This is a genomic window from Desulfurivibrio nitratireducens (genome assembly GCF_044068515.1).
Classification (GTDB): Bacteria; Desulfobacterota; Desulfobulbia; order Desulfobulbales; family Desulfurivibrionaceae; genus Desulfurivibrio.
Window position 1 is genome coordinate 1 of record NZ_JBIPKI010000016.1, and the last position, 43,937, is coordinate 43,937.

General features: G+C 63.0%; 42 protein-coding genes and 1 tRNA gene. 22 read left to right on the forward strand and 21 right to left on the reverse strand.

The window, feature by feature from the left end:
* The 13 genes from gspM to ACHHTY_RS06140 all read left to right on the forward strand — a co-directional run.
* Positions 1 to 193, forward strand: a 193-nt coding sequence (gene gspM, locus ACHHTY_RS06080; protein ID WP_395493212.1) for a type II secretion system protein GspM, incomplete at its 5' end; no start/stop codon positions are given.
* On the forward strand, positions 190 to 972 hold the full coding sequence (locus ACHHTY_RS06085) for a type II secretion system protein N (RefSeq protein WP_395493213.1): 783 nt from the start codon (positions 190 to 192) through the stop codon (positions 970 to 972). The genes gspM and ACHHTY_RS06085, both read left to right, overlap by 4 nt.
* A gap of 207 nt (positions 973 to 1,179) precedes the next feature.
* Positions 1,180 to 1,626 carry a type II secretion system major pseudopilin GspG gene (gene gspG, locus ACHHTY_RS06090; RefSeq protein WP_395493214.1) on the forward strand — a complete coding sequence of 149 codons (447 nt, stop codon included), beginning with the start codon at positions 1,180 to 1,182 and terminating at the stop codon, positions 1,624 to 1,626.
* An 88-nt stretch (positions 1,627 to 1,714) separates the two neighbouring features.
* A complete protein-coding gene (gene gspH, locus ACHHTY_RS06095; protein ID WP_395493215.1) occupies positions 1,715 to 2,227 on the forward strand; it encodes a type II secretion system minor pseudopilin GspH in 513 nt (170 codons plus the stop codon).
* A 204-nt stretch (positions 2,228 to 2,431) separates the two neighbouring features.
* Positions 2,432 to 3,484: a cytochrome c3 family protein gene (locus tag ACHHTY_RS06100; protein WP_395493216.1), complete on the forward strand. Its 1,053-nt coding sequence runs from the start codon at positions 2,432 to 2,434 to the stop codon at positions 3,482 to 3,484.
* An 18-nt stretch (positions 3,485 to 3,502) separates the two neighbouring features.
* Positions 3,503 to 4,339: a peroxiredoxin family protein gene (locus ACHHTY_RS06105; protein WP_395493217.1), complete on the forward strand. Its 837-nt coding sequence runs from the start codon at positions 3,503 to 3,505 to the stop codon at positions 4,337 to 4,339.
* Between the two features lie 43 nt (positions 4,340 to 4,382).
* Positions 4,383 to 4,931, forward strand: coding sequence for a CHRD domain-containing protein (locus tag ACHHTY_RS06110; protein WP_395493218.1), 549 nt, complete (start codon positions 4,383 to 4,385; stop codon positions 4,929 to 4,931).
* A gap of 28 nt (positions 4,932 to 4,959) precedes the next feature.
* Positions 4,960 to 6,252 carry a hypothetical protein gene (locus ACHHTY_RS06115; protein WP_395493219.1) on the forward strand — a complete coding sequence of 431 codons (1,293 nt, stop codon included), beginning with the start codon at positions 4,960 to 4,962 and terminating at the stop codon, positions 6,250 to 6,252.
* Positions 6,253 to 6,263: 11 nt separating this feature from the next.
* Positions 6,264 to 7,166 (forward strand): cytochrome c3 family protein, encoded by a 903-nt coding sequence (locus ACHHTY_RS06120; RefSeq protein WP_395493220.1) that lies wholly within the window; start codon positions 6,264 to 6,266, stop codon positions 7,164 to 7,166.
* Between the two features lie 492 nt (positions 7,167 to 7,658).
* Complete coding sequence (locus tag ACHHTY_RS06125) at positions 7,659 to 8,378, forward strand: hypothetical protein (protein ID WP_395493221.1); 720 nt, start codon at positions 7,659 to 7,661, stop codon at positions 8,376 to 8,378.
* A 201-nt stretch (positions 8,379 to 8,579) separates the two neighbouring features.
* On the forward strand, positions 8,580 to 11,051 hold the full coding sequence (locus ACHHTY_RS06130) for a multiheme c-type cytochrome (RefSeq protein WP_395493222.1): 2,472 nt from the start codon (positions 8,580 to 8,582) through the stop codon (positions 11,049 to 11,051).
* 201 nt (positions 11,052 to 11,252) lie between these two features.
* Positions 11,253 to 11,819 carry an Lcl C-terminal domain-containing protein gene (locus tag ACHHTY_RS06135; protein ID WP_395493223.1) on the forward strand — a complete coding sequence of 189 codons (567 nt, stop codon included), beginning with the start codon at positions 11,253 to 11,255 and terminating at the stop codon, positions 11,817 to 11,819.
* Between the two features lie 746 nt (positions 11,820 to 12,565).
* The gene (locus ACHHTY_RS06140) at positions 12,566 to 12,784 is read left to right on the forward strand and encodes a type II toxin-antitoxin system Phd/YefM family antitoxin (protein ID WP_395493224.1); all 219 of its coding nucleotides are present in this window, start codon (positions 12,566 to 12,568) and stop codon (positions 12,782 to 12,784) included.
* Between the two features lie 200 nt (positions 12,785 to 12,984).
* Here ACHHTY_RS06140 and ACHHTY_RS06145 read toward each other — a convergent pair whose 3' ends face one another.
* The 16 genes from ACHHTY_RS06145 to ACHHTY_RS06220 all read right to left on the reverse strand — a co-directional run bounded on the left by ACHHTY_RS06145 (position 12,985) and on the right by ACHHTY_RS06220 (position 27,057).
* A complete protein-coding gene (locus ACHHTY_RS06145; RefSeq protein WP_395493225.1) occupies positions 12,985 to 14,412 on the reverse strand; it encodes an NADH-quinone oxidoreductase subunit N in 1,428 nt (475 codons plus the stop codon).
* A gap of 48 nt (positions 14,413 to 14,460) precedes the next feature.
* Positions 14,461 to 15,993, reverse strand: a complete 1,533-nt coding sequence (locus tag ACHHTY_RS06150) for a complex I subunit 4 family protein (RefSeq protein WP_395493226.1) — start codon at positions 15,991 to 15,993, stop codon at positions 14,461 to 14,463.
* A 16-nt stretch (positions 15,994 to 16,009) separates the two neighbouring features.
* Complete coding sequence (locus ACHHTY_RS06155; protein ID WP_395493227.1) at positions 16,010 to 17,794, reverse strand: Na(+)/H(+) antiporter subunit D; 1,785 nt, start codon at positions 17,792 to 17,794, stop codon at positions 16,010 to 16,012.
* A 128-nt stretch (positions 17,795 to 17,922) separates the two neighbouring features.
* Positions 17,923 to 18,174, reverse strand: a complete 252-nt coding sequence (locus tag ACHHTY_RS06160; RefSeq protein ID WP_395493228.1) for a hypothetical protein — start codon at positions 18,172 to 18,174, stop codon at positions 17,923 to 17,925.
* Positions 18,175 to 18,226: 52 nt separating this feature from the next.
* Positions 18,227 to 19,714, reverse strand: coding sequence for a monovalent cation/H+ antiporter subunit D family protein (locus ACHHTY_RS06165; RefSeq protein WP_395493229.1), 1,488 nt, complete (start codon positions 19,712 to 19,714; stop codon positions 18,227 to 18,229).
* Between the two features lie 16 nt (positions 19,715 to 19,730).
* On the reverse strand, positions 19,731 to 20,057 hold the full coding sequence (gene nuoK / locus ACHHTY_RS06170; RefSeq protein ID WP_395493230.1) for an NADH-quinone oxidoreductase subunit NuoK: 327 nt from the start codon (positions 20,055 to 20,057) through the stop codon (positions 19,731 to 19,733).
* A gap of 20 nt (positions 20,058 to 20,077) precedes the next feature.
* On the reverse strand, positions 20,078 to 20,605 hold the full coding sequence (locus tag ACHHTY_RS06175; protein ID WP_395493231.1) for an NADH-quinone oxidoreductase subunit J family protein: 528 nt from the start codon (positions 20,603 to 20,605) through the stop codon (positions 20,078 to 20,080).
* Entirely contained in the window at positions 20,602 to 21,042 is a 441-nt protein-coding gene (locus tag ACHHTY_RS06180) for a NuoI/complex I 23 kDa subunit family protein (protein WP_395493232.1), read from the reverse strand. The genes ACHHTY_RS06175 and ACHHTY_RS06180 overlap by 4 nt, the downstream gene beginning before the upstream one ends.
* Positions 21,043 to 22,032 (reverse strand): NADH-quinone oxidoreductase subunit NuoH, encoded by a 990-nt coding sequence (nuoH, locus tag ACHHTY_RS06185; protein ID WP_395493233.1) that lies wholly within the window; start codon positions 22,030 to 22,032, stop codon positions 21,043 to 21,045. It lies immediately after the preceding gene.
* Positions 22,033 to 22,119: 87 nt separating this feature from the next.
* Complete coding sequence (locus tag ACHHTY_RS06190; RefSeq protein ID WP_395493234.1) at positions 22,120 to 23,238, reverse strand: NADH-quinone oxidoreductase subunit D; 1,119 nt, start codon at positions 23,236 to 23,238, stop codon at positions 22,120 to 22,122.
* The gene (locus ACHHTY_RS06195) at positions 23,235 to 23,843 is read right to left on the reverse strand and encodes an NADH-quinone oxidoreductase subunit C (protein WP_395493235.1); all 609 of its coding nucleotides are present in this window, start codon (positions 23,841 to 23,843) and stop codon (positions 23,235 to 23,237) included. The genes ACHHTY_RS06190 and ACHHTY_RS06195 overlap by 4 nt, the downstream gene beginning before the upstream one ends.
* Entirely contained in the window at positions 23,840 to 24,331 is a 492-nt protein-coding gene (locus tag ACHHTY_RS06200; protein ID WP_395493253.1) for an NADH-quinone oxidoreductase subunit B, read from the reverse strand. Before ACHHTY_RS06200 ends, ACHHTY_RS06195 begins: the two co-directional genes overlap by 4 nt.
* Entirely contained in the window at positions 24,316 to 24,720 is a 405-nt protein-coding gene (locus tag ACHHTY_RS06205; RefSeq protein WP_395493236.1) for an NADH-quinone oxidoreductase subunit A, read from the reverse strand. Before ACHHTY_RS06205 ends, ACHHTY_RS06200 begins: the two co-directional genes overlap by 16 nt.
* A gap of 249 nt (positions 24,721 to 24,969) precedes the next feature.
* Positions 24,970 to 26,442 (reverse strand): UDP-N-acetylmuramate:L-alanyl-gamma-D-glutamyl-meso-diaminopimelate ligase, encoded by a 1,473-nt coding sequence (gene mpl / locus ACHHTY_RS06210; protein WP_395493237.1) that lies wholly within the window; start codon positions 26,440 to 26,442, stop codon positions 24,970 to 24,972.
* Positions 26,443 to 26,456: 14 nt separating this feature from the next.
* Positions 26,457 to 26,660 carry a hypothetical protein gene (locus ACHHTY_RS06215; RefSeq protein ID WP_395493238.1) on the reverse strand — a complete coding sequence of 68 codons (204 nt, stop codon included), beginning with the start codon at positions 26,658 to 26,660 and terminating at the stop codon, positions 26,457 to 26,459.
* A 321-nt stretch (positions 26,661 to 26,981) separates the two neighbouring features.
* A tRNA-Ala gene (locus ACHHTY_RS06220) sits at positions 26,982 to 27,057 on the reverse strand.
* Positions 27,058 to 27,377: 320 nt separating this feature from the next.
* Here ACHHTY_RS06220 and ACHHTY_RS06225 point away from each other — a divergent pair.
* Genes ACHHTY_RS06225 through rodA form a run of 5 tightly spaced genes read left to right on the forward strand, consistent with a single transcriptional unit; the run spans position 27,378 to position 32,895 of the window.
* Entirely contained in the window at positions 27,378 to 28,409 is a 1,032-nt protein-coding gene (locus ACHHTY_RS06225; protein ID WP_395493239.1) for a rod shape-determining protein, read from the forward strand.
* A 47-nt stretch (positions 28,410 to 28,456) separates the two neighbouring features.
* Positions 28,457 to 29,290 (forward strand): rod shape-determining protein MreC, encoded by an 834-nt coding sequence (gene mreC, locus ACHHTY_RS06230; protein WP_395493240.1) that lies wholly within the window; start codon positions 28,457 to 28,459, stop codon positions 29,288 to 29,290.
* An 8-nt stretch (positions 29,291 to 29,298) separates the two neighbouring features.
* Entirely contained in the window at positions 29,299 to 29,841 is a 543-nt protein-coding gene (gene mreD / locus ACHHTY_RS06235; RefSeq protein ID WP_395493241.1) for a rod shape-determining protein MreD, read from the forward strand.
* 3 nt (positions 29,842 to 29,844) lie between these two features.
* Positions 29,845 to 31,740 carry a penicillin-binding protein 2 gene (gene mrdA, locus ACHHTY_RS06240; protein ID WP_395493242.1) on the forward strand — a complete coding sequence of 632 codons (1,896 nt, stop codon included), beginning with the start codon at positions 29,845 to 29,847 and terminating at the stop codon, positions 31,738 to 31,740.
* Positions 31,741 to 31,782: 42 nt separating this feature from the next.
* Positions 31,783 to 32,895, forward strand: a complete 1,113-nt coding sequence (gene rodA / locus ACHHTY_RS06245) for a rod shape-determining protein RodA (protein WP_395493243.1) — start codon at positions 31,783 to 31,785, stop codon at positions 32,893 to 32,895.
* A 207-nt stretch (positions 32,896 to 33,102) separates the two neighbouring features.
* Here rodA and hemH read toward each other — a convergent pair whose 3' ends face one another.
* From hemH to ACHHTY_RS06265, 4 genes are all read right to left on the reverse strand, one after another.
* The gene (gene hemH / locus ACHHTY_RS06250; RefSeq protein WP_395493244.1) at positions 33,103 to 34,101 is read right to left on the reverse strand and encodes a ferrochelatase; all 999 of its coding nucleotides are present in this window, start codon (positions 34,099 to 34,101) and stop codon (positions 33,103 to 33,105) included.
* A gap of 148 nt (positions 34,102 to 34,249) precedes the next feature.
* Positions 34,250 to 34,888 (reverse strand): HDIG domain-containing metalloprotein, encoded by a 639-nt coding sequence (locus ACHHTY_RS06255; RefSeq protein ID WP_395493245.1) that lies wholly within the window; start codon positions 34,886 to 34,888, stop codon positions 34,250 to 34,252.
* A 234-nt stretch (positions 34,889 to 35,122) separates the two neighbouring features.
* A complete protein-coding gene (gene hemE, locus ACHHTY_RS06260; protein WP_395493246.1) occupies positions 35,123 to 36,157 on the reverse strand; it encodes a uroporphyrinogen decarboxylase in 1,035 nt (344 codons plus the stop codon).
* Between the two features lie 140 nt (positions 36,158 to 36,297).
* A complete protein-coding gene (locus ACHHTY_RS06265; RefSeq protein WP_395493247.1) occupies positions 36,298 to 37,380 on the reverse strand; it encodes a radical SAM protein in 1,083 nt (360 codons plus the stop codon).
* Positions 37,381 to 37,654: 274 nt separating this feature from the next.
* On the opposite strand from ACHHTY_RS06265, the gene ACHHTY_RS06270 reads away from it, so the two are divergent.
* Both ACHHTY_RS06270 and hisD read left to right on the forward strand, forming a co-directional pair.
* Positions 37,655 to 39,388 (forward strand): NAD+ synthase, encoded by a 1,734-nt coding sequence (locus ACHHTY_RS06270; protein WP_395493248.1) that lies wholly within the window; start codon positions 37,655 to 37,657, stop codon positions 39,386 to 39,388.
* Between the two features lie 81 nt (positions 39,389 to 39,469).
* Positions 39,470 to 40,771, forward strand: coding sequence for a histidinol dehydrogenase (gene hisD / locus ACHHTY_RS06275; protein ID WP_395493249.1), 1,302 nt, complete (start codon positions 39,470 to 39,472; stop codon positions 40,769 to 40,771).
* A 66-nt stretch (positions 40,772 to 40,837) separates the two neighbouring features.
* On the opposite strand, the gene ACHHTY_RS06280 is transcribed toward hisD, so the two are convergent.
* On the reverse strand, positions 40,838 to 41,755 hold the full coding sequence (locus ACHHTY_RS06280; RefSeq protein WP_395493250.1) for a PLP-dependent cysteine synthase family protein: 918 nt from the start codon (positions 41,753 to 41,755) through the stop codon (positions 40,838 to 40,840).
* A 385-nt stretch (positions 41,756 to 42,140) separates the two neighbouring features.
* On the opposite strand from ACHHTY_RS06280, the gene ACHHTY_RS06285 reads away from it, so the two are divergent.
* Together ACHHTY_RS06285 and ACHHTY_RS06290 are read left to right on the forward strand one after the other, a co-directional pair.
* A complete protein-coding gene (locus tag ACHHTY_RS06285) occupies positions 42,141 to 42,911 on the forward strand; it encodes a lipoprotein intramolecular transacylase Lit (RefSeq protein WP_395493251.1) in 771 nt (256 codons plus the stop codon).
* Positions 42,912 to 42,919: 8 nt separating this feature from the next.
* Positions 42,920 to 43,937: 5'-3' exonuclease H3TH domain-containing protein (locus ACHHTY_RS06290; RefSeq protein ID WP_395493252.1), on the forward strand; the 1,018-nt coding region annotated here is incomplete at its 3' end.

The window sequence follows — 43,937 nt, forward strand, 5'->3', positions numbered from 1 at the left end:
GCAGCGGGTTGAGCCGGCCGGCAGCCGAGAGGTCCGGGTCTGGCTGGAGAGCGCCGTCTTCGATGACCTGGTGCGCTGGCTGGCCCGTCTGCGCCAGGAGCACGGCATCGAAGTGGCGGAAATCGTCATCGAGCCGGACCGGGCCGGCCCCGGCCTGGTCAGCGCCCGCTTGACTCTGGTGAGGGAAGAATGATGATCCTGGCCGACACGCCCCTCTGGAAAAAATATCTCGGCCTGGGCCTGGCTTTTTTCCTCTTCTTCCTGGTTTATTATTTTCCGGCCCAGTTGACCTGGCCCCTGCTGCAGAAGGCGGGGGTGGACCTGGTCGAACTGTACGGCCTCAACGGATCCTGGCATAGCGGCACCGCCGCTTCCGGCCGGGTGCTGGGAACTCCGGTCCGGGATGTTTCCTGGCGCCTGCGACCCACCCCTCTTGCCCCCCTGCGGGGAGGAATCAGCGCCACCCTGGCCGGCGACGGCCGCCTCCAGGGCCGGCTCAAGGCCGGCTGGCAGGGGCCGCAAAAGGGGCGGGCGGTGATTTCCGGTCTCAAGGCCGATCTGCCCCTGGGCCAGTTCAGCGGCCGCCTGCAGCGCCTGGGCCTGGCCGTGGACGGCCGCCTGCTGCTCGACCTGGCCCGGCTGGAGTTCAAGGACGGGCTGCCGGTGCAAGGCCGGGGGGAGGGGAGACTGGTCGGTCTCCGCGCCTTGCAGCCGATCAGCTTGACCCTGGGAGATTTCCAGGGCGAACTGAGTTCCGCCCCGGAGGGCCTGCGCCTGGGCTTCCGCGACGACGGCGGCCCCCTGGCCGCCACCGTGGTCCTGGCCCTGGGACCGAACGGGGATTACAGCCTCGCGGCCGAACTGGTGCCCCGCGATCCGGACAACCGGGAACTGACCATGGTCCTGGGCTTTCTCGGCCCGCCGGGGCGCGACGGCATCATCCGGGTCAACGCCGCCGGGTCGCTGAACTAGGGAACCAGCCGGATTATTTAATGGTCACTATTCAGGCAGGACCGGCAGCCGGCAAAGGGGCTTTGCGGCCCGGGCTCTGTTAACCACGTGGATCCGGAGAGCCCAGAGTACAGAGAGAGGGGAGCCCGACGAGCCAAGCAGCGGTTTATTGCTGGGACGAGGCGGATAGGGGTCCGAAGCAAATTTCCATAATAGAGGTATTGAGTTATGCTGGCAGCAGACAACAAGCGGGGGGCCCAGGCGGGCTTTACCCTGATCGAAATCATGGTGGTGGTGGTTATTCTGGGGATCCTGGCGGCGGTGGTGGTGCCCCGGATCATGGACCGGCCCGATCAGGCCCGGATAACCAAGGCGGCCCAGGATATCCGGATTCTGGAAAACTCGCTGCGCCTCTATCGCCTGGACAATTTCGTCTATCCCACCACCGAACAGGGGCTGGAAGCCCTGGTGGTCCGGCCCACCACCCCGCCGGAGCCCCGGCGCTGGAAGGAGGGCGGTTATGTCGACCGGCTGCCCCGCGATCCCTGGGGCAACGAGTACCAGTATCTCAATCCGGGCGTCCACGGGGAGATCGACATCTTCTCCTATGGGGCCGACGGCCGCCCCGGCGGCGAGGGAGTCAACGCCGAAATCGGCAACTGGAATATCGAGTAAACCGGTCTTCGGGCCGCCGGGCCCCGGTGGCCGGGGAAGTCGCCCGACCCGGGCAACCGGGCCGGACCGGCAGTGGATACCCAAAAGAGTGGCTGACCTGAAAAACCCCAAAGGCTTCACCCTGATCGAGTTGATCGTGGTGCTGGTGATCATCGGCGTGCTGCTGGGGTCCATAGGTTTTTCCCTGGGAAGTCGGGAGCGGCAGCTGGAGACCGAGGCCGACCGGTTGCTGGCCCTGCTGCGCCTGGCCCGCCAGGAGACCCTGCTGACCTCCACCGCCACCGCGGTGGGGTTTCATGCCGAGGGTTACGAGTTTTACCAGTTGCACGGGGAACAGTGGCTCAAGGTCCGGGGTGGGGTCTTTCGGCCCCGGACTTTGGATCATGATTTCCGGCTGACCTTGCGCCTGGCTGAGGAAGACGACTCCCGGGTCGCCCTGCCTTTCCTCGAGTACGAAGACGATGAACGCCTGCTGCCCCGGATTTATTTTTTCCCCGGCGGGGAAATGACCCCCTTCGAATTGACCCTGACCCCGGCATACGGGGGCCAGAGCTTCCGGCTGGCGGGCAATCTCCAGGGCCGGATCGCCCTGGTCGATTAAAGGACCGGGCCGGCCCCGGCAGGGATGGCCGGGAAAACCGCGGCTTTTGATAGCGGTTCCCCAATTTTTCGTTGACAGCTTCGGGTGCGCCTACTACATAGTAGGCGGATGGTAAGAGATGTTAATTATTTGTAAAGGTTGCCGTTCAGGTGAGAAAGCAGTTCGGCGGGTTTTAATTACAAATCGTCCAAAGGAGTTAGCATCATGTTGAAGGTTCGTTCTTTTATCGTGGCTTTGGCCGTAGCCGGCTCCCTGGCCGCCGCCGGTTTTCTGCTGGCTACCACCACCGGCAGCGCCGCCAATCGTTCCCTGGCTCCGGTTCCCGACGCCCAGGCGGTTTCCGCCCATGCGCCCTATCTCGCCGGCCAGTGCGGCATGTGCCATAATCCCCAGGAGGCGGTGGAGGGCAGCCCCGGAGGAGTTCCCGCCGATGTCGCCGAACTTTGCGCTTCCTGCCATTATGACATGGACGAGGCCATCAAGGGCAGCGCGGTGGCCCACGCCCCCGCCATGATGGACTGCACCTCCTGCCACAACCCCCATAATTCGCCCAATCCCAGCCTGCTGCTGGAAGAACCGAAGAACCTCTGCCTGGGCTGTCACGGGGAAATCCAGCAGACCATCGCCACCGCCAGGGTGCAGCACGACGCGGTGATCGACGACCTGGCCTGCATGAACTGCCACAATCCCCACGCCTCCGATATCCAGGCCCTGCTGACCCGGTTGCCCTTCGATCTCTGCGTTTCCTGCCACAGCGAGGACAACAAGGTCGATTCCGACGGCCGCCTGCTCACCAACTTCAGCCGGCTGCTGGCCGAAAATCCCTACCACCATGGACCCATTGAAGGCAAGGATTGCAGCGCCTGCCATCTCACCCACGGGGGCGACAACCACAGCCTGCTGGTGGCCGATTACCCCGCCGCCTTCTATGCCCCCTACGATCCGGACAACTACGCCCTCTGCTACCGCTGCCACAACGACCAGAACATGGCCGATCCCGAAACCACCACCACCACCCGCTTCCGCGACGGCTCCCGCAATCTCCACTATCTCCACGTCAACAAGCCCGACCGGGGCCGGAGCTGCCGGGCCTGCCACGAGGTCCACGCCTCGGAAAACCCCCACCAGATCAGAGACGCGGTCCCCTTCGGCCCCCGCAACTGGATGCTGCCGATCAACTACACCAAGACCGACACCGGCGGCTCCTGCGCCCGGACCTGCCACCAGACCAAGACTTACGACTACACCGCGGAATAAACCGCGAGGAGGCAGCTCATGGCAAAACGTTGGATCGGCAGCCTGGTGATCGCCCTGCTGCTGGTGGCTCCGCAGTTGGCCTGGCCCGAGGCCGGGGCGGCCTTTTACAACCTCACGGTTAACGAGGACGTGATCGCCAACGTTACCCTGCCCACCATCGAGGGCGGTGAAGCGACCCTGCTGGATCCGACCAAGAAGGCCAATGTCTTTATCTTTTTCCGCCCCGGGGCCGAGCCCTCCCGGCGGGGCTTGAGCGATATGGGCCGCTGCGCCGAGGAACTGGCCGCCTACCCGGTTTACTGGGTGGGGCTGGTTTCCGACCGCTATCCCCTGGAGGAGGTCAAGGCCCTGGTGGCGCAGGCCAACTTCCCCGGCCCGGTCCTGATCGACCAGGGCAACGCCCTTTACGGCAAGTTCGGGGTGCGTCTCCATCCGGTGGTGGGCATCACCGACGCTAAAGGCCTGCTCACCGCCTACCAGCCCTTCACCCAGATCAATTTCTGCGCCCGGGTCAAGGCCCAGGTGCTCCACACCCTGGGCGAGCTCAGCGCCGAGGAACTGGAGCAGCAGCTCCGGCCCCGCTCGCTGGATCCCCGCAGCGATATCGGGGTGGCGATCCGCAACCTGCGGATGGGGGAGCGCTTCATCGAAATCGGCAACTACGAGATGGCCCTGGCCACCGCCCAGCGCAGCCTCGAACTGGTCCCGGACCTGGCCGGCGGCCACGGGCTGGCGGCCCTGGCCCTGGCCCACCAGGATGAATGCGCCGCGGCCGCCGAACATATCAATAAGGCCCTGGAGCAGGACCCTGCCGAGGCCAAGGCCTTGGCGGCCCGGGAAAAATGCGGCCCTTGAACCCGGCCCCAGGCCAACGCCCAGAAAAACGTAAGGTGATGCCATGTCCGCCAACCATACCCTCTCCCTGATGGCCCTCTTTTTCGCCCTGCTGGTCGGCGGCGCCCTGGTGGCGGTGGCGGCCGGCAAGAACCCCGGCGAGCAAGGCGTCTTTGCCGGCGGCGGGGAAAAATTCGAGGCGGCCCTGCTGGCCGATACCCTGGGGGTTCGGCCGGTTGAAACCGACGCCACCGGTCGCCTGGAGCTGGAAATCAGCCCCGACGGCCGCTCCCTGAGCTACCGCCTCACCGTGGCCGCCCTGGAGGACGCCTTCATGTCCCATCTCCATTTCGGCACCCCGGAAGATCGCTACGGCCCCATCGTGGCCTGGCTCTTTCCCCCCGAAGGCAAGCGCCGCGAGGTGGTCGAGGGTCGTTTCGACGGGGTGCTGGCCTCCGGGGTGATCCGGGCCGAGGACCTGGGCGGGCCCTTGGGGCAAAAAGAGATCAGTGACCTGGTGGCCGCCATTGAGGCGGGTAATATCTTTGCCGACATTCATACCCGGCGCTATGTTCCCGGCGAGCTGCGCGGCCAGGTGGTGAGCGCACCATAATTCCTGCTTGACAAGGCGATAGATCTCCATGGCTTCACCCTGCTCACCCTGGTCCCGCACCCTTTTTTGCCTGGTCCTGGCCGTCGCTATTGCCGGCCCGGTCCGGCCCGCCGCCGCCCAGGAACCCCTGATCTATATCGAAGAGGCGGTGCCCGGGGTGGCCATCAGCGGGCGGGCCTCCAGCGAAATCCAGTGGCGCGACGAATCCCGGCGCGGCGACGGCTTGCCGGTTTTTCAATACCTGCTGTTCAATGTCCGCCACTTCGATGAGGAGGTGGAGGAAAAATACAGCTTTCACGCCTACGGCCGCCTCGGCACCGACCTCAACAACGAATATTCCTGGGCCGACAGCCGCCTCTATTACGCTTACTATCAGAAGCAGGACTGGCGGGATAAAGTCGATTTCCGCCTCGGCCGCCAGTTTATCGCGGTCACCGCCGGAGCCTCGCTGCTGGACGGCCTGACCCTGGACTACCGGCCCGGCGGGTGGCTGGAGCCCTTTACCTTCAGCGTCTTCGGCGGCGGCGATGTCGCCTTCTATTCCAGCTACAGCGCCAAGGACACCCTGATGGGCGGTGAGATCCGGGGCCGCTTCAACGACGACAACCTGGTCACCGGCATCTCCTATGTCCAGCGCCGCGAGGACTCCCGCAAGGCCACCGAGCTCTACGGGGCCGATTTCGACTACGGTTTTCGCCGGCTCCTCAACCTTTACGGCGAGATCCAGTACGACCGCCTCTCGGACCGGGTCAGCTACGGCCTGATCGGCTCCAACTACCACCGCAGCGACCGCTGGGGCCTGCGGACCGAATATCTCTATTCGGTGCCGGTCTTTTCGGCCAGCTCGATCTACTCGGTCTTCGCGGTCAGCAAGTACCAGGAGGCCATGGCCGAGCTCAATTACTACTTCGGCTCCGGCCTGCGCGGTTTCGGCCGCTACAGCCGGGAGATCTACGAAGAATTCGCCGATACCGACGTCTTCGAGGCGGGGATCGAGAAAATCCGCACCGACCGTTTTTCCGGCTACCTCAGCGGGGTCTGGCGCCGGGCTCGCGAAGGCCAGGATCTCCGGGGCTTCCGGGTCCGGGCGGCCTGGCTCTTCAACCCCCATCTCCAGGGCGGGGTGGGAGCGGAAATCGATGTGTTGGAGCGCCGCCTGGATGAGTTCGAGGACGACACCCTCAGCTCCCGGATCTGGGCCGACCTCACCGCCCGCCTGCGGGCCAATCTCGAGCTGTTGGGCCGCCTGGAGCGCTATGAGAGCGACGGCTTCTGGGGTTACCACAATCGCGCCACCCTGCGCCTGAACCTGACTTTTTGAGCGGGACCGTTATGATCATGTCCAAAAACCATATCCTGCTTGTTTGCTGCTCCCTGCTGCTGCTGGCCCTGCCGGCGGCGGCCCGGGCCCAGGAGGATTATCTCTTTACCTTCGACCACGACCAGCACCAGTTCCTGGTCTTTCCCGGCTCCCCCTGCATCACCTGCCATCTGCCCGACTCCCCCACGGTGACCCCGGAACCCCGGGCCTGCCTCCAGTGCCATGACGAGGATTTTCCCGAGCTGGTCCGGATGCCGGGGATGGTCAACACCCATGGGCCCCTCTGGGGCTTCAACCACGGGCCCTTCGCCAAAAACCGCCAGCTCGACTGCGCCGGCTGCCACCAGCAGAATTACTGCCTCGACTGCCATGTCCAGGGGCCGGCCCAGGAGATGGGCAAGTTCGGCGGCGCCCTGCTCAATGTCCATCGCAGCGATTTCCGGGTGACTCACCCCATCGCCGCCCGGACCAATCCCCGCCTCTGCGCCAGTTGCCACGAACCGGCTTCCTGCAGCGACTGCCACAGCGATTTCCGCCGCCGCACCGGCCATGACGGCCGGGCCGCCAGCCCCTCCCACCGCCGGGTCTTCGGCCTCGGGGTCAACGGCGATCTCGCCGCCATCCATGAAGACTTCCGCGGCGAGAATTCGCTTAACCGCTGCGACGACTGCCACCGCTCCGGCACCGTGGCCCCCACCATGCACGCCTGGAGCCGGGAGCACGCCCGCGAGGCCCGCCGCAACCTCAACACCTGCCAGGCCTGCCACCCCTCCGGGGACACCTGTATCCAGTGCCACAGCGCCAAGAGCGGGCCCGGCGGGGTCAACCCCCACGGTCCCGGCTGGAAGAATTCCAGCCGGGCCGAACGACTGCGCTCCGCCTCCGGCGGCGCCACCTGTGTCCGGTGTCATTAGGAGTTATGGCCCGGCTGGACTGAAAACAGCAGACGGGACCCTCAACGGAACAGGATGTTGAATACGCCCAGCTCTCGGCCGGGTTTATAAGTTAAATTACGGTACTTGAGACAACAGAAATCTTTTCTTGCGTCAGGCCTTAATCAAGTGATATAAAAACTATCAGGTATATTTATGAAGTTCGATTCCTGGAGATTATACCTGGCATTTTCTGTCCAGCTGGGGGGGGTAATAGTGTTGCTTTTTCTTGTTGCAGCCTGCGGCAGCAGCGCCGACCCAGCTGCTGCGGATATTACGACTCCGGTAATGGGGGTCGATGACGATGGGGCCAGCTTTATCACTACGGCCAACTGTCTTGCTTGCCATCAGGAAGAAACCCCCCATCCGGTGGCGGCCTATCTTGCTTCGCGTCATGGCCGACCAGGCACCGTAGATGCGGCAACCGGGCCGGAATGTCTGGTTTGCCACGACCCCTTGGGAGATGGGCAATTCATGGAACATCTGCAGCCTTGGGCCGATGAACCTGGGATTATTCCGGTTGCCGGAATGACCGTTATCGGTTGTGAGGTCTGTCATGGTGCCGGCTCTCACCACCTGGCAACGTTTCCCGACCATCCCAATCCCCGCCCCGATTATCAGATTTGCGGCCAGTGCCATGGCTCCCTGCCGGAGGAGATTCCCGCGCATTTTAAGAGCGATTTCGGAAATAATATCCTGGCAAAATATCTGGCAAGCTCCCATGGCACCTCGCTCTTGCACCAGGCGGAGCAGCCTCTCTGCCAGCGCTGCCACAGCGACCAAGGGTTCCGTCGCCACGGAGCCGAAACGGCCGGCCTGGATGGCTTAGCGTTACCCGGAGCTCTGCAAGGAGCGGAAAGCTTTACCGGCGCTACTCCGGTGCAGTGCCGAACCTGTCACGACGGCCACAGCGGCAAGTTGCGCGCCGAGGCCACGCCTGGTTATTCCCGCTTATTCAACCTTTGTACCTCCTGCCACCAGGTTTTTTTGCGGGAAGACCAGACCCTCGACACATCCCGGCCGCCCTATCACGGGGAGCTTGATGATGAGGGATACCCGGTTCGGGCCGATTGGGTGATTTGGGATACTCATTTTGCCACCGCTGACGGCTTTCTCGCCGGTTATGAAATCGAGCCTGCATCCGAACGGGCCTGTACACGCTGCCATGACCCCCATAGTGGTGGTGCCAGGTAGTAGTGCGCGGGGGGCTGGCTTATTGCGTCCTGTATTGGCGTTATATGACCCTTGCCAGCCCCATCAATAAAGGCTTAAAGTCCTCCGGACGGGTTAGTTGTCCTTTCGTCCGCAAGGCGGTTTGTTAACAGGAAGAACGGAGCCGTTTATGGTAAGTGGGCCGTTCGCTAGAATCAACCATTATTGGGAGGAGGGTGTACAATGAACAAAAGATTCAGGTGGAGTGGCATTCTTGCCGCAGGTCTGCTGGGCGCCTCGCTGGTCTTCGGCGGCTGCAGCGGTGACGACGGAGCTCGGGGGCCTGAGGGGCCTGAGGGGCCTCAGGGTCCTAGGGGTCCTGGGGCGCCTGCGGTTTCTGAAGCCATGGGGATCAATTCCCCTTATTCGGCGACGTGTTATTCATGTCATCAGAACGTTGACGACTTCGGGATGATCCGGGCCCATATGGACAACATGGGTGGTGATATGTACGGCTTCAGCTACCATGGTGCCGATCAGACGGAAGGCTGCGTAGCCTGCCATGGAGGCCTGCGTACCGGCGGCACTCGCCCCACCGGGCTGGGACCTGATTTCCATGCCGGGGCGCAGCATCTGGCCCAGAGAACCATAGCCGCCCAGAACTCCAACATTACCGGGGTTACGTATGATGTTGACACCGGGGCGCTGACGGTCAACTTTACTGTAAACAACGCCCATGATCCTCTGCACGCCGAGTTTACCGTCGCCAAGTGGGTTGAAGACAAGGGTACCTGGATCAATCTGTTGCAGCGTTCGACTAGCGGGACCAAGGTAATTCGCGGCGGCAACCTGCGATTCCAGGATGACCTGGCAATCGAGCGGGATGCTATTACTGACACGTACAGCTATACCTTTGCGAGCGACGGTGAAGGTGGTGGTTATGGTCTGGCTAAGGGAACTCCTCTCGATTTCAGTAGCAGTCCGCTCTGGCGAGCTGCAGGCGACACGGATGCTACTACTTACTGTGCTGCCGGAGACACCACCTGCGTCGACTTCGTCCAAGGTATCATCGAGGAAATCGTTGTCGACGGAGAGTGGGATCCCAACGGTACCTACCGCATCGGGATCAGCGGTCGGGATCGGGCGACCTACGTCCGTTTTACGGCCGTGGCTGACGTAACCCTGGCTGATAATGTTGCGGGTGCACCCAGTGCTCCCGCCCCCACCAACCAGATCGCGCAGGCCTCCTGCACTTCCTGCCATGATGCGCGGCTGGTTTTCCCCCGCAACGATGTGCATGGCCAGCAACGGGCAGATGTCAATCTCTGCTTTAACTGCCACAACGCCTACACCTATGATTCCGACGCATCGGTCGCGGCGGACGGCGGCTGGGTCAGCATCAGCATGAACAATATGATCCACAAGATCCACGGTGGGTTCGCGGGTTACACCGTCGACGGTTATGAATACGAAAACGTCGCTTTCCCCGACTGGACTCTGCCTGGCACCAGCAACTGTGTTGCCTGCCATGTCGAGGAGCAGGGTTATGGCACCGGCTGGGCGGCCGCACCGCTGGGCCGGGACAGCTGTTTGACCTGTCATGGGTCGGGCGGTTTTGAGGTGAATTTCGGTCTCCATGGTACGACTCTGCCCCCCGGAGTCGGCCCGAATACCGGTTGTATTGCCTGCCATGATGCCCCGGCGTTTGCCGATAGCTTGCACGGCGTAAGCGCTCGCCAGGAAGCCTTGCGCGCCCAGCGGGAAGACTACCACTTTGAGCTGGTTAGTGTAACCGACGCAGTTTACGGGGAGACCCCGGTGGTTCGTTGGCAGGTGGTAGATGCCGATGGGGTACCGTACCACTTAACCAGCGACATCACGATCTTCGGCGGCCCGCGGTTGCATATCGGCTGGGGCGTCGGCGATGACTGGACCAACGAAGGTTCCGGCGAGAAGAGCACCCACGGTATTCGTAACAACGATGACGGTGGCCGCCCGGTGGCGTTGAATGTCGATGAGACCAACACGGTTGTTTCCGCCGATGGTCTCACTGCTATTACCACCTTCCCGGCCTTTACCGATGCCGAGGCTGGCAAGGGCCACCCCTTCGCTAACCTGGAAGTCGCCGAGGAAGGCCGGCGTGGTTTTGTCGCCATCCACCGCAGTATTGTTGACAATGGCCAGACCCGGCTGCTTACCAGCCTAGTTCAGCCCATTATCCTGGGCAGTGGTGAGGTGGAACTTGCCGACCTTCGCCGTAATACCGTTAGTGCCTCAGCGGAAGTACCTGGTCGTGGCGGCAACTGTCTTACCTGCCATGGCACCATTGCCTGGCACGGGAGCGGTTACACTGCCGACAACAACATCCAGGCCTGTATTACCTGTCATAACGCCGGATCCCATAAGAGTCTGGCGGTTACCTTCCCCGAGGCACCCTACTCGGTGGATATGATGGAGTTGATGCACAAGGTTCACAGCTCGCCCGAGACCCTTTATCCCAACAGCGCGGCCGGCCGTTGTCATGCCTGCCATGTGGGCGATGAGGATCAGCTTGACGTCAATATTGATGGACCGCTTAACGATGGCTTCACCAACTGTGTTATCTGCCATGATGGTGCGATCAACCAAGGCCGGATCGGGATTATCTCCGATTGGCCCGGCGCTTTCGAGCGTTACGGTCTGCGCGGTGATGGCACCAATGACGGCATCAACTGACAAGACGAGGGGCGGTCAGGTTTACTGAACTGATCCGTCCCCACCGTCAATTCTACCAGTTAATAACCTCAGCCGGGGCGACGATCCAAAAGGTCGTCGCCCCTTTTTTATTGAGCGGCGGGAAGCCCTGGCTGGTACCAGCCCTGTTGGGCACTAAATAGCCGTGGCTCTGCCGGCACCAAAACTATAATGAGGGTTTTTATGAGTTTAGGTAAAGTTTTTTCCCTGGTACTGCTGGCCACAGTCGCCCTGCTGTTGATGTTGCCGGCAACTCCGGTGGAAGCCCAGGTCTTGTGCCGGGACACAAATTCCTCGGTAGAGGCCACCACACCGTCCGCCGACTTTACCCAGCATGGCGACGGCACCGTAACCCATCACATTACCGGGCTGATGTGGATGCGCTGCAGCCTCGGCCAGAGTTGGGATGGCGACGTTTGCAGCGGCAATGCGGAGCTATTAGCTTGGCCTCATATTTCCTTTGCGGTTGAGCGATTTAATGCAGAGGGAGGTTTCGCCGGGCACGAAGACTGGCGCATGCCCACCCGGGATGAGTTGGTCTCCATCGTCGAGCATAGATGTGCTTCGCCTTCGATCAATGGAATTATTTTTCCCAACACCCCTCGCACCCGTTTTTTGACCGCTTCGGCCGAAGAAAATGATAAATCAAAACCCTGGTATGTCTATTTTGATAATGGTTATGTTGGCAAGGGCTACGTGGGGGCCAGGGGTGCAATCCGACTAGTGCGAACCGTGCCCAGCGAAAAGTGATGTTTAGGAGCAGCACTACATTTGCGGCCAGGATTTTGCTATACTGAAGCTTTTGGCATACCAAGGAATGGCGGGATGAGTTGCGAGCCAGCCTGAAGATATCTCCTGCTAAGTCAAGCGTCTGAAGTACGGTCTACATTCGTTCGTGATTGGGCGATGCTTGTAATATGAAAGATGGAGATGTTGAACGAGCCGGGAACTCTGTTGCAGAGGACCTGAAAAGCCGGATCAACCACCGACCTGGGTGATTCATCCGGCTTTTTTCGTTATCAAAACCGGATCAATTCAAAAAATCAAGGTAGAGTAGGATAAATGACGGGCTTAGCAGCCTCCTATTGAAGCCGATCTAATGACATGCCTGCGCCCGAGAGCGCCCCCAACCGGAGGGAATCGGGGTCAAATCTTTAGTCTTGACGCTTGACAGGCTTTCGCGGAAGCAAGATCTTTAGTAACCATATGGTGTGCAGGTGTTGATAGTTGATGATTTTCTGGTCGCTGGTGACCGGGGGGCTCCATTTGTGCCGGTAAAACCGACCTGACAAAGTTTGACTCTATTTGTACAATTGTACTTATGAATATTGCAGCCGACGCCGACATCTTTTTGGCAACCGCTCTGAACGAGCCGGAAAAAGAGATGAATATCTCCTTGACGGTTGGTCAGGAACTCTTTGCCCGTTGCTCACCCTTGATGCGGCAATGAAGGAGCTTGCCGCTCAACTTGGCATCGCTCCATGGGAGGAAGAAGCATGAAGGCATATCAGTATTCCGAAGCTCGCAAGCGTCTTTCCGAGCTTCTTGATACCGCCAAAAAGGAAGTAGTGCTGATCAAGCGCAGGGGGGGAGAGACCTTTTCCCTGGTGTACAAGAAAACCAGTCAATCCCCCTTTGCTATTTCCGGAATCACCACAAAAGCCACAACTGCGGATATTCTTGATGCGATCAGGGAGTCAAGGAAAGGTTACTAAAAAATGTGGTGAGGAAATTGCCGCAGCCATTTTCAGGCCCTGGCCGATGAAGGTATCATTCTAGCCAGCCCGGGTATGCGGGCAGGGGGTGCCAAGGCCGAAAGGCAAAGCGGAGATCTTCGGCCGGGAGGTTGGCCGGCTGAGATAACTGGGCCCAGGGCTGCCGCCTTGGCGGCGCACGGCTGAGCCCGGGCTTGGCTCTAAAGCAGAGCCCGGACCGCGGTGGCCGCGGTTTCCAGGGCGGCGCCGGGCAGCACCCCCAGGGTGATGATCACCAAGATGAGCACCACCCCCAGGGCGGCGGTGGCGTTGTTGGGGGCCAGGGCCGGGCGGGCTTCCGGCTCGGCGGTGTAGGCCACCCGGACCACCGACAGGTAGTAGTAGATGGCGATGGCGGTGTTGATCGCCGCCAGGATGACCAGGGCCAGGTGGCCCTGGTTCAGGGCGCTGGTCAGGATGAAGAACTTGCCCATGAAGCCGACGAAGGGCGGGATCCCGGCCAGGGCGAAGAGCCCCACCGCCAGGACCAGGGCCAGGAGCGGCGCCCGCTGGTAGAGGCCGCTGAGGTCTGCGATTTTGACGTTTTCGCCCTGGCGGGAGACGCTGCAGATCACCAGGAAGCAGGCCAGGCTCATGGCCACGTAGCCGGTGGCGTAGTAGAGGGCCGCCGAGTAGCCGGTGATATCCAGGGTCAACACCCCCACCAGGATGAAACCGGCGTGGGCGATGCCGGAAAAGCCCAGCATCCGCTTGATGTCGGTCTGGACCAGGGCCGAGAGGTTGCCGTAGAACATCGACAGTACCGCCAGCAGGGTCAGCAGGGTGATCAGGGCGCTGCCCCCGACGCCGGGGGCGGCCAGGGTCGAGATCTTGATCAGCATGGCGGCGGCGGCGATCTTGGGCAGCGAGGCGATGAAGGCGGTGGTCTCGTTGGAGGCCCCCTGGTAAACGTCCGGCACCCAGAAGTGGAAGGGGAAGATCGCCAGCTTGTAGAAAAAGCCGGCCATGACCATGACGATGCCCACCAGCACCGCCGGGTTGTCCAGCATCCCGGCCAGGGCCGGGATCAGCACGGCGAAGTGGGTGCTGCCGCCCATGGCGAAGAGATAGCTCATGCCGAAGAGCATGATCCCGCTGGCCACCACCCCGAAGATCACGTACTTGATCGCCGCCTCCATCTGCACCCGCAGGCCCTGGCGGTCATCCCGCATCGGCACCATCAGGTAGAGGCAGTAGGAGGAGAGTTCCAGGGCCAGGAACATGGTCAGCAACTCGGCGCTGCTGACCAGCATCATCAGGCCGCTGACCGAGCAGAGCATGAACAGGTAGTATTCGGGCCGGACCGCGTCGCGGATATCCTTCAACTCCTGGCCGACCACCAGGACTCCCACCAGGCCCAAGGCCAGGATCAGCTTGACGATCTGGCTGAAGAAATCGACCCGATAGGCTTCAAAGAAGATGGTGCCCTGCTGCCCCAGGCAAAGCAGGCTCAAGACCGCCGTCCCGGCGGCAAAGGCCAGGGCGGCCAGGCGGGCCTTGCGGCCGTCGACCCCGGCCACGCTCAGGTTGAAGAGCGTCAGCACGCCGAGCAGCAGAAAAAGTTCGGGAAGAAAAAGCAGAACTTTCATATCGGTCCTATTCCAAGAGGTCGGCCCCCGGGAGGGTCAACGATTAAATTATGGCAGCAGCAACCGGGTCCAGGTCATGCCTTCGGTGGTCTGGCCCGCCACCCCCACCTGTTCCAGCAGGTGGGCCACGCTGGCCTCCATCACCCCCAGAAACGGGGCCGGCGAAAGGCCGATCCAGAACACGAAGAGCAGCAGGGGAGCCAGCACCGCGATTTCCCGCCCGTTGAGGTCGATCAGCTTGCTATGCGGCGGGTTGTTGGTGCCGCCCCAGACCACCCGCTGCAGCAGGCGGAACATGTAGGCCGCGGCCAGGACCGCCCCGGGAATGGCGAAGGCGGCGATCAGCAGCGAGTACTCAAAGCCGCCGGCCAAGATCATGAATTCGCCGACAAAGGAGTTGGTGCCGGGAAAGGCCAGCGACGAGAGCGAGAAGAAGCCCAAAAAGACCACGTAGATCGGCATGAAGCGGCCGACCCCGGCGTTGAGGGCCAGCTCCCGGCTGTGGGTCCGCTCATAGAGCATGCCCACGCAGAAGAACAGCGCCCCGGTGGTGATGCCGTGGTTGATCATCTGCAGAATGGCCCCTTCGATGCCCTGGGTGTTGAGGACAAAAATCCCCAGGGTGACGAAGCCCATGTGGCCCACGCTGGAATAGGCGATCAGCTTCTTCATGTCCTGCTGGGCCAGGGCGGTGAAGCCGCCGTAGAGGATGCCGATGATCGAGAGCCAGAGGATGTAGGGCATGAAGACGAAGGTCGCCTCGGGGGTGATGGGCAGGCAGAAGCGCAGGAAACCGTAGGTCCCCATCTTCAGCAGCACCGAGGCCAGGATCACGCTGCCGGCGGTGGGCGCTTCCACGTGGGCGGCGGGCAACCAGGTATGGAAGGGGAACATCGGCACCTTGATGGCGAAGGCCAGGAAGAAGGCCAGGAAGACCCAGATCTGGAAGGTGGAGGAGAAGCCCTGCTCCATCAGCAGCGGAATGCTGAAAGTCTGGGGCTCGGAGGTCAAAAAGAGGGCGATGATCGCCACCAGCAGCATGACCGAGCCGGCCAGGGTGTAGAGGAAAAACTTGATCGAGGCGTACATCTTGCGGGGCCCGCCCCAGACCGCGATCAGCAGGTACATGGGAATCAGCATCGCTTCCCAGAAGATGTAGAAGAGGACGAAGTCCAGGGCCATGAAAACCCCCAGCATGGCGGCTTCCATCAGCAGCAGGCAGAACATGAACTCCTTGACCCGCTTTGCAATGTAGCGCCAGGAACCGAGCACGCAGAGGGGCATGATAATGGTGGTCATCAAGACCAGCAGCAGGCTGATCCCGTCGATGCCCAGGGTATAGTTGATGTCCCAGGCGGCGATCCAGGGGCGGTGCTCGGCGAACTGGTAGAGGTGGGTCGAGCTGTCGAACAGGAAAAAGAGCGGCAGGGAGATCACGGCCGTGAGCACGGTGATGGCCAGGCTCCAGCTGCGGCAGGCGTTGTCCCCCGGCAGGGCCAGCAGCACCAGAGCCCCCAGCAGGGGGAGAAAGACCAGGGTGCTCAGATACGGGAACCCTTGGTTGATCAGGAGAAAATCCATAATTCACTAACCTCGGTCAGTTCGCGAAGACATAGAGGACAAGCAGTACGGCCACAATGGAAACGGTATAGAACACGTTGAGCTGCAGGCGGGCGGCCTGGAGCTGGCGGACCCGGTCGCCCACGCCCCGCACCGTCCGGGCCAGGCCGTCCACCACCCCGTCGATGGCGTGCCAGTCAAACCAGGACCAGAAGCGGGAGATGGTCATCAGGGGGTTGAGGCCCCAGGTATTGTAGGCGTTGTTGACCGCGGTATCGCTTTTCTGGATCGGCTTTTGGGCCAGCCAGAGGACCAGGCGGCCGAACATCCGGTAGAACCAGTCGAGATCCAGGGTGATGGTCCGGGTGGGCAGCAGCAGCTTGCGCATCACGTAGAAGGCCAGGGCGGTAAAGGCCAGGATCTGCAGGGTTTCGGCCAGGTGATAGGCGTAGTAGGGCTGGTAGGTCACCGGGTGGGGCAGCATCCCGTAGAGGTAAGGATAGTAAACCCCGACCAGGACGCAGAAGAAGGCGGCCACCCCCATGGCCAGCTGCATGTGCCAGGGGGGATCGGCGGCTTTGGCCCAGGTTTCCTGCGAACAGCGGCTCTCGCCGAACCAGATCAGGTAGGGCATCTTGAGCCCGTTGTAGAGGAAGGTGCCGGCCGAGGCGCCCAGCAGCAGGAAGGTGGCCCAGTAATGGTGCCCGTCGAAGCCGGCCGAGATGATCATCGCCTTGCTGACAAAGCCGGAAAAGAGCGGAAAGGCGGCAATGGAGGCGCAGCCCACCAGGGTGAAGAGCAGGGTCCGGGGCATTTTTTTGTACAGGCCGCCCAGCTCACTGAACTTGCTCTGGCCGGTCATGTGGAGTACCGAGCCCACCCCCATGAAGAGCAGCCCCTTGTAGAGAATATGGGCGAAGGCGTGGGCGGCGGCCCCGTTGATCGCCAGAGTGCTGCCGATCCCCACCGCCGCCACCATGTAGCCCACCTGGCTGATGATGCTGTAGGCCAGCAGCCGGCGGGCGTCGTTCTCCAGCACCGCGTAGACCACCCCCACCAGGGCCATGATCACCCCTAGGGGGATCAGGATTTCCATCCCGGCAAAGCCCCGGGCCAGGGTGTAAACCGCGGTCTTGGTGGTGAAGGCGCACATGAAGACGGCGCCCACCACCGAGGCCTCGCCGTAGGCGTCGGGCAGCCAGGAGTGGAGCGGGAAGACGGCGGCGTTGAGCATGAAGCCGATCAGAATCAGCCAGGTGGCCAGGCTCGGCTCGGCGACATTCTGCAGATTGAAGCTAAGATCGCCGCCGGTGGCGTGATACTGGAGAATGATCCCGGCCAGCAGGGTCAGGCCGCCGGCGGTATGGACCAGCACGTAGCGGTAACCCGCTCCCAGAGACTGGGGCCGGCCCCGGAACCAGATCAGGAAGGTGGAGGCGAAGGCCATGATTTCCCAGAAGAGGAAGAGGACCAGGAAATCGCCGGCGAAGATGACCCCCAGCGAACCGGCCACGTAAAACCAGGCCGCCATGTGCTGGTAGGGGTCGCGGACATGGAGGCCGTAAAGGGTGCCGATGATGGCCATCAGGGCCATGATGTAGGCGAAGATCAGGCTGAGGCCGTCAACCCGGCCGAAGACCAGGTGCCAGTCGGCGAACTGGACCACCCCGAAGGTGCCCTGGGTCATGGAAAGCACCGCCCCGAAGGCGAGAGTCGGCACCAGCAGCAGGAAGGGAACCCTCAGTCCCCCCCGGATAAAGGGCAGGGCGCAGGCGCCGATAATCAGAATCAGGGCCGGATGCAGCCAGATGTTACTTAGCATAATCAGCACCGTTTACGGGCTTGAGTAAAAATGCCGCCGGGCCGCAGGCTGGGGCAAGCGGGACGGCCAGCCGCAGCCGACCTGTGCGAGTCGGTTCGATCGCCCCAAAATGCGGTGCCGCGGCATTTTTACCGGTCATAATAATCCTCGTCGGTTTGCAGGCCCACCAGGCCGATGATCTTGGCCAGAACGATGATCAGGGCCGCCGCCCCGAAGCCGAACAGGGCCCAGAAGCCGGGCAGTTTTTCGGCCGCGCTGTGAACGTAGCTCTTGTCCAGCAGGAGGACGTCCCAGAGCAGCAGCAGCAGCAAAAGGCCCAGGCCCAATGCCCCCAGCAGGGGCAGGTTCTGCCGCATTTTATCGATAATTTTCACAATCATGACGACATCCTCGCAAAAAGCCGCAAACCCGGGTGAAGGGTAATGGCGGGCCTCACGGCAACACCGCGGTTACCATTTTGACGAACTGGAGCATGAAGTCCGGGTAGATCCCGATGATCACCGAAATGGTGGCGGCGATCAGGATGGGGATCACCATGCTCAGCGGCGCCTCCTTGATCCCGGCGGGCAGGGTTTCGCCGGCCGGGGGCTTGCCGAAAAAGGCCTTGTAGGTAATGGGGGCGAAATAGCCGACGTTGAGCATGGTCGAGGCCAGCAGCACCAGAATGATGCCGATCTGGCCGGCGTCCAGGGAGCCGATCAGCAGGTACCATTTGGTCACGAAGCCGGCCACCGGCGGGGCCCCGATCATCGACAGCGAGGCCACCGCGAAGGCCCCGAAGGTGAAGGGCATCACCCGGCCCAGGCCCCCCATCTCGGAAATATTCTTCTTGTGGGCGGCGACATAGATTGCCCCGGCGCAGAAGAAGAGGGTGATCTTGGCGAAGGCGTGGTTGGTGATATGGATCAGGCCGCCTTCCACCGCCGCCGGGGTCAGCAGGGCCACCCCGAGGATGATGTAGGAGAGCTGGCTGACGGTGGAGTAGGCCAGCCGGGCCTTGAGATTGTCCTTGCTCAGGGCGATGATCGAGGCGACCAGGATGGTGAAGGAGACGAAGTAGGCGGTCATGATCCCGAGGCTGAGATCATCCATGATGTCCACCCCGAAGACATAGAGCATCACCCGGGTGGTGCAGAAAACCCCAACCTTGACCACCGCCACCGCATGGAGCAGGGCGGAGACCGGGGTGGGGGCGACCATGGCGCCGGGCAACCAGCCGTGGAACGGCATCACCCCGTTCTTGGCGAAACCGAGGATGCAGAAAATGTAGAGCACCGTCACCAGCACGCTGCTGGCCCCCTCGGGCAAGATCCCGGTGCTGATGTTGTCGGCGAAATCGAGGGTGCCGGTGAGGACGTAGATCAGGATCATCGCCGGCAGGATCAGGCCCTTGGCGGTGGTGGTCAGGTAAACGATGTACTTCTTGCCCCCTTCGTAGCCCTCCTGGTCCTGGTGATGGGCGACCAGGGGGTAGGTGCCGATGCTGACGATTTCATAGAAGAGATAGAGGGTGAAGAGGTTGTCGGCAAAGGCTACCCCCATGGCCCCGAACAGGGCCAGGGCGAAACAGGCGTTGAACCGGGTCTGGGCGTGCTCGTGCAGCCCCCGCATGTAGCCGGCCGAATAGAAAACCGCCAGAATCCAGAGAAAGGAGGCGGCCAGGGCGAAGATCAGGGAAAAGGCGTCCACCCGCAGGGTCACCGAAACCCCGGGCAGAATCTGGAAGATCGGGTAGATCAGGGTCTGGCCGGCCAGGATCAGGGGAACCATCGAGGCGATGATGGTGAACATCACCACCGCCGCCACCAGGGACCAGGACTCCCGGATATTGGGATTCCGCCCGGAGAGCATCACCAGGATGGCGCCGACCAGGGCGGCCAGCAGAGCCAGGAGCGGTTTTAACGAAACGATTGGTTCCATAAAAGATAATCCTCGGCTACCCCGCCAGCTCCGCCGGCTCTTCGGGGTCGATCGACTTGTAGTTGCGGTAAACCGCGATGATGATGCTCAGGATGATCGCCGCCTCTGCCGCCGCCAGACCGATAATGAAGAGGGCGAAAACCTGCCCCACCACCGGATCGGGCGCCAGGAAGCGGTTGAAGGCCATGAAATTGACCGAAGCGGCGCAGAGCACCAGTTCGGCGGAAATCAGAATCCCGATCAGGCTGCGATGCTTGAGAATGCCGTAAATCCCGAAGCCGAAGAGCAGGGCGGCAATCAGCAGATAAGTATGCAGACTGTTATAAATAACCGGTATTTCCATATCCTCGGTTGCTCCTGAATTTACTTGCGACTTCTGCCGTTGCGGGCCAGCACCAGTGAGCCGATGATGGCCACCAGCAGCACCAGGGAAATCAATTCAAAGCCGACCACGAAGGTGGTCATCATGGCCCGGCCCACTTCCTCGAGTTCGCCGGCGTTGACCCGGGTGGGCGGCGCCGGCCAGGTGGTCTTGTAGGCCAGGGCGGCCAGGCCCCAGGCCAGCAGGCCGGCCGCCGCGAAGGCGCCCGGACCGGCCAGGGGATGGCGGCGCTGAAATTTCTTTATCGCGATGGGTTCGGCCAGCATGACCGCGAAGACCAGGGCCACGCAGATCGCCCCGGCGTAGATCAGGATCTGCATCAGGGCCAGAAAGGGGCTGTTGAGGAAATAGTAAATCCCGGCCACCCCGATGAAGGCCACCGCCAGGCCGGTCACCGCCCGGATCAGGTTGGCGGCGTGGGTGGCGACCAGGGCGCCGCCGATGATCAGCAGGATAAAGCCGAAAAAAACCAGCCCGGCCAGACCTTCCACCGAAAATAAGGGAGTCATTTTTGCCGCTCCTTGCTGCGTTTCAGCAGGTCAAAGATGAATTCTTCCTTGCTGTAACCGGCCAGGTTGTATGCCTTGGAAAAGAGCAGGGCGTCGGTGGGGCAGCTTTCCACGCAGATCCCGCAAAGGCTGCAGGTGGTGAAGTCGAGCCGGTAAGCGGTCAGTTCCTTCTTCTTGCCCCCTTCGGGTTTTTCCCCGGTCAGACTGATGCAGTTCGAGGGGCAGTTGCGCTGGCACATCCCGCAGACGATGCACTTGTTGTTGCCCTCCTCGTCCACGACCAGGTCGATGTGGCCGCGAAAGCGCGGGGGCATCGCCACCGTCTGGTGGGGATACTGGAGGGTGACCACCGGCTGGATCATGTACTTGAAGGTGATCCCCAGGCCCACCACCAGGCTTTTGCCGCCGTCGTAAAGTTCTTTGAAATAGCCGCTCATTTAAAACACCTTCAGCATGGCCGCGGTAATCAGCAGGACCGCCAGGGAAAAGGGCACCATCACTTTCCAGGACAGGTTAAGCAGACCGTAGATGGTGGTACGGGGATAGGTCCAGCGAATCCACATCACGACGAAAACCAGCAGGTAGGTCTTGAGCAGCAGCCAGTGGGGCCCGGGCAACCAGCCCAGGGGGCACTGCCAGCCGCCGAGGAACAGAATGCTGGCCAGGGCGCAGCCGACAAAGACATGGCCGTACTCGCCCAGGAAAAAGAGGCCGAAGCCCATGCCGCCGTACTCGGTGTGGAAGCCGGCCACCAGCTCGCTTTCCGCCTCGCCCAAGTCGAAGGGGGCCCGGTTGGTCTCGGCCATGGCGCAGACAAAAAAGATCAGAAAGGCCACGGGCAGCATGATGCTGCCGTTCCAGGGGAAAATGTACCACTGGAGGATGGTGCCCTGGTTGCCGACGATGGTGTTGAGGTTCATCGAGCCGGCGATCATAACCATGGTCACCACGGTGATCAGCATCGGCACCTCGTAGGCGACGTTCTGGGAAACCGCCCGGGTGGCGGAAATAACCGAATATTTGTTGTTGGAGCCCCAGCCCCCGATGAGCAGGGCCAGCACGTTGATCGAGGCGATGGCGAAGATCAGCAGCAGGCCGATATTGAGGTCTATGGCCACTATGGAAGGGCCGAAGGGGATCACCACGAAGACCATGATCGCGGTGATCATGGTCAGGGCCGGAGCCAGGCGGTAGAGGATGGGGTCGGCCTTGGCCGGCACCACCAGTTGCTTGACCATCAGCTTGATGCCGTCGGCAAAGGACTGGAGCACCCCGAAGGGGCCGGCTTCCTTGGGCCCGATCCGGCGCTGGATATGGCCGGCCACTTTCCGTTCCAGCCAGACCAGGAAGGCGGCGTTGAGGCCGACGAAGGCCATCGCGCCGAGAACGAAGGCCAGGACCCGGACTATTTCTGGTAATGGGCTCATTTATGCAGGGCTCCTATCTGGGGCGGCGCCTTGGGCCGGCGGGTTACGCATTATTTTCGCTGAGGCCGGCTTGCTGTGAGGGCGCTTTCATCGATCAATATCCGGAATTACCAGGTCCAGGCTGCCGAACAGGGCCACCGCGTCGGCCAGCAGCAGGCCGCGGGCGGCTTCACCGAACAGGCTGACGTTGGAAAAACAGGGCGAGCGCAGCTTGAGCCGGTAGGGGGTGTTGGTGCCGTCGCTGACCAGGCGGACGCCGAAGAAGCCCCGGGCCGCCTCCACCGCGTAGAAGTAGTCACCCTTGGGCGGCTTGATGATCTTGGGCACCTTTTCCGCCATCACCGGCCCGTCGGGCAGCTTGTCCAGGCCCTGTTCGATGATCCGCAGGCTCTGCTCGATCTCGTCCATCCGCACCATGTAGCGGGCCATGGAGTCGCCCTGGTCGTAAACCGGGATATCGAAGTTGAATTCGGGATAAACCGAGTAGGGCTCATGCTTGCGGATATCGTAGGCGATCCCCGAACCCCGGGCCACCGGGCCGTTGGCCCCGTACTTGCGGCACATTTCGGCGGTGATGTAGCCGACCCCCTCCAGGCGCTGGCGGAGGATGACATTCTTGGTGATCAGGTTGTGATACATCGGCAGCTTGTCGCGCATCCGCTTGACAAAGGCCCGGGCGCCGGGCACGAACTGCTCGTCGACATCATTATAGAGTCCGCCGAAGCGGAAATAGCAGTAGGTGAGGCGGGAGCCGGTCACCCGTTCCAGCAGATCGAGAATCTGTTCACGATCATCCATGACGTAGAGCAGGGGAGTGAAGCCGCCCAGGTCGAGGACGAAGGCCCCCAGCCAGAGAAGATGGCTGGAAACCCGGTTCAACTCGACGGTGATCACCCGGAGATATTCGGCCCGCTCCGGCACCGCAATGCCGGCGGCCCGTTCCACCGCCCCGACATAGCCGTGGTTGTAAGAAAGGGCGGCAAGGTAATCGAGTCGGCCGGTATTGGGCATGAACTGGAGATAGGTCCGGTTCTCCCCCATCTTCTCGTGCATTCGGTGGATATAGCCCAGGACCGGTTCGGCCTCGACGATATATTCCCCGTCCATCAGCAGTTTGATCCGCAGGGCTCCGTGGGTGGCCGGATGCTGCGGCCCCATGTTGAGAACGAAGGTTTCGTAGGCGGGATCGGCGGCCAGCGGGTTCATGGCTTATAATCCTTGCGCAAGGGGTGAAAATCGGCGTCTTCCGGCAGCAGCAGCGGCGAAAGGTCGGGATGGCCGGTGAAGATGATGCCGAAGAAGTCGTGGGTTTCCCGTTCGTGCCAGTTGGCCCCCGGGTAAATGTGGGAAATGGTCGGCACTTCCGGCTGGCTCCGGGGGACCCGGGTGTGGAGGCTTACCCGGCAGAGTTCGGGAAAGTAATTGAAGTCGTAAACCACCTCGAAGCTGTCTTCCCGCGGTTCGGTTGGGGCCGCCGGTTCAACGGGCGGGGGCGGCTCGGCCGGCGGCGGCTCCTCTCCCGCCGCGGCGGCTTTCTCGGCGGCTTCCGCGGCCGCTTTCTTGGCCGCCGCGGCCTTGGCGGCGGCCGCCTTGGCCGCTTCCTTGGCCAGGGCCTCCTGTTCGCCGAACCAGTCCACCCCGGTCACCGCCTCGATGAAGAACCCTTCCTGGTCGAGGATTTCCGCCGCCGCCGGCAGTTGTTCCGGGGGCAGGGTCACGCTGAGGTGAAAGCCCCGGGCGGCATAGTCGCACTCGACGATCTCGGCGTCGGTCAAGGCGGCCAGAGCCTTTTGGGCGGCGAGCTTTTTCATATGGCGTACTCCGTGTTGATCCGCGGCCAGCGCCGGCTGCCGGTGAGTTTTTCCTCCAGCTTCAGCAGGCCTTCGATCAGGGCCTCGGGCCGGGGCGGACAGCCGGGAATGTAAACATCCACCGGGATGATCTTGTCGGCTCCTTCGACGATGCCGTACTGGCCCTCGAAAACGAAGGGCCCCCCGGAAATGGCGCAGTTGCCCATGGCGATCACCCACTTGGGATGGGGCATCTGCTCGTAGAGGGTGACGATGGCCGGGGCCATTTTCCGGCTGATGGTGCCGGCCACGATCATCACGTCCGACTGCTTGGGGGCGGGACGGAAAACCCCCTGGCCGAAACGGTCGAGATCGAAGCGCGATGCCCCGGTAGCCATCATTTCAATGGCGCAGCAGGCCAGGCCGAAAGTCAGCGGCCAGAGCGAATTGGCCCGTCCCAGGTTGAGCAGTTTGTCGAGGACGGCGAATTGGACTACCGGGGGTTGTATACTTTCCTTTCCCACTGAAAAACTCCCTTTTTCCAGGCGTAGACCACGGCCAGCGCCAGGGTGTCGATGAAGAGGAAAATGACTACGAAATCGAGCCAGGCGGCTCCGAGAATCACTTCTTGGGCGTAGATGAGGGCAACCGGGAAGAGAAAGAGGACGTCGACGGCGAAGGCGAGAAAGATCAGGGCGTAGAGGTAGTAGACGGCGCCGAAGCGGATCCAGGCCTCCCCGATGGGCTGCATGCCGCATTCGTAAATGGAATTGGTCTGGGGCTGGAGAGTGCGGGGGGCAAAGAGGCGGGAGATGATGACCGGCCCTATGGCCCAGGCGACTCCGCCGAAGAAAAAAGCCACTACATACAAGAGATTAAGCAGGTATTCCTGTTCCAATCTTCTTCCCCCACTCGCCCCGAATTCTTTGCCCGAACCCCTCCGGAAAACAGAATCTGAATATGCTCTTTAGTCCGGGGGTAAAACGAGGTCAAGAAAAAAATGAATCGATATTCAGAAAAAACTAGATCCTCAATCGTAGTACTGTCCGCAATTATCTGCATAGGCCCGCCAAAAAGGCAAGCATAAATTACCGTGGGATGAATGGCGCTTGTTGTTGGTTGGGGAGGAAAAGGCTTGGGTTCAGATTCAGCGGGACGGGAGTTGGTCCAGCAGGCGCTGGTGGATGTTGGCGAAACCGCCGTTGGAGAGAATCGCGACCACGTCGCCGGGCCGGGTGGTGGCGGTCAGGTCGGCGATAATCGCCTCGGGGTCGGCAAAGGGGGCGGCGTCCTGGCCGCGGGCGGCCAGGTCGGCGGCCAGGCGGGTGATGGAAAAGCGTTCGTGGGCGGGGATGCTGTCCAGGCCTTCCGGTTGACAGATCAGAACCCGGTCGGCGGCGGCGAAGGCCGGCACGTAGGCTTGCTGGAATACGCTGCGGCGGCTGGAATTGGTGCGGGGTTCGAAAACCGCCAGCAGGCGGCGGCCGGGATAAGCGGCCCGCAGGGCCCTGAGAGTTTCCCGCACCGCCGTGGGATGATGGGCGAAATCATCAATCACCGTCACCCCGCCGACCACTCCGCGGACCTCCTGGCGGCGGCGCACCCCGCTGAAGGCGGCCAGGGCGGCGGCGCTGGCCGCCGCCGGCACGGCCAGGTAATCCAGCACGGCGATGACCGCCAGGGCGTTGAGGGCGTTATGGCGCCCGGGCATCCGGCTGACCATTTTGCCGAAGGGCTCGCCGTGGCGGGCCACGGCAAAGCGGGTGGCTTCCGGGCCGACGGTCAGTTCCCGCAACTGCCAGGCCAGATCCGGCCCCTCGCCGTAACCCAGCACCCGGCAGGGGGCGGCGGCGGTGAGCTCCCGGACGTTGGGATCGTCCAGGCAGGCCACCAGCAGGCCTTCAGCGGGCATCAGGGCCACCAGGCGGGCAAAGGCGGCCTTGACCGCGGCAAGATCGGCATAGATATCGGCATGGTCGAATTCGACCCCGGTGAGGATACAGATTTCGGGGGCGTAGTGGAGAAACTTGGGGCCCTTGTCGAAGAAGGCGGTATCGTATTCATCCCCCTCGGTGACGAAAAAAGGGCCCTGGCCCAGGCGCGAGCTGCGCCCGAAGGCCTGGACGATGCCGCCGATCATGAAGCCGGGCTGGAGCCCCACCGCGTCCAGCATGGTAGCCAGCAGGGAGGCGGTGGTGGTTTTGCCGTGGGTGCCGGCCACCACCAGCGAGCGCTTGCCGCGCAAAAAATAATGGTGCAGGGCCTGGGGCATGGAAAGGTAGGGCAGGCCGGCGGCGGCCAGGGCCACGGCCTCGGGATTGGTGGCCCGGATGACATTGCCGACGATGACCAGGTCGGGCCCGCCGGCCAGGTTGCGGGGGTCGTAGCCTTCCATGACCGGAATCCCGAGGGAGGCCAGGTAGTCGCTCATGGGCGGATAGACCCGCTGGTCGGAACCGCTGACCTTGAGCCCCAGGCTTTGCAGCATCCCGGCCAGAGCCGCCATCCCGGTGCCGCCGATGCCCATCAGGTGGACATGGCGCACCGCTGCCGGAGCCCGGTTGAGGGCAGGATCAAGGGGGTTGGGGGGCGGGGAGGAGTTGGCGGCCGGAGCGGACATGGGCAGGGAAAAACTCAGGAACGAACGGTGTCGCGCACCGTGGCGTGGACCTCGCGAAAGGTTTCGCTGAAATTGGCGGGAGAAAGGCGGCCCACCTCGATAAACTTGACCACGATCTCCTTGGTCACCTTCAGCACGGTCTCATCACTGACCGGCCGCCCGCCGCCGCTCTCCGCGGCCGCCGCCGGCCCGGCGGGATTTTTAGCACTGGTGGTCATAGCAGTCCATCCATAAGATAGTAAGGCAGCCGTCAGCGGCAATTTGCCTCAGCCCGGCCCGGCCGGAAAAGATTGCCCGGCGCCGGAGATTCGCGCCAGCGTCCCGGCGCCGCGTACCCCGGGTAAGCAAGCCGGGGCGATCGCGCGAAGATTCGGTGCCGGGAAATGTTTGCCAAAAGAAGAGAGCCTCTGCCGTGTGAAGAAGGCCAATTCAACGAACAGCGGCAGAGGCCCCTGGTCTCGAGAAAAACCGGCCAGGCCCTCCCCGACGGAACCAGCTTGCGTGCAGCGAAAGGCAAAAAAGCAGAAAAAAATGAAAAATGGTGGAGCTAAGCGGGATCGAACCGCTGACCTCTTGAATGCCATTCAAGCGCTCTCCCAGCTGAGCTATAGCCCCACATCAGGTCGTGCGGGATAACTTAGGCCCGACCGGTGCCGGTCAGGCAAAGCGGCTCCCGTTTACCACGGCCTTGGTTGGGTTGTCAAGTTTTTTCCGCGCCGCCCGGCCGCCCGCCCGCCACTCGGGCCGGGGGAGCGGGGCCGGTCAATTTAGCTTATGGATCGCTGTTATCCGGCCCTTTCCGGCCCCGTCATTTTTGTTGCCAGCAGGGGTAGAGTCTGCTAGAGTTCTCGTTTGTGGCAGCCGGCTTTCGCCCAGGGTTGCCGAAGACTCCGTAGACCGGCACCATCACACCACCACCCCCATAGAGGATCCCCATGTTCCTTGACTCGCTTTTCGGCTTTCTTTCCAATGACCTGGCAATTGATCTGGGCACGGCCAACACCCTGGTCTTTGTCAAGGGCAAGGGCATTGTCCTGCGGGAGCCGTCGGTGGTCGCCATCCGCAGGGATGCCCGGGCCAACAAGGTGCTGGCGGTGGGCAAGGAGGCCAAGATGATGCTGGGCCGGACCCCCGGCAACATCACCGCTGTGCGGCCGATCAAGGACGGGGTCATCGCCGACTTCGAGGTCACCGAGGCGATGTTGCGCTACTTCATCAACAAAGTGCACAATCGCCGCACCCTGGTCCATCCCCGGATCATCATCAGCGTGCCGTCGGGCATTACCCAGGTGGAAAAGCGGGCGGTCAAGGAATCGGCTGAATCGGCCGGGGCCCGCGAAGTTTACCTCATCGAAGAGCCCATGGCCGCCGCCATCGGCGCCGGCCTGCCGATCACCGAACCCACCGCCAACATGGTGGTGGATATCGGCGGCGGCACCACCGAAGTGGCGGTGATCTCCCTGGCCGGGGTGGTTTACGCCAGCTCGGTCCGGGTGGCCGGCGACAAAATGGACGAGTCCATTCTCCACTATATCAAGCGCAAGCACAACCTGGCCATCGGCGAGCATACCGCCGAGGTGATCAAAACCACCATCGCCGACGTGATGCCCGAGGAACCTTACGAAACCATGGAGATCAAGGGCCGGGACCTGGTTTCCGGGGTGCCCAAGACCCTGGTCATCGGTTCCGATGAAATCCGCCAGGCCATCACCGAACAGGTCGATGCCATCATCGAAGCGGTGAAGATGGCCCTGGAGTTGACCCCGCCGGAACTGGCCGCCGATATCGTCGACCAGGGCATCGTCCTGACCGGTGGCGGGGCGCTGTTGCGCAACCTGGACAAGCGGTTGCGTGAAGAAACCGGAGTCCCGGTGATCATCGCCGAGGATCCCCTCTCCTCGGTGGTCCTGGGCTCGGGCAAGGCCCTGGAAAACATCGATGTCCTCAAGGATGTTCTGACCTCCTGAGCTGGAGTTATGGCCAAACCTGCCAAACCTGACCGTTGTCGTCAATCATGAAAAAAAGAGGCAAACGTTCCCGTCAGGTCCGCATTGTTCTCCTGTCCGGTTTTGTTCTTATCCTGGTTTTCTTCTTCATCGTCTCCGCCCTGGGGCGGGGGGAATTCAGCCTTTTCCACAAGGTCGGCCTGGAAGTGATGGGGGCGGCCCAGTCGGTCAGCACCGCCTTCACCGGTTATTTCGGCGGGGTCTGGGGTAATTACCGCGAACTGATCAATGTCCGCGAGGAGAACCGCCGCCTGCGCGAGGAACTGCGCCAGTACGAGGCCGCCACCAGTCGCTACCGGGAAGCGGTGGCCACCAACGTCCGCCTGGAAAAAATGCTGGGCCTCAAGGAAAACCTGCCCGACCCCACCATCACCGCCCGGGTGGTCGGCCGCGACCCGTCCCTCTGGTTCAAGACCCTGATCATCGACCGGGGCAGCAGTGACGGGGTGGAGCGGGGAATGCCGGCGGTCACGGTGGAAGGCATCGTCGGCCAGGTGATCAATACCTCGCCCAATTACGCCAAGGTTCTGCTGGCCAACGACCCCAACAGCGCGGTGGATGTGATTGTCCAGAAAAACCGGGTCCAGGGGATCATCAAGGGCGACGGCAACGACTTCGTCCTCCACTACGTGCTGCGCAACTCCGACGTGGAAAAGGGCGATCACATCATTACTTCCGGCCTGGGCGGGGTTTTCCCCAAAGGATTGCCGGTGGGCCAGGTGGACGAGGTGGTTCGGAGCCAGCGGGGCATGTTTCAAAGTATCCGGGTGGAACCGGCCGCCGATTTTTCCCAGCTTGAACATCTGGTCATCATTATGAAAAAAACCTCCCTGGCGGAATAGACCGCGTTATGACCATGACCCTTGTTTTCCTGCTGCTGGGGATCCTCTCCCTGGTTTTTCAGAGCACCCTCTTTCACCTGCTGCCCGCCTGGCTGGGCCGGCCCGATCTGCTGCTGCTGCTGATCATCTTCATCGCCCTCTACCTCGACCTCTGGCGGGGCCTGTTCCTGACCCTGGTGCTGGGCATGCTGGCGGATATCCTTTCGGGGATGCATCTCGGGGTTTATCCCCTGGTTTATCTCCTGCTGTTCCTGGCCATCCGGCTGGTTTCCCGCAACCTGGCCTTTCAGGACAGCATTCACCAGGTGCCCCTGGTGGTGGGCAGCTTTCTGCTGACCTCCATCTTCAGTCATCTGCTGGCCTCCCTGCTGGGGCCGGACGGCCTTTTTTTCTGGACCTGGCCGCTGCTGCTCCAGAACAGCGTGATCCTGGGGGTGATCTGCCTGCCTTTCTTCCACTTTTGCCGGCAGCTCCAGCTCAAACTGCACCAGAAACCGGCGCGTTCCTTTTTGACTTTCAAGCGCCGTTCCGCCAATCGCTTCCGGGTTTGAGCAATGCGCCGACCGCTGGGTAATATCAATAAAATGGATCCCGCCGAGCTGACCATGCTCAAGAAGCGGATCGATGTCGCCACCGCGGTCATCCTGGTCTTCGTGGCCCTTCTGGTTCTCCGGCTCTGGTATCTCCAGATTAACCAGGGCAGCGAATATATTCAGCGTTCCGAGAGCAACCGGATTCGGGTCCAGCAGCTCGCCGCGCCCCGGGGCAACCTGCTGGACCGCCACGGCGAGGTGCTGGTGACCAACCGGCCCCGCTTCAACGTGATCTGGCTGCGGGAAGACGCGCCCCATCCCGACGAGGTGATCCGCCAACTGGCCCGGATCCTCGAACTCGACACCTCCGAAGTGCTGGACCGGATCCGGGCCGGGGCCGATCTGCCCCGCTTCATCCCCACCCGCCTCAAGGAGGATATCGACTGGCGCACCTTGGTCCAGATCGAAAACAACAGCTTCAATCTGCCCGGGGTCCAGATCGAGGTGCAGCCCAGCCGGGACTATCTTTACGGCAACACCGCCTCGCATCTGGTGGGTTATCTCGGCGAGATCAATCGCCAGGAGCTGGAACGCCAGCGCGATGAGGGCTACCGGGCCGGAGACGCCATCGGCAAGCAGGGGCTTGAAAAAGTTTTCGAATCCTACCTGCGGGGGGAAAAAGGCCAGCGTTACGTCGAGGTCGATGTCCGCGGTTTTGCCCAGAAGCAGCTGCAGGTCCAGGAACCCCTGCCCGGCAACGACCTGCAGCTCACCCTGGATATCGAGGTGCAGCGAGCGGCGGAAGCGGGGTTGGGCGAGCAGGCCGGGGCGGTAGTGGTGATGGAGGTCCATTCCGGCCGCTTGCTGGCCCTGGCCAGCGCCCCCCATCTGCCCCTGGAAAGCTTTGTCGGCGGGATTCCCCAGACGGTCTGGCGGGACCTGCTGGACGATCACCGCTCGCCGCTGCTCAACAAGCCCCTGCAGGGCCAGTACGCCCCCGGTTCGACCTATAAAATCATCACCGCCCTGGCCGCCCTGGAAGAAGGGGTGGTGACTCCGGAAACCACCCATTACTGCGGGGGCAGCATTATCTTCGCCGGCCGGCGCTATCATTGCTGGCAACGGCGGGGCCACGGCCATGTCAACCTCAAGGAGGCCATGACCAAATCCTGCGACGTCTATTTTTATCAGCTCGGTCAGCGCCTGGGAGTGGACACCCTGGCCCGTTACGCCCGGATGCTGGGCCTGGGCCGCAAAACCGGAGTGGAGCTTGAACATGAAAAAGAGGGCCTGGTTCCCACCTCCGCCTGGAAGCTCCAGCGCCACCGGGAGCGCTGGCAGGACGGGGAAACCTTGTCAGTGGCCATCGGCCAGGGTTTCAACCTGACCACCCCGTTGCAGCTCACCCGGATGACCGCGGCGGTGGCCAATGGCGGCCGCCTTTACCGGCCCAAGCTGGTGAGCGCCGTGCGTGATCCCGAAGGCCGGGTTTTGCGGGAATTTATCCCCGAACCGGAGGGCGATCTCAGCTCCATCAGCCCCCGGACCTGGCGGCTGCTCCAGGAAAGCCTGGTCGCGGCGGTCCACGGCGAACGGGCCACCGGCCGTTCCGCCCGGCTCAAGGATATTACGGTGGCCGGCAAGACCGGCACCGCCCAGGTGGTCCGCCTGGCCCAGATCGAACACCTGAAAGATGATGAGATTCCCTACCACTTCCGGGATCATGCCTGGTTCACCGCCTATGCCCCGGCCGAGGCGCCGGAAGTGGCGATTACGGTGCTGGTGGAGCACGGCGGCGGCGGCGGCTCGGTGGCCGCCCCCCTGGCCAAGGCCGTGCTGGAAGCCTATTTCAACCGGCAAGCCGGAGCGCTGCCGGAGCCGCCCCCGGAGCCGGAGCGCCGGGCCGCCGCCGATTAAGCCAACCCCGGCCGATCCGGCCGGGCCAAGGAACAAGCAGCCATGTTGCGTTTTGACCGCCGTCTCCTGCAGAACTTCGACTGGGTGATGCTGGCCGCCGTCCTGGTCGTGGCCCTGCTGGGGCTGCTCAACCTTTACAGCGCCTCCTATCTGAACAAGGGTTTCGGCACCTCGGTCTTCGTCAAGCAGATTTATTACTACCTGATGGGCCTGGGGGTGATGATCGGGATCATCCTGGTGGACTACAAGGTTCTGATCAAGTGGAGCTATCCCCTTTACGCGGCGACTATTTTCCTCCTGCTGGCCGCCCTTTTCATCGGGGGCGAGGTGGCCGGCACCCAGCGCTGGATCAACCTCGGTTTTTTCCGTCTCCAGCCCTCGGAACCAGCCAAGCTGATGCTGGTGATCGTCCTGGCCAGCTACTACTTCCGCAAGGACACCGGGGCCGGCTTTACCATCCGGGAACTGGCCCTCCCCATCGGCTTGACCCTGGTGCCCTTTGCGCTGATTGTCAAGCAGCCCGACCTGGGCACCGCCATGATGCTGGCCTTCATCTTTGTTTCGCTGACCCTCTTCGTCAAGCTCAAATGGTCCACCCTGGCGACCCTGGCCGGGTTTGGCCTGGCCCTGATTCCCCTGGCCTGGCAGTTCTATCTCAAGCCCTACCAGCGCCAGCGGGTTCTGACCTTCCTCAACCCCGAAAGCGATCCCCTGGGCAGCGGCTATCATATCGCCCAGTCCAAGATCGCGGTGGGCAGCGGGGCCACCTTCGGCAAGGGTTATATCCAGGGCACCCAGGCCCAGCTCGATTTTCTTCCCGAGCGCCACACCGACTTTGCCTTTTCGGTCTGGGCCGAGGAGTGGGGCTTTGTCGGCTCGGTCTTTTTGCTCGCCTGCTATTTTTTCATTATTCTCTGGGGGATGAATGTCGCCCTGAGCGCCCGGGACAAGTTCGGAGTCCTGCTGGCCTTCGGGGTCGTGGCCCTCATCTTCTGGCAGGCCTTCATCAACCTGGGCATGGTCCTGGGCCTGCTGCCGGTGGTGGGGATGCCCCTGCCCCTTTTCAGCTACGGCGGCTCCTCCCTGCTTACCACCCTGGCCGGCATCGGTATTCTGATGAATATCCGCATGCGCCGCTTCCTAACCACCCGCTGAACGGGCGGCAGCACCGGATCTTGCCGCGATCAGTTCCCGCCGCATACTGAAGTATAGCGTCGGGAACTGCTTGCGACAATCTGCGGCACTGCCGCCCGTTCAGCTCCTGGTTTGCTTCCGGGTTTAAATTCAGGTGCGGGGAATAGTTGTCCTTCCGGTTTTTGCCAGTGGGCCTCAGGGAAACAAGATACCCCTCCGGGGAAACTTTCAGCAGCGCGGCCGGAGGTTGACCAGGACCAGTTGGGTCAGGGCCTTGATCAACTCGGGATGGGTGTTGAGGGCGGGGGGGCGGACCAGGCGGATGCCCATGGTGCGGGCCAGGTCGTGGTACTGGATGTCGATCTCGTATAGGGTCTCCACGTGGTCGGAGATGAAGCTGATGGGGACCATAAGGACGTTTTTGACCCCCTGGGCGGCCAGTTGCTGGAGCATGTCCGGGGTCGAGGGTTCGAGCCAGCGGACCGGGCCGCTGCGGCTCTGGAAGCAGAGCCGGCCGGTCCGGCCGGTGATTTTTTCCAGCGCGGCAATGGTTTGCTTGATGTGGTCGAGGTAGGGGTCGCCCTCCTCGATGAAGCTCACCGGCAGGCTGTGGGCGCTGTAAACCACGGTAAATTCCGCTCCGGCGAAGTTGGCCGCGCCCTCGGCGATGGTCGCCGCCAGGGCGGCGGCGTAGGCCGGATTATCCGGCCAGGCCTTGATCTCTGTGATATCAAAAGAAAAATCAGACTGGGCGGCGGCCTTCTTGAGATCGTTGAGGGATGAGCCGGTGGTGGCCCGGGAATAGTGGGGATAAAGGGGCAGGGCCACCAGCTCGCGGACGCCGGCCCGGGCGAATTCGGCCAGGGTTTCGGCGGCGAAGGGATGCCAGTAGCGCATGGCGCAACGGACCATGAAGTCGTCATGCTCGGCCAGCCGGGCGGCCAGGGCCCGGCCTTGTTCGGCGGAAATCCGGGCCAGGGGAGAGCCGCCGCCGATCAGGCGATAGGCCTCGCGGCTTTTGGGGGCCCGCTTTTTGACGATCCGCCGGGCGATGAACTTCTGCAGCCAGGGAAAGGGGCCCAGCTTGATAATCTCGCGATCGGTAAAGAGGTTGAGCAGAAATGGTTCAACGTCGGCCAGGGTTTCCGGGCCGCCCATGTTGAGCAGAACCACCCCGATGGGAGGAGCCTGCTGCTGCCCGGTCCGGTCGTGCTCGTTTGCATTCATCTGGCTGGTTTCCTTGGCGGGGCCGCGTGGGGTCTGGTTACCGGGCTTTTTTTAACCACGGAGAACACAGAGGGCACAGAGAATCCGGAGATTACGCTCTCTGTGTTCTCTGTGGTTAACCAAATAATTATGGCGTATTTGTAAAGGGTTAACTCTCGCTGGAGCCGAGATTTGCCGCTCTGGTTGCTGCTGGCCCGCCCAAGGAATCGGAAGACATGACGTTAAGGGCGCTCAGGCTATAATCTTCGTTGGCCAGCCAGGCGCCGAGGTCGTCCGCCGCCAGAGGCAGTTCGGCAAAAATATGCGCCTCCAGGCGCTGACAGAGGAGGAAATTCTGCCGGATCAACTCCTGGCGGGGGGGATCGTTGGCGGCGTAGCGCTGAATGATATCATCCCGCCGCTCAGCCAGGCTGACCAGCTGGCTGTGCTGCACCCGCTTGTCGGCGTAAAAAACCAGCTCCCGCTCGCCGCAGTGGCCGTTGAAGCCCTGGCGGAGGACGACATGTTCCGCCACCAGAGGCTCCAGTTCGGTAAATCCGTGTTCCCGGCAGATCACCCGCCCCAGTTCGGCATGCCGGCAGCCGCCGTCCAGGCACATGGCCTTGGCGATATCATGGAGCAGCCCTCCGGCCACCGCCAGGTCTACCCGCAGATCCCGGCCCCGCTCCACCAGCAGGCGGGTCAGCAGGCCGCTGACCCGGGCCACCAGCAGGGAATGCTCCCGGATATGATCCGGCATCCGGTAGTGGGCCATCAAACGCAAACATTCAGCTTCGCTGGGAATCATCGCATCTCCCCCGGCGCCGGGTCAGGTGTGCTGAGTTTATATAAAAGTTGTTGCTGAGCACGGCCATATTATTTTTTCCCCCACTGAGCGCCCAGAGAACCCGGAGTGGTATAGGCCGGGTAATTCAAGGTGAACGTTCAGCAGTGCCGCAGGTTGGCGCAAGCAGCTCCGGCGATTATACTATATTGTATATCGCCGGAGCTGCTTGCGCCAAGATGTGGTGCTGCTGGACGTTCACCGGCGGCTGAGGCGGTGGACCGCCTCGACCATGAACTTGGCCTGCTCGGGGGGGATTTCCGGCAGAATCCCGTGGCCGAGATTGAAGATATGGCCATGGGCGGCCTTGCCCTGTTCGAGGATCCGGGCGACCCGCTCTTCCAGCTTGGCCGGCGGCAGCAGCAGGGCGCAGGGGTCGAGGTTGCCCTGCAGGGCGATCCCCGGCCCGACGATCCGGGCCGCGTCATCGATGTTGATCCGCCAGTCCAGGCCCAGCACGTCGGCTCCGACGGTCTTGCTCTGCTCCAGCAGGGTGGCGCCGTTGTTGGCGAAATAGATCAGCGGCACCTCGACCCCCGCGTCCTTCAGGGCCTTGAAGATCCGGCGGGCGTAGGGGAGGGCGAATTCGCCGAAATCACGGGGGGCCAGCACCCCGGCCCAGGAATCGAAAAGCTGCAGGGCCTGAGCCCCGGCCGCCACCTGGGCCTTGAGATAAAGGATGGTGCTTTCGGTGATCTTGTCCAGCAGCTGGCCGTAAAGTTCCGGCGCCGTGTACATCATCTTCTTGGTGAGGAAAAAATTCTTGCTGGAGCCGCCTTCGACCAGGTAGGTGGCGATGGTGAAGGGCGCCCCGGCAAAGCCGATCAGCGGCACCTTGGTGGCCAGCTCCCGGCGCAGCAGGCGGATGGCGGCCATGACGTAGCCCAGCTTCTCTTCCGGGTCGGGCACGATCAGTTTGGCCACCGCGGCCTGGTCCCGGACCGGTTCGGGGAACACCGGGCCCCGATTTTCGTGAAACTCCAGCGGCGCGCCCATGGCTTCGGGCACCACCAGGATATCGGAAAAGAGAATGGCGGCGTCGACCCCGATCAGGTCCACCGGCTGGATGGTCACCTCGGCGGCGGCCTCCGGGGTCCGGCACATTTCGAGAAAGCTGTAGCGGCTGCGCACCGTGTGATATTCGGGCAGATAACGCCCGGCCTGGCGCATCATCCAGACCGGGGTGTAATCGGTGGCCTCGCCGCGGCAGGCCTTGAGAAAGGTCGTGTTCATCGATTCTCCGTTCTTTGCGGGTTTAACGAAAAGCCGGGCCGGGGCCGCGGCGGTTGACTTGGCGGGAAGCGCCAAGGGCGCAACCTGTCTTGGTCGCTAATGGCAACACCACGGGTCCCGAGCGGTCCCTGGCGCCATCTTCAGGATTTTTCCACCGCTTCCGGCTCGGCCCGGCGGATGGGCATGTAGCCGCAGTAGGGCTCCTCGGCCAGGTAGTCGCCGGTGACCGCGTAGGCCCGGGCCCGGCAGCCGCCGCAGACATTGACGTATTCGCAGCGCCCGCAGCGGCCCTTGTAGCTTTTGAAGTCCCGCATTTCCCGGAACAGCTCCGAGTTTTCCCAGACATCCTTGAAGCTCTGCTGGCGCAGGTTGCCGGCCGGCTTGGGAAAATAGCTGCAGGGCAGGACATTGCCGTCGACATCGATCAGGGCGATGAGCTGGCCGGCCAGGCAGCCCTTGGAGCCGCCGGTGGAAAACTGCAGGGTCCGGCGCTTGAATTTTTCCCCTTCTTCCTTGGCCTTCTGCAGCACCACCCGGTAATAGTGGGGGGCGCAGGTGGGGCGGACCAGCATCTCCTCTTCCTGTTTTTCCATTTCATAGTGCCAGGCCAGCAGCTCCTCGTATTCCTCGGGGCTGATCAGCTCGGTCATGATATCCTCGCCCCGGCCGGTGGGCACGATCATGAACATGTACCAGGCCTTGGCCCCCAGTTCCTTGGCCAGCCGGTACACCTTGGGGATTTCCGCCTGGTTGCGCTTGGTGAAGGAGGAGTTGATCAGGAAGGGGATATCGTGCTCGCGGAAGAGGCGGGCGGCATTGATGGTGCCGGCAAAGGCCCCGGGCTGGCAGCGGAAGTTGTCGTGGACGGCGGCGTCGGCCCCGTCCAGGCTCAGGGAGACCATGCGGATCCCGACTTCCTTGAGCCGGCGGCAGATCTCCTCGGTGACCAGGGTGCCGTTGGTGGCCAGGCACATCCTCAGGCCCTTGGCGGTGCCGTAGGCGGCGATTTCGAAGACATCGTCCCGCAGCAGGGGTTCGCCGCCGGAAAGCACCACCACCGGCTGGGCGTAGGAGGTGATATCGTCCAGGATCCGCTGGGCCTCGGCCAGGCTGAAATCGGGATGCTCCTTGGCTTCCAGCTCGGAGGAAGAGCGGCAATGGACACATTTCAGGTTGCAGCGCCGGGTGATTTCCCAGGCCAGCCATTTCGGTTCGAATTCCATGCAAGTCCTCGATCTGGGGGTAAGCGGCCGGGGCCGCCCGGGAGACGCCGCTCCGACCGGCCCCGGATAATTTGACGTTGGGCTGGGCCGGCGCTGGAGCTTGAGTTTTTAGAGGCGCGTTTGGTTAAAAATGTCGGCCCCGGCAACCGCGTATTTCAGGGTAACCGAAGGCAGGCAAAAAGGAACTTTTTGCAACTTCATAAACTTAGCCGTTTAGCTGTATTTTGCAAGAAATATCATCCCCGGGGCGGACTTCTGTGCTATGATGCCGGCCATGAAAATCGCCCTTATCCAGACCAACCCGGTGATTGGCGACTTTGCCGGCAACTCCGCCCGGATGGTCGCCGCCGCCGCCGAAGCCGCCGCCCGCGGCTGCGAACTGGCCGTTTTTCCCGAACTGGCCCTGAGCGGCTATCCTCCCCAGGATCTGCTGGAGCGCCCCGCCTTCCTGGCCGACCACGACCGCGCCCTGGCCCGGCTGATCGAGCAGGTGCGCGGCATCGGCCTGCTCTGCGGGGCGGTGATCCGCAACCCGGAGCCGGCCGGCAAGCCGCTTTACAACGCGGCCCTGCTTTGCGAGGACGGCCGGGTTTTGTTTCGCACCGCCAAGCGGCTGCTGCCGGCCTATGACGTCTTTGATGAATCGCGCTACTTTGAGCCGGGCCGCACGGCGGCCCTCTGTACCTACCGGGGCCTGAAGCTGGCGATCACCGTTTGCGAGGATATCTGGAACGATCAGCGGGTCTTCCCGCGCTGCCTCTACCATTGCGATCCGGCGGCCGAGCTGCTGGGCCCGGCGGGGGGCGGGGCCGATCTGCTGCTCAACCTGGCCGCCTCCCCCTTCAACCTGGGCAAAAACGCCATTAAACAGCAGATTTTTGCCAATATCTGCGCCACCTACCAGGTGCCGTTGATTCAGGTCAACCAGGTGGGAGGGCAGGACTCCCTGGTCTTCGAGGGCGGCAGCCTGGCCCTGGATCGGACCGGCCGGGTGATTTGCCGGGCCGCCCGCTTCCGCGAGGACCTGGTGGTCCTGGATACCGCCACCTGGCAGGGGGAAGTTCGGGCAGTGCCGGCGGAGGAGAGCGACCCGGCCGATCCGGAAGCCGCCGAGGTCCTGCAGGCCCTTATCCTCGGCACCCGCGATTATGTCCGCAAATGCGGTTTTTCCGGGGTGGTGATCGGCTTGAGCGGCGGGATCGATTCCGCCCTGGTCGCGGTGATCGCCGCCCGGGCCCTGGGTCCGGAAAACGTGCTGGGGATTGCCATGCCTTCCCCCTATTCCTCGGCCGCCAGCCTGGAGGATGCCCGCCGGCTGGCCGCCAACCTGGCCGTCGCTTTCGGCGAACTGCCGATTACCCCGATTTTCGAGAGTTACCGCCGGAGCCTGGCCCCGTTTTTCGCCGCATCGGCCGCGGGGCCGGCGGTCGGCCAGGGGCCGCTCGCCGCCGGGCCGGAAGAGGCCCCGGCGGTATCCCTCACCGAACAGAATATCCAGGCCCGGATCCGGGGCAACCTGCTGATGGCGGCGGCCAACCGCTACCGGCGTCTGGTCCTCTCCACCGGCAACAAGAGTGAAATGGCGGTGGGCTACTGCACCCTCTACGGCGATATGAGCGGGGGCCTGGCCCTGCTGGCCGACGTGCCCAAGACCCTGGTCTATCGGCTGGCCCGCCTGATCAACCGGACCGGGGAGATCATCCCCCGCCACACCCTGGAACGGGAGCCCAGCGCTGAACTGGCCCCGGACCAGAAGGACCAGGACGATCTGCCGCCCTACGAGGTACTGGACCCCATTCTCCAGGCCTACCTGGAAGAACAGCTGCCGATCAGGGAAATCGTGGCCCGGGGTTTCGACCCGGAGGTGGTGCGCGAAGTGGTCAGCCGGGTGCGGCGCAACGAGCACAAGCGCAAGCAGGCCCCGCCCGGCCTCAAGGTAACCACCAAGGCCTTCGGCTACGGCCGCCGCTACCCGGTCGCGGAAAACTACCAGGAAGACCACGACTAGCCGCCGCGCTTGCTGTTGCTGGCCAATCCTGGGCGCCCGGCTGATGAATATGTAAAAAACTTATTTTTCGAGGATGAAAAAATGACCCTGACTCCCCTTGCCACGACCTCGGAAGCGGGCCGGGCCCAGTTGGCCGCCCTGCGGGACCGGTTCCAGTCCGCCGATGATAATTGTCGCCGCCAGGTAAGTGAAATAATCGCCCGGGTGCGCGGCGGCGGCGACGCGGCCCTGGTGGAGTATACCCGCCGGTTCGATGCCCCCGATTTCCGGGCCGAGCAGTTGGCGGTTTCTCCCGCGGAACTGCAGGAGGCCTATGCCCGGGTCGATGACGAATTGCGGGCCACCCTGGAGTTGGCCATCGAGCGGATTTACGAGTTTCACGAACGGGAAAAGGAGCAGTCCTGGCTGCTGACCCGGGAGGACGGGGTTATCACCGGGCGGCTGGTCAACCCGGTGGATGCCGCCGGGCTCTATGTTCCCGGGGGCCAGGGCGGCAGCACCCCCCTGGTTTCTTCGGTATTGATGAACGGCATTCCCGCCGGGATCGCCGGGGTCCAGCGGCGGGTGATGCTGACCCCGCCCAACCCCGAGGGCAAGGTCAACCCCGCCCTGCTGGTGGCGGCCCAGGAAATCGGGATCAGCGAGATCTACAAGGCCGGCAGCGCCTGGGCCATCGCCGCCCTGGCTTACGGCACCGAGACCATCCCGGCGGTGGACGTGATCGTCGGCCCCGGCAACCAGTATGTCACCGAGGCCAAGCGCCAGGTTGCCGGCCGGGTGCGGATCGACATGATCGCCGGCCCCAGCGAGGTTCTGATCCTGGCCGATCACAGTGCCGAACCCGACTACGTCGCCGCCGATCTGCTGGCCCAGGCCGAGCATGATCCCCAGGCCCTGGCGATGTGCATCTGCGTGGATGAAGAGATGGCGGCCCGGATCGCCGCCGCCCTGGCGGAACAGCTGCCGCAACTGGAGCGGGCCGAGATTGCCGCCCGCTCGCTCAAGGAGCGGGGAGTGCTGCTGGTGGCCGCCGATCTCGACGAGGCCGTGGCCCTGGCCAACCAGATCGCCGCCGAGCACCTGGAGCTGATGATCGCCGAGCCCTTCGCATGGCTGCCCCGGATTCGCCATGCCGGGGCGATTTTCCTGGGCAAGTACACCCCGGAATCCGCCGGCGACTACCTGGCCGGCCCCAACCACGTGCTGCCGACCATGGGCACGGCCCGTTTTTCCTCCGCCCTGGGGGTGGAGACCTTTGTCAAGAAAAGCAGCCTGATCAGCTATTCCCGCGAGGCCCTGCTGGCCGACCAGGCCGATATCCAGCGCCTGGCCCGGCTGGAAGGGCTGACCGGCCATGCCCGCTCCGCCGCCATCCGCCGCTGAGCAGAGTGGCCGCCATCCCGCCGGACTGGACTCCGGCCGTCATGGCGTTCGCGCCAACGGCCGGCTTCAGGGCGGGCAGAGGGCGCACTTGCTGGTGAACACCTGGGAAGAGAGGTAGCGGTCGCCGCGGTCGGGCAGGATGGTCACCACGGTGGAGCCGCGGGGCAGGTCCCGGGCCACCTGGATCGCCCCCCAGACCGCGGCCCCGCTGGAAATCCCGCAGAAAAGACCTTCGCGAATCGCCAGATCCCGGGTGGTGTTGAAGGCGTCCGCGTCGCTGCACACCACCACCCCGCTCAGCAGGGCGGGTTCGTAGATGGCGGGCACGATGGACTCCTGCATGTTCTTCAGCCCCTGGATGCAGTGGCCCAGGGTCGGCTCCACCCCCACCACCTGGATCGGTTTGCTCTTCTCCTTGAAATAACGGGCGCAGCCCATCAGGGTGCCGGTGGTCCCCATCCCGGCCACCAGCACGTCCACCGTGCCCGCGGTCTGCTGCCAGATTTCGGGGGCGGTGGTCTCGTAATGAGCCCGCCAGTTGTACTCGTTTTTAAACTGGTCCGGCATGAAATACTCGCCGTTGCAGTGCTCCCAGATGTGCCGGGCCCGCAGGATCGCCCCATCGGTGCGGTCGCAGCCCGGGGTCAGTTCCAGGTCGGCGCCCAGGGCGGCCAGCACCGCCCGGCGCTCCTCGGAAACACAGGCCGGCATGGTGAGCTTGATCCGGTAGCCCAGGGCGGCCGCCACCATGGCCATGCCGATGCCGGTGTTGCCCGAAGTCGGCTCCAAGATGGTCTGGCCGGGCTGCAAGGCGCCGGTGGCGATGGCGTGGCGGATCATGGAATAGGCCGGCCGGTCCTTCAGCGAGCCGCCGGGGTTTGAGCCTTCCAGCTTCGCACAAATGCGGACCCCGCTGCGCTCGGTGTTCCAGATCGTTTGCAGGTCGACCAGGGGGGTGTTGCCAATGGCGTCAAGCAGCTTCATCAAAATTCTCCAACCAATAATAAACCAGGGCGGCTTGCCGGGAGAGCGGCTGCCCGTATATTGTCTTGCCCGCCGCCGGCGTTTCCCCTCGCCGAGGCGGGCGGCAGTGCCGGAACAAGCTACCCCAAAGGGCCAAAGAAAGGCAATAAAATACCGCAACCGGCCTTGACCCGTGGCCTGGCGGGCGGAGCCGGCCCAGGTAAAATCCCCCGGGAATTCCGGTTATTCGTCGCCGGCGGGCCCCGCGGCGGTGATTGATTTGCCGGCCGAAACAAGGTACTTTGTTGCGACAAGCGGGCTGGAGGCCGGGCTCGGCCTGCCGGCGGTCCGGCGGCCCGGCCAGGTTTTTTTATGCAATCAGCTTGAGTAAGGGGTGTTAAGGGGGATGTTGAGCAAGGGAAGCAGGATACCCGGCTGGCTGCTGGCGGCCTGCCTATTGCCGGCGGCTTTGCTGCTGGCCTGGCTGCTGCTGGCCCGGCTCAATTTTCTTTACCCGGTCTGGTACCAGGTGCTGGCCATCGAGGAGCATATTGCCCTTTATGCCCCCCAGAACCGCCACGGCAAGACCGATTTCGTCGAGACCACCCCTGCCGAGCATCGCCGCCTTTTCGCCGCCATTGTCCAGGCGATCCAGGGCCGGGGCGAGCCCCTGGCGGACATCGTTTACCGGGACGCCGCCGGCCGGGAACTGGGCCGTTTTCTCCAGGCCGACGAGGTCGGCCACCTCGAAGATGTCCGGCGCCTGGTGGCCCTGCTGACCAAAAGCGGAACCCTGCTGGCCCTGGCCGGGGGGCTGCTGGCCCTGCTGATCTGGTGGCGGCAGCTGCCTCTGCCGCCGCCGGGCCGGGTCGGCCTGGCCCTGCTGGGGCTGTTGCTGGCCGGCGGAGCCCTGCTGGCCCTGGCGGGGCCCCAGCAGGTTTTCGATCGCCTCCATGAGTGGGTGTTCCCCCCCGAGCATCCCTGGTTTTTCTATTATCAGGATTCGCTGATGACCACCACCCTCAAGGCGCCCCAGATCTTTGCCGCCATCGCCGGGCTCTGGACTCTGGCGGGGGTGGTTTCTTACCTCCTGATCTACGCCGTACTGCGGCGCCTGCTGCCGGCCGGCGTCCCGGGCCCCCCCAAAACCAACCGGAAGAGGGCCTCCCTGGGATGAGCGCGGCCATGACTGAGCGGCAACCGATCTATCTGATTGACGGCAGCGCCTATATCTACCGGGGTTATCACGCCATCGGGCCCTTGACCAACGCCGCCGGGCTGCCCACCCACGCGATTTTCGGCTTCATCAATATCCTGCTGCGGGTGATCCGGGAAAAACAGCCGCGCTACCTGGCGGTGGCCTTCGACGCCAAGGGCCCCAATTTCCGCCACCGGATCTTTCCCGCCTACAAGGCCAACCGGCCCCCGATGCCCCCCGACCTGGCCTGCCAGATTCCCTACATCAAGGAGCTGGTGGCCGCCTACCATATCACCGCCCTGGAAGAGGAGGGGGTCGAGGCCGACGACCTGATCGCCACCGCCGCCCGGCGGCTGGCCGGCCCCGAGCAGCCGGTGATCGTCGTTTCCGGCGACAAGGACCTGCTGCAGCTGATCAACGACCAGATCACCCTCTGGGATCCCATGAGCGACAAGCTCATGGACCCGGCGGCGGTGGAGCGCAAGTACCAGGTAAAGCCCGGGCAATTGCTGGATTTCTTCGCCCTGATCGGCGACAGTTCGGACAATGTGCCGGGGGTACCGGGAGTGGGGCCCAAAACGGCGGCCAAGCTCATCAGCCAGTTCGGCGATCTCGATCAGCTCTATGCCCGCCTGGAGCAAGTCAGCGCCGCCAAGTTGCGGGAAAAACTGGCCGCCCACCAGGGGGAGGCCCTGCTGGCCCGCGACCTGATCCGGCTCAAGGATGACCTGGATTTGCCGGGCCGGCCCGAGGCTTACCGCCTGCCGCCGCCCGACGAGGATAAACTGCGGCGTCTCTTCACCGAACTGGACTTCTCCCGCCTGATCAAAAGCGAGCTGCGCACCGCCAAGCTGGAGTCCGCCGGCTTTCACCTGGTCGCCGGCGAGGCCGAATTGGCCGAGCTGGGCGATAAACTGGCCGCTGCCGGGGCGGACCTGGTCATCGACACCGAAACCACCTCGCTGGATCCCCTCCAGGCCGAACTGGTGGGCATTTCCCTCGCCC

Excerpts from the sequence above, each read along its gene's own strand:
- ACHHTY_RS06190 (WP_395493234.1), bottom strand. The coding sequence starts at position 23,238 with ATGAACCCGCTGGCCGCCGATCCCGCCTACGAAACCTTCGTTCTCAAC.
- ACHHTY_RS06105 (WP_395493217.1), top strand. The coding sequence starts at position 3,503 with ATGGCAAAACGTTGGATCGGCAGCCTGGTGATCGCCCTGCTGCTGGTG.
- ACHHTY_RS06195 (WP_395493235.1), bottom strand. The coding sequence starts at position 23,843 with ATGAAAAAGCTCGCCGCCCAAAAGGCTCTGGCCGCCTTGACCGACGCC.
- ACHHTY_RS06225 (WP_395493239.1), top strand. The coding sequence starts at position 27,378 with ATGTTCCTTGACTCGCTTTTCGGCTTTCTTTCCAATGACCTGGCAATT.
- ACHHTY_RS06265 (WP_395493247.1), bottom strand. The coding sequence starts at position 37,380 with ATGGAATTCGAACCGAAATGGCTGGCCTGGGAAATCACCCGGCGCTGC.
- ACHHTY_RS06165 (WP_395493229.1), bottom strand. The coding sequence starts at position 19,714 with ATGGAACCAATCGTTTCGTTAAAACCGCTCCTGGCTCTGCTGGCCGCC.
- ACHHTY_RS06120 (WP_395493220.1), top strand. The coding sequence starts at position 6,264 with ATGATCATGTCCAAAAACCATATCCTGCTTGTTTGCTGCTCCCTGCTG.
- rodA (WP_395493243.1), top strand. The coding sequence starts at position 31,783 with ATGTTGCGTTTTGACCGCCGTCTCCTGCAGAACTTCGACTGGGTGATG.
- nuoK (WP_395493230.1), bottom strand. The coding sequence starts at position 20,057 with ATGGAAATACCGGTTATTTATAACAGTCTGCATACTTATCTGCTGATT.
- ACHHTY_RS06175 (WP_395493231.1), bottom strand. The coding sequence starts at position 20,605 with ATGACTCCCTTATTTTCGGTGGAAGGTCTGGCCGGGCTGGTTTTTTTC.
- ACHHTY_RS06155 (WP_395493227.1), bottom strand. The coding sequence starts at position 17,794 with ATGCTAAGTAACATCTGGCTGCATCCGGCCCTGATTCTGATTATCGGC.
- hemE (WP_395493246.1), bottom strand. The coding sequence starts at position 36,157 with ATGAACACGACCTTTCTCAAGGCCTGCCGCGGCGAGGCCACCGATTAC.
- ACHHTY_RS06130 (WP_395493222.1), top strand. The coding sequence starts at position 8,580 with ATGAACAAAAGATTCAGGTGGAGTGGCATTCTTGCCGCAGGTCTGCTG.
- mrdA (WP_395493242.1), top strand. The coding sequence starts at position 29,845 with ATGCGCCGACCGCTGGGTAATATCAATAAAATGGATCCCGCCGAGCTG.
- ACHHTY_RS06255 (WP_395493245.1), bottom strand. The coding sequence starts at position 34,888 with ATGATTCCCAGCGAAGCTGAATGTTTGCGTTTGATGGCCCACTACCGG.
- ACHHTY_RS06280 (WP_395493250.1), bottom strand. The coding sequence starts at position 41,755 with ATGAAGCTGCTTGACGCCATTGGCAACACCCCCCTGGTCGACCTGCAA.
- mreC (WP_395493240.1), top strand. The coding sequence starts at position 28,457 with ATGAAAAAAAGAGGCAAACGTTCCCGTCAGGTCCGCATTGTTCTCCTG.
- ACHHTY_RS06110 (WP_395493218.1), top strand. The coding sequence starts at position 4,383 with ATGTCCGCCAACCATACCCTCTCCCTGATGGCCCTCTTTTTCGCCCTG.
- ACHHTY_RS06115 (WP_395493219.1), top strand. The coding sequence starts at position 4,960 with ATGGCTTCACCCTGCTCACCCTGGTCCCGCACCCTTTTTTGCCTGGTC.
- ACHHTY_RS06160 (WP_395493228.1), bottom strand. The coding sequence starts at position 18,174 with ATGATTGTGAAAATTATCGATAAAATGCGGCAGAACCTGCCCCTGCTG.
- mpl (WP_395493237.1), bottom strand. The coding sequence starts at position 26,442 with ATGTCCGCTCCGGCCGCCAACTCCTCCCCGCCCCCCAACCCCCTTGAT.
- ACHHTY_RS06285 (WP_395493251.1), top strand. The coding sequence starts at position 42,141 with ATGTTGAGCAAGGGAAGCAGGATACCCGGCTGGCTGCTGGCGGCCTGC.
- ACHHTY_RS06215 (WP_395493238.1), bottom strand. The coding sequence starts at position 26,660 with ATGACCACCAGTGCTAAAAATCCCGCCGGGCCGGCGGCGGCCGCGGAG.
- gspG (WP_395493214.1), top strand. The coding sequence starts at position 1,180 with ATGCTGGCAGCAGACAACAAGCGGGGGGCCCAGGCGGGCTTTACCCTG.
- ACHHTY_RS06140 (WP_395493224.1), top strand. The coding sequence starts at position 12,566 with ATGAAGGCATATCAGTATTCCGAAGCTCGCAAGCGTCTTTCCGAGCTT.
- hemH (WP_395493244.1), bottom strand. The coding sequence starts at position 34,101 with ATGAATGCAAACGAGCACGACCGGACCGGGCAGCAGCAGGCTCCTCCC.
- nuoH (WP_395493233.1), bottom strand. The coding sequence starts at position 22,032 with ATGAGCCCATTACCAGAAATAGTCCGGGTCCTGGCCTTCGTTCTCGGC.
- ACHHTY_RS06150 (WP_395493226.1), bottom strand. The coding sequence starts at position 15,993 with ATGGATTTTCTCCTGATCAACCAAGGGTTCCCGTATCTGAGCACCCTG.
- ACHHTY_RS06180 (WP_395493232.1), bottom strand. The coding sequence starts at position 21,042 with ATGAGCGGCTATTTCAAAGAACTTTACGACGGCGGCAAAAGCCTGGTG.
- ACHHTY_RS06135 (WP_395493223.1), top strand. The coding sequence starts at position 11,253 with ATGAGTTTAGGTAAAGTTTTTTCCCTGGTACTGCTGGCCACAGTCGCC.
- ACHHTY_RS06145 (WP_395493225.1), bottom strand. The coding sequence starts at position 14,412 with ATGAAAGTTCTGCTTTTTCTTCCCGAACTTTTTCTGCTGCTCGGCGTG.
- mreD (WP_395493241.1), top strand. The coding sequence starts at position 29,299 with ATGACCATGACCCTTGTTTTCCTGCTGCTGGGGATCCTCTCCCTGGTT.
- hisD (WP_395493249.1), top strand. The coding sequence starts at position 39,470 with ATGACCCTGACTCCCCTTGCCACGACCTCGGAAGCGGGCCGGGCCCAG.
- ACHHTY_RS06085 (WP_395493213.1), top strand. The coding sequence starts at position 190 with ATGATGATCCTGGCCGACACGCCCCTCTGGAAAAAATATCTCGGCCTG.
- ACHHTY_RS06125 (WP_395493221.1), top strand. The coding sequence starts at position 7,659 with ATGGAACATCTGCAGCCTTGGGCCGATGAACCTGGGATTATTCCGGTT.
- ACHHTY_RS06100 (WP_395493216.1), top strand. The coding sequence starts at position 2,432 with ATGTTGAAGGTTCGTTCTTTTATCGTGGCTTTGGCCGTAGCCGGCTCC.
- ACHHTY_RS06270 (WP_395493248.1), top strand. The coding sequence starts at position 37,655 with ATGAAAATCGCCCTTATCCAGACCAACCCGGTGATTGGCGACTTTGCC.